Here is a 57,671-nt window from a genome sequence, read left to right on the forward strand (position 1 = left end):
CATTCTTTGATTATACAAAAATATCCGTTGCCAGTAATCAAATTCATTTGATTACCAACAACAGATATTTTAGAACCATTATAGGTCACCTGACCTAATTTTGGCGACAAAAAACGCCTAACCTCAGTTTAAAAAATGAGGTTAGACGCAGGTTAATGGTAAATTTAGCTAATTAAGCCTCGAAAGCAGCGGTCAATGGTGGCACCACTTGCTTCTTCCGGGAAACAACGCCAGGAAGACTGGCACGGTTGTTGGCCAGCTTAGTGTTGAAGGCCTTTTCGACAACTTCCTTAGGGCCACCAGCAACGATGAGCTCGGAGTCACTGTTCAAAACGTTTGTGGCTAAGGTAATGAACAAGTCATAGCCATCAGCGGCCATTTCAGCTTGCATTTCCTTTTCCAAACCAGCTTGACGATCCAAGACTTCGTTCAGGTCAACCGTGTTGATTTGGCCGATCCGGACGCTCTTGCCAGCCATGTCAAATGACTTCGCATCACCGTCAACCAATTCCTTGTCAGTCTTGGCAGCAAGGTTAGTCCCAGCCTTCAGCATTTCAATGCCGTAGCTTTGGACGTCGATGTCAGCGATTTCTGCTAAGGCCCGAACGGCTTCACGGTCCTTGTCAGTCGTGGTTGGTGATTGCAGTAACAACGTGTCAGAAATGATGGCAGAAAGCATCAAACCGGCTAACTTAGCAGGAATTTCAATCTTTTCTTCGTCAAACATTTCGGTCAGAATCGTGCTCGTGCAACCAACGGGTTCTGCCCGGTAGTAAAGTGGTAACTTGGTTTCAAAGTTCGCGATCCGGTGATGATCGATCACGTGGCTGACCGTCACTTGATTCAAGTCAGCAACACTTTGTTGCGCTTCGTTGTGGTCAACTAACATCACGTGGTCGACTTCGTTAGCAACCGTCTTAATCACACGTGGTGCTGGTTCGTCAAAATGGTTCAAGACAAAGTTGGTTTCCATGTTGGGGTCACCCAAGGCAACAGCTTCAACATCGAAGCCCTTTTGGGTTTGGAAGTAAGCGTAAGCCTTAGCGGCAACAATGGCGTCCGTATCAGGATTCTGGTGACCGAAAATTAATGCTTTACTCATAAGATAAAACTCCTTTATCAAATTAGTTTTAATTTTATTGGTTCCGAAGTTGTTTAAGCCGTGAAATGTAGTCGTCCGTGTGCAGATACCGGTCGAATTGGGCCAAAAAATGACTGATTCGGGGGATTTCTGCCTTGCCCTTACGGAACACGAAGGCTAAATCAAAGCGGATGTTCGGATCAAAATGAGCTGTCCAGGTGTTCGGCAACTCCTCTTGCCCGATCATAAAGGAATTAGGCAACGCCGTCGACGCCTGCGTCTGCATGGAAAAATGCAGCAGTTGCGTTGGCGTCGTAAAGTTAGCCACACTCTTTGGGAAGTCTGCGAGTTGATTCTTGTAGGCTTCATGCAGGGCTTGGTTCAGGTAGTACCCGTCCGGATACATGGCCCAAACTTCGTCCGTCGTGTCCTTAAACTTGATCCGGCGTTTCTTGGCCAATTGCTCATCATGGTGAATGAACAACAGGTCGTCTGAGATGATTTTTTTGGATTCGTAAGGTTTCCAATTTTTGATTGAGTCATCTGGTAAGTACATGATGGCCAAATCAATCTTATTGTTTTCCAAACGTTCCCAAATTTCCTTCCGTGTGAGCATGTGGAAGGAAATCTTCAAATCAGGGTTGTTCTGGTATGACAAGATGGCAAAGTCTTCAAAAACCGCGTCTTCCATGGAAGCCAACAAACCAATGTTGATTTCCCCCTGTGTAGCGCTGGTTGACTGCTGAATTTCATCGGTTGCCGTGTTCAAGATACCATAAATTTTATGCGTCGCGTCCAACATGGTGTAACCTGCGTCAGACAGACGTAATTTTTTACCGACCGAATAGAATAGCGGTGCACCCACGGTTCGTTCCAGCTTCTTGATCTGCTGGGTTAACGCCGGTTGGGTGATGCCGAGAATCTGAGCGGCCTGCGTGTAGTTCATGGTTTCAGCAAGCTGCAAGAAATACGTCAAGGTTTTGGAAGAAAAGATACTTTCCTGTTTCGTCTTCATCCGTTTTTTCTCCTTATGATCGACCTTTGGTCAACTGAGGCTACCAGGCCAACCTAATGGTTACTATTAATCTATATAATAGGCTGTTTGCGGAAAAAGCGCAACGATTTCTCCTCGCAAAATCTCGACACAAGCTGAATGCTAATCTAAAACTAATTCGGTTGGTTTAACCCGTAACCGAACGGGTTGGCCCTCAACGTCCGTGTCAACCACGAATGACCCGTTAGAATAGCGGCCACTCAACGGGTGCTCCGTTGGCAGGACATCGTGAGTCCGTTCACGACTGGTGATGATTTCTAAGGCGGGGTTGCCCGCTGGAATCGTCATGAAGTCTACGATGCGATGCGGATCACGTTTGAGTTCTCGCAGGACGATGACGCCCCGGCGTGCACGACTAGTCGTTGAGAGCTCCTTCATAGCGAGACGCTTGAAGGCTCCTCGGTGGGTAATCAACGCAATCGTATCGCTATCGGTTACCAGGGCAAGGTTGACAACTTCATCGTCATCTCGCAAGTCCATCGAACGAACCCCAGTGGTCCGCGCACCGTTAACGGGAACTTCGTCGATCGTGTAACGTAAGGCGTACCCGTTCTTAGAAATCAAGAGAATGCCCTGATCGACGGGTTCCGTTAAGTAGTTAACCGCAACCACGTGGGCTTCAGGCGTCTTGAGCTTCTCGTAGACGGCGGCACGGCTCTTGTAAGTTCGCCCAGGTGTCAGATCAGCGAAGGCGGTCTGCTTAATGTAACCATCGCTGGTCGCAATCAAGAAATGGCCGGCTTCTTTCAAAGTCTTAAAGGCAAACGTGGCCACAATCTCTTCATCAGGTGCGAGCCCAATGGTTTGAGAAATGTGTTCCCCAGTCTCTTTCCACTTCACATCCGTGATTTCATGGACCGGCCGGTAGATCAGATTACCCTTACTGGTGAACATCATCAGGTGATCCAGCGTTCGGAGTTTCTCCAAGAAGATCGGATAATCCTCATCCTTGAGCCCATTGTCCTCGGAATCAGAAGCCGTGTAAGAACGCACACCAGACCGTTTGATGTACCCATCATGACTGACCAGTACGACCACATCCTCGTCGGCAACCGTAACCGTGGTTTTGATTTTCAGATCTTCAATTTGATCTTGAATCTCGGTGCGACGGGGGCTCCGGTATTCCTTGGCCACTGCCTTCAGTTCCTTACGAAGGACAGCGTTCAGGGTCTTGGGTTCCGCTAAAATGTGATTGTACTCCGCAATTGCGGCCGTCAGCTTAGCAGATTCTGCCTCTAACTGGGTGACATCGGTATTGGTCAGTCGGTACAGTTGTAAGGCAACAATCGCGTCAGCCTGCTTCTCGGAGAAGTCGTAGGCACTAATCAGATTATCCCGGGCGTCCCGGCGATCCTTACTTGCCCGAATCGTCTTGATGACTTGGTCTAAAATGGACAGGGCCTTGATGAGACCAACCACAATGTGCTGCCGGTCTTGGGCCTTCTTCAGGTTGTACTGCGTCCGGCGAGTAATGACGTCCCGTTGGTGCTCCAGGTAGGCGGTCAGAATTGTCTTCAACCCCACGTGCTCTGGGCGCATGTGGTTGATGGCGACCATGTTGAAGTTATACGTAATTTGTAATTCAGTATTCTTGAACAGGTAGTTCAGCACGCCTTGCGCATCAGCATCGCGTTTCAATTCAATGGCGATCCGGAGGCCGTCCCGGTCGGTTTCGTCCCGGACCTCAGCCAGGCCTTCCACCTTTTTGTTCAAGCGAATTTCATCAATTTTCTTGACCAGTTGGGCCTTATTCACTTCGTATGGAATTTCTGTAACCGTAATCTGATTCTTATTGCCCCGGAGTGGTTCGATGGCGGTTCTAGAACGTACGACAACCCGGCCCCGCCCGGTTTCATAAGCTTTAACGATACCGTCTTTCCCTTGAATGATCCCACCAGTTGGGAAGTCTGGTCCTTGCACAAACGACATCAATTCGTCTAGCTTGGCCTGAGGGTGACTCAGCAAGTAAATGAGTGCGTCCACGACTTCACCCAGATTATGCGGTGGAATGTCCGTGGCATATCCGGCTGAAATCCCCGTGGCCCCATTGACCAATAGGTTGGGAATCCGGGCAGGTAAGACGGTTGGTTCGTACTCGGTGTCATCAAAGTTCAACACCATGTCGACCGTATCCTTGTCGATGTCCCGTAGCATTTCACCGGCCAATTTACTTAACCGGGCTTCGGTATACCGCATGGCGGCAGCGGGGTCACCGTCCATCGACCCGTTGTTCCCGTGCATTTCAACTAGGGGTTCTCGCACCTTCCAGTCCTGACTCATGCGCGTCAAGGCTTCGTAAATCGAACTGTCCCCATGGGGGTGAAAGTTACCCATGACGTTTCCGACGGACTTGGCAGACTTACGGAATCCCTTCTCGTAAGTATTGCCATCCTTGTTCATTGAGAACAGGATCCGGCGTTGAACGGGCTTTAAGCCGTCGCGAATATCGGGTAGCGCCCGTTCCTGAATGATTGACTTGGAATAGCGGCCAAACCGGTCGCCCATGACTTCTTCCAAGGTTATTTCTTGAATGTTTTGTCCTTCACTCACAAATGTTTACTCCTTTCGCCGGTCAGTCCTCTGGCTTGGAAACTTGATCGTTTTCCAACAGACTGGTATCGTCGTCTTCCAACGTAAACTGGACGTTACTTTCAATCCACTTTCGTCGGGGTTCAACCTTGTCACCCATTAACGTGGTTACCCGCCGTTCCGCTAAGGCCGCGTCATCAATTTGTACGCGAATCAGTGTCCGGTTGTCTGGGTCCATCGTGGTGGCCCAAAGCTGTTCGGCATCCATTTCCCCTAACCCTTTAAAGCGTTGGAGGTGGTAACCGTGATTGGGAATTTTCTTGGTTTTTTTGTTGAGTTCATCATTCGTCCACGCATAATCAATCGTCGACTTCTTACCGGTCGTCTTGATTTGGTACAGCGGCGGTAAAGCAATGTACACCCGGCCAGCGTCAATCATTGGGCGCATGTACTTGTAGAAGAAGGTCAGGAGGAGGATTTGAATGTGGGCGCCATCGTCATCGGCATCGGTCATGATAATAATCTTATCGTAGTTGGCGTCTTCAATGTTAAATTCAGTCCCCACACCAGCACCAATCGTATAGATCATGGTACTGATTTCTTCGTTCTTCATGATGTCTGGCAACTTGGCCCGTTCCGTGTTCAGGACTTTCCCCCGTAAAGGCAGGATGGCTTGGAACTTCCGGTTACGGCCTTGCTTGGCAGAGCCACCGGCAGAATCCCCTTCGACTAAGAATAACTCATTTTTCGAGGCGTTCTTGGATTGTGCAGGGGTCAGCTTCCCGGATAACAGGCGTTCGTGTTTCTTATGACGTTTGCCATTACGGCTTTCATCACGAGCCTTACGGGCGGCTTCTCTGGCGGAACGTGCCTGGGTCGACTTCTTGATCAGCATCTTCCCAAAGTCACCGTTCTCAAGCAAGTAGTAGCCCATCTGTTCACTGACCACGCTATCAACGATGGTCCGGGCTTCAGGCGTACCCAATTTCTCTTTGGTTTGGCCTTCAAATTGCAACAGGTTTTCTGGGACTCGTAAGGAAATGACGGCGGAAAGGCCTTCACGAACGTCGGTCCCTTCCAAGTTCTTGTCACGTTCCTTCAACAGGCCCGTCTTCCGTGCGTATTCGTTGAACGCCTTGGTCCACCCGCTACGCATGCCGACTTCGTGGGTCCCACCATCTTTGGTCCGGACGTTGTTGACGAAGGACAAGAGGTTTTCGGTATAGCCGTCGTTATATTGCGCGGCAATTTCTACTTCGATTCCGTCCTTCTTACCGTCAAAGTACATGATGTCGCCCAGTGTGTCTTTGTCTTCGTTGAGGTAACCCACGAATTCCTTGATACCATCTTCAAAATGGTATTCTTCAGTCCGTTCTTGGCCTTCACGCTCGTCGGTCAGGGTAATCTTGACGCCCTTCAATAGGAAGGCGGATTCCCGGAGCCGTTCTGACAGCGTGCCAAAGTTGTAAACGGTCGTGGTAAAAATACTGCTATCTGGTTTGAAATCAATCGTTGTCCCGTTATGAGCCCGGGTATTGCCAAGCTTCTTGAGCGTTCCCTGTGGGTGCCCACCCTTGGCAAATTTTTCCTGATACCGGACGCCGTCACGAACAATGGTGACCGTGAGTGAACTGGATAAAGCGTTCACGACTGAGGCACCAACCCCGTGCAGCCCACCGGAAGTCTTGTAACCACCCTGGCCGAATTTACCCCCGGCATGCAGGACAGTCAGAATGACCTCTGGCGTTGGAATCCCGGAGGCGTGCATACCCACTGGCATACCACGTCCGTGATCGACCACGGTCACACTATTGTCGGCATGAATGGTCACGTTAATTTCCTTACCGTAGCCAGACAGTGCCTCATCGACGGCGTTGTCCACGATTTCGTAGACCAAGTGGTGTAAGCCACGGCCGTCGGTTGACCCGATGTACATACCCGGACGTTTACGAACAGCTTCCAATCCCTCCAACACTTGGATGGAGGAATCGTCATATTCTGGTTTTGCTTTCGCCATGCGTAAATCCCCTTTACTTTTACTTTTATCTAAAAACCCGATATCTCTATTTTACCCTAATGCGAACGTATGTTCAAATTAATTGGTCAAACGCCCAAGGAGAGGTATTCAGTAACTTCATAATCATACCACAGGAAGTCGAAATCTGGCTAGACTTCTCGAGATAATTGGCGTTCTCTTGAAAACATGCTAAAATATAGTCCAGCTTATCTGCGGCGAGTCCCAGCTATGGCGGCTCCCGCTGCGAGAAAGAGCGGAGGAATAACTTGTGAAATTAATTGGTTTACTCATCGTGGCTTACCTATTGGGGGCCATTCCAAATGGGGTCTGGGTTGGCAAAGCCTTTTTCCAGACGGACATTCGCCAATCGGGTTCCGGTAACATTGGCACGACCAACACTTACCGGGTCCTGGGCCCCTACGCTGGAACGGCGGTCATGGTGTTAGACATCGCTAAGGGCTCGGTGGCCACCTTACTACCGACCCTGTTCCACGTTACCACGATGTTGGGGTCTGCGACACCCCTCCTATTTGGCTTATTTGCCATTCTGGGGCACACCGTTTCAATCTTTGACCATTTCAAGGGTGGTAAGGCCGTAGCCACCTCAGCAGGGATGCTACTGGCTTACAATCCGATTATGTTTGTGATTGCGGCCGGCCTGTGGGTGGGTCTCATCTACTGGACCAGTATGGTTAGCCTGGCCAGCATGATTGCGTTTAGTCTGATTACGCTGATCTCGTTGGCGTTTCAAGACTGGTATTTGACGGGCATTGCACTGGTCTTGACGATTTTTGTCTTTTACCGGCACCGGACGAATATCAAACGCATTCGTGAAGGCACGGAATCCTTGGTACCATTCGGTCATGGGTATCAGCAACGACAAGCTAAGAAATAGCACTTATTTTTATACACGGAGGGCTCTCAATGACGGGATAGTCGTTGGGAGCCCTTTTTGTGATTCAGGTTAAAAATAAGTAATTTGATAGGCGGCTTGGAAACTTTCGTGAGCGGCCAGATGTTGGATGGCCACCTTGGTTTCAATGTCCCCCGTTGCCGCCACGTCGTCAGCTAAGCCCCACCAGGGTTCAAAGCACACAAACGGTGCCTGCTTGGGGTACGGTGACCAGATGCCCACGTATGGCGCTGCTAAGGTCAACGCGACCCCGTGATCATTGACGCTGTTGCTCAGCATCAATGTCGTCTCGTGATTGTTCAGCGTTAAGACCTGGGCATCGTGGTCGAACAGGTCGTGCGTCAGGGGTAGCGGCTGGGTCAAATTAAGCGGGACGCTGTGCTTGGTATCACTGTAGGGTCCTACTAGAGGCACACGTTGGTAGACCTGCTTCGGTGAAACGGTGACGTGATAGTCCGTGAAATCGACCGCTGGATCGCCCAGTGGGACGTTAAAGCCGGGATGGGCGCCAAATGAGAACGTGAGTGGCGTCTCCGCGGGGTTCTCAACGGTCGCAGCAAATTTAAGCTGATGATCGATCAAGGTATATTGAACCGTTAATTTAAAGTCTGCTGGATACAGCGCCTTGGTTTGGTCATCCGCCGTTAGTGCCAAGGTAATCGTCGCAGAGTCCTGGCTGACAACGGTGAACTCGCGGTCGCGGGCAAACCCGTGCTGGGTCATTTGATACGTCTTACCAGCCAAACGGTACTGATTGTCCTGCAACCGGCCGACAATGGGAAAGAGTAGCGGTGCGTGGCGCCCCCAGTAGGTCTTGTCTGCTTGCCACATGTATTCTAAGTTACTGTCATTGTCCTTTACGCTAGTTAGTTCAGCACCCAATGGGTTGATCTGAACCGTTAAATAATCGTTTTTTAGTGTGAGCATTGTCGTTATTTCCTCCAATGTTAATCAGTGAGCTGAGTTGTCTAGGCCAATTATCCACCAAGATGACAATTTAGTCAAAAAAGATGAGAATGTGTTAGCAGGTGTTTAGCTGACGAACATTTACGGTGTTAATCGAAATCAACTCTCCTCTGGCACACACTTAAGCACTATTAGTTCGGAACCCAAAAAGAGACCGCAACAGTTGTCGCAGCCTCTCCCTTCGCAATCTTATAAAATGTAACGCGATAAGTCTTTGTTCTCAACGATGTCGCCAATCTTGTCATTGACGTAGTTTTCGGTGATGGTAACGTCGCCTGTACCCATGTCAGGACCTTCGTACAACAGGTCTTCCAGGAGTTTTTCCAGGACGGTCTGTAGGCGCCGCGCCCCAATGTTTTGGTTCTCATGGTTCAGTTCAAAGGCCAATTCAGCGATCCGTTCAATGGCTTCCATGGTGAAGGTCACCTTCACGTTGTCGGTCCCAATCAAGGCGATGTATTGCTTAATCAAGGCGTTGTTTGGTTCGGTTAAGATCCGCACAAAGTCTTCCTTACTCAAATCGCTCAACTCAACGCGAATTGGGAAACGACCCTGTAATTCAGCAATCAAATCGCTAGGCTTGGATTCAGCGAAGGCGCCGGCCGCAATGAACAGGATGTGATCGGTATCAATCGTCCCGTACTTGGTCTTGACCTGGGTCCCTTCAACGATTGGTAAGATGTCACGTTGCACCCCTTCACGGGAAACGTCGCCGCTATTTTGGCCACTGCCCTTGGCAATCTTATCAATTTCATCGAGGAAGATAATCCCCGTGTTCTCCGCCCGCTTGATGGCATCGTGATTGATGTCAGCGTTGTTGACCAATTTTTCAGATTCCTCGGCCACCAAGATTTCACGTGCTTCGGTCACGGAGACTGTCCGCTTGATCCGCTTCTTGGGCATGATTGACCCCAAGGTATCGCTCAAGTCGATGCCCATTTGGCCCATCATGTTGTTATCAGCCGCATTGGCTTGTTGGGGATCGTCCATTTCAATTTCTACCTGGTGATCTTCCAACAGGCCCTTGTTCAATTGATCTGAAATGGAGAGCCGTTCGTTACGCACGTCGTCGGTGACCTCTTCAGTCTCGCTAGGAGCCGTTGGTGTCTGGCCGTTTTGCATCTGGCTAAACATGTTCATCATGTTGGCGAAGTCGTTGTTGTTCTTGTCTTCCTTCTTCTTAGCCGGTGCCAACAGTTTTACCAACCGCTTGTTAGCGGCCTGGATGGCGTCACTGCGCACGTCTTTAAATTGATCTTGCTTTTCCATTGTCACGGAAACTTCTACAAGGTCCCGGACCATGGATTCCACGTCACGGCCGACGTAGCCGACTTCGGTGAACTTGCTGGCTTCCACCTTGGTAAAAGGTGCGTGAACGATTTTCGCTAACCGGCGGGCAATTTCTGTTTTCCCAACCCCGGTCGGTCCAATCATCAGCATGTTTTTTGGTGAAATTTCTTCCTGCATTGCGGCGTCTAACTGCATCCGGCGGTACCGGTTTCGTAGCGCGATGGCAATGGCTTTCTTGGCGTCATCTTGCCCAATCACGTATTGATCAAGTAAGCCGACGATTTCTTTAGGTGTTTTATTAATAGCGTCCACTAGAATTCCCCCGTTCAATTAAAGTTCTTCAGAAATAACGTTTTCGTTGGTAAAGATATCAATACCCCCAGCAATGTGGATGGCGCTTTCGGCAATTTCCTTTGCGCTCATATCCTGTGCGTGGTGGTGTAAGGCGGTTGCGGCGGCTAAGGCGAAGTTACCACCAGAACCGATGGCAAGGATATCGTCATCTGGTGCAATGACTTCACCGGAACCAGAAACTAACAGCATCTCGTCCTTGTCCATGACGATCAACAGCGCTTCAAGCTTTTGTAAGGCTTGATCAGAACGCCACAGCTTGGCCAATTCAACGGCGGCTCGTTGCAGGTTCCCGCTGTATTCGTTGAGTTGGGCCTCAAATTTTTCTTCCAAATTGAAGGCGTCGGCAACACTCCCGGCGAAGCCAACAACGACTTGATTGTTGTAGATCCGCCGAATCTTGTGGGCCGTGCCCTTCATGATAACTTTTTCACCCATGGTAACTTGTCCGTCGCCGGCCATAGCGTTGTGACCGTTATGACGAACCGCACAGATGGTGGTGGCTTCAAATTTTACTGGCATAATTTACTCATTCTCCTTACGATGATGGTTTGGTTTCTTTAGGCTTATCTTCAGTGGCACGCGGGAAAAATTGACGATAATCCCGTTGCAGGTGTTCGCGGGTAACGTGGGTGTAGATTTGCGTCGTCGAGAGACTGCTATGACCCAGTAGCTCCTGGACTGAGCGCAAGTCTGCGCCCCGGTTCAACAGATGGGTGGCAAAGGTGTGCCGCAACATGTGGGGATGAATCTCCGTGGTCAACGTGCTGCGCTTGATGATCTGATTTAACAGGTACGTGACCCCCGCTGGTGTTAACTGTTGGCCGCGGTGATTAACGAACACAAAGGCGTGCGTCTCTTGGTGCTGGGCCATCAGTGGTGTCCTGGCAGCCGTGAAATATTGCTGGAGGGCATCGCTGGCATAGTGGCCAAACGGCACGTAGCGTTCCTTATTGCCCTTTCCGTGAATCAACATGATCCGGTTGTCGAAGTCAATCTCCGGCACGGTCAAGTTGACGCATTCACTCACCCGAATACCCGTCCCGTATAGCACTTCCAGTAACGCCGAATCCCGGGTGGCTAACTGTTCATTGGGGTTAGCCGCCGCAGCCGCAAACAGCGCGGTCATTTCGCGTTCATAAAAGAAACGTGGCAGGTGATTCTGATGATGTTTGAGTTGGACGTAAGCGAAGGGATCATCCTTGGCCTGGCCGTTACTCATCAGAAAGTTGTACAAGGAGCGTAACGTGGAGAGTTTCCGGGCAATCGTCGTGCGGGCGTAATGCCGATCATACAAATCACTCAGATAAACCTCAACGTCTAACTGATCGATAGCCGTCCACGCTTTGACCCCGCCATTATCGGCGAGAAACTGGGTGAACTCCTCGAGATCCTCGCGGTAAGCCTTGACCGTCTCCGGTGAATATTGGCGCTCACCGGTTAAATACGATAAAAATGCCGTAATAGCTTGATCCACGTGAACACCTCCCTTGTACCTGTTCTCAATGCTAGCAAACGCGTCGAAAAAACACAACTAACTCATCAGTGTTTTGCGTTGGCCGTTGCTGGTAGCACGGGTAGGCCGCTCGTGACCGTTACCAGCCAGCAGACGTTTTCCGACTTATCTCAGTCAACGCAAACAGGTTCGCCGGTGGCCCCCATGTGGGTCGCCGACAAACCTGTTTGACTGAAGCATGCTAAATTTATTTTTGTGGCGCTTCTTCGTAATCGCCATTGGGGCAGACGATTTGGCTGCCGCCACGAATCTTCTTGGCGACCAGGTAATGGCCGTCCTTCGGGCAATCACGGCCGACTGGCTTGTCCCATGAGACAAAGTCACAGTCGGGATAACGGGAACAACCGTAGAAGATTCGGTTCTTCTTGGACTTTCGTTCGATGACCTCACCCTGATGACAAACGGGGCAAGTCACCCCAATTTCCTTCACGATTGGCTTCGTGTTGCGGCAATCTGGGAAGCGGGAACAAGCGTAGAACTTGCCATAACGGCCCATCTTGATGACCATTGGCGCCCCACAAATGTCGCAGTCAAAGCCAGCGGGTTCATCACGAATTTGAACCTTTTCGATGGCGTCTTCCGCATGGGCAACTTCGGTTGAGAACGGCTTGTAGAAGGTGTCGATGACCTTGACCCAGTCCTGGTGGCCCTCTTCAATTCCATCCAATTCGTGTTCCAAATTGGCGGTAAAATCGACGTTGACCACGTCTGGGAAGTATTCGTTGATGATGCCATCCACGATTTCACCCAGTTCAGTAGGCTCAAATCGGCGACCGACCAATTTGACATAGTACCGGCGCTGAATCGTATCCAACGTAGGCGCGTACGTCGATGGCCGACCAACCCCGTTTTCTTCCAAGGCCTTGATCAAGTTGGCTTCGGAATAACGTGCAGGCGGCTGGGTAAAGTGTTGGGCCGGATCGGTCTTGGCCAGTTTGACCTGGTCACCGATTTCAAGGTCGGGCAACAGATTATCCTTTTCCTTGTTGTCCTTGTAAATCTTCAAGAACCCTTCGAACTTCATTTTGGAGCCGTTAGAACGGAACGTTACGCCGTTTTGCTCCAACGTCACGGCCATGGTGTCCATGATGGCGTTGGTCATTTGACTGGAAACAAAGCGGTTCCAGATTAATTGGTATAACCGGAATTGGTCCTTGTTCAGCCGTTCTTTCAGGCTAGCGGGCGTCCGGAACACTGAGGTTGGCCGGATCGCTTCATGGGCGTCTTGGGCCCCTTCAGGCAACTTTCCCTTGATTGGCTTGGTGGCAGCGTATTCTGCGCCATACTTTTCATGGATGAAGGTGGACGCCTCATGCTTCGCAATGCTGGAAATCCGGGTGGAGTCGGTCCGCATATAGGTAATGAGCCCCTGCGTGCCTTCCTTGCCCAAGTTAATCCCTTCATACAGCTGCTGGGCAGCCATCATCGTTTTCCGGGTCCGGAAATTCAACTTCCGGTTAGCATCTTGTTGCATGGAACTGGTGGTAAATGGGGGTTGTGGTGAGCGTTTACGTTCTTTACGCACCACGTTGGTGATGTCAAAGTCAGCCTTCTTGTCCAATTTACCTAAGACATCCTGGACGGCGTCGTTGTTCTTCAAGTCAGCCTTCTTACCGTTCAAACCGTAGAAGCTCGCGCCAAACGTGTGGCGGGCCTTCTTGAAGTCGGCGTCGATGGTCCAGTATTCTTCGGGGATGAAGGCCTTGATGGCTTTTTCCCGTTCGATAATCAGGGACAGTGCGATTGACTGTACCCGACCGGCACTGAGGCCCTTCTTCACCTTTTTCCAGAGCAGAGGCGAGATAGAGTACCCCACCAACCGGTCTAAGATTCGGCGTGCCTGTTGTGCGTTGACCAGGTCCATGTCAATCGTCCGGGGCGTCTTAAAAGCTTCCTTAACGGCGTCCTTCGTGATTTCGTTAAAGGTAACTCGGTTCTTGTCAGTGACATCCAGGTTGAGGACGTGGGCTAAATGCCAGGCAATTGATTCCCCTTCACGGTCAGGGTCAGATGCGAGGTAGACGGCTTTGGCCTTTTTGGCCTCGGACCGCAAGCCCTTGATCACATCACCCTTACCACGAATGGAAATGTAGTGCGGATCATAGCTATTTTCAGTATCGACCCCCATCGAACTTTTCGGTAGATCGCGCACGTGTCCCAGACTCGGCATCACCTTATAGGTTCGGCCTAAATACTTTTCAATGGTCTTAGCCTTCGCTGGTGATTCAACGATGACTAATTTTTTTTGCGGCTTCCGTCGCTTTTTTGGCGTTGATTTTGCTGTTGGTTTAGTCGGCAAAGCACATTACTCCCTCGTTTGATAGGCAACCGGGCCCTAGATGACGGGATTACCAGTTCCTATCGACTTATTTTTACGACGAACTCAAAGTTCGCTAATTTTTTCACTATAATCCCACACATCTTATTTCAACTTAGGGCAGGTTGTCAACTAAAACTTCTTCTATTATATGCTCAGGTTTCAAGATTGGCTTTGCCCCGGCAAGGATTAATTCGTTGGTACCAACCGAGTTGGGGTTGTTGACGGCCCCCGGAATTGCCAAAACATTACGATTTTCTTGCAACGCAATATTGGCCGTGATTAGACTCCCTGAATGGTGGGCAGCCTCAACCACTAATGTGCTACTGGCGAGACCCGCGATAATCCGATTACGTTCTGGAAAATGATGGCGGGCCCCGTGCGTTCCCCAAGGATATTCAGAAAAGACTAACTGGCTTTGGCACAGTTCCCGCATTAAGGACCGGTTCGTCGCGGGATAACACTGATCCAGTCCCGTACCAATCACAGCAATCGTCCGTCCCCGGTAGGCCAAGGCCGCTTGATGGGCCAAGGTGTCCACCCCCTGTGCCAGGCCAGACACCAGACAGATGCGCTTTTGCACGACGTTGGGTAACAAGAGACGCATGGCGGCTAACGCGTATGGACTGGGCTTACGGGAACCCACGACGGCCAGTTGCGGTGCGTGGACTAACCGGACGTCGCCCAAGAAATACAGGGCCACGGGCGGCGCAAACGTTTCTCGCAATGGTTGTGGGTAGCCGGCATCAACAATTGTCAGGCACCCGGTATGGGTTAGATTGGTGGTCACCTGTTCGCCGATGGCGGTTGAAAATAACTGGTGTTGCAGATGATCAGCCTTCTTTGGTGGCAAGGCCATTTCCTGGCAGAGACGGGCAAGTGTTGTGGGCCCAATCTGGGTCAATTCTGGTTGGCATTCTACCCAGCGCCAGCAGGCCGTCGTTGTCTTGAGTCCAATTCCAGAAATTAATGGTAAGCGCATGAAAAAATCACGAAGTGTCAGTTGCATAGTCGCAACCTCCTTTTCCCCTTTAGGGTTAACTCCGTGATTTGTTCGCGATTATTTTTTGTACAGGCGAAAAAGTTTTGCGGTGAATGGGGGTGACCCCGCGTTCATCCAGGCCAGCCAAGTGTTCAGCGGTTCCGTAACCGGCATTTTTAGCAAACCCGTATCCTGGATATAAGACATCATAGGTCGCCATCAAATGGTCCCGGTACACTTTGGCCACGATACTGGCTGCCGCAACGCTGGCACTTTTGGCGTCACCCTTAATCAAGCGCGTCTGCGGCAGGTCAACGGGAATCTGCATCGCATCCACGATTAGATGTTGCGGTGCCCGCCCCAAACCCAGGACTGCCCGTTGCATAGCTACCCGTGTCGCCTGATAGATGTTGATCTGGTCAATTAATTGGGGACTGCCGATACCGATACTAACGGCCTCGGCTTGGGCCAAGATTAAGGGGTACAGACGCTCCCGTTCCTTAGGGGTCAACTGTTTAGAGTCGTTGACCAACGGAATGTCAAAGTCCTGGGGGAGAATCACGGCACTGGTCACAACGGGGCCGGCGAGTGGTCCCCGCCCCACTTCATCAATACCAGCGACCCGTTCACCTTGCGCCCAGAACGGCCGCTCGTAGTGTAGACGGTGCTGAAATGCCTTCTCAGCGGCCTCAGCCTTCGCTAGCCGACGTTTGACTTGCTCCAGGAGTAACTGAGCCCCTTTGCGTGAATCGGCCGCTAAAGACGCTAAACGGGGGTCGTCGACTGTTGTGACATTTGCGAGGTCGGCCTTCAAACTTGCCAGGCTCGGTTGCTTAGTCATTGACCGGTTCACCAGCTTGTGGTGCACGGTCAAGGGTGAAGCCACCCAGTTTTTTATGACGCGCATCCAGAATCAACCGTTCGCTGGCCCGTTCGTAGTCGTCACGCATACCAATCTTTTGCGTGATTTTCAGTAGCAGATCCACATCACTGAGGTCTAGGTCTGCGGCAACTAGGTGGTAGCGTTCTAAGAGCGCTTTTTCGTGGTACTGCCGGAAAAAGTTTAAGGCAAAGAGCGCCACATCATCGCTGGCGTAGAGTTTCTCCTTAATCGCCCCGGTCAGTGCTAGCTTTTGCGCCGTCTCTTGGTCCTTGAATTTGGGCCAAAGAATCCCTGGGGTATCCAACAATTCCAAATGTTTACTGGAACGCAGCCATTGTTGGCCCTTGGTCACACCGGGAGTATCCCCAACTTGCGCCGCCTTCCGCTGGACTAAGTGGTTCAGCAACGTTGACTTACCCACGTTAGGAACCCCAACTGTCATGGCACGCATTGGCCGTTCCTTCAGGCCCTTTTCCTTTTCAATCGCCAATTTGTCAGCGAGAATGCTAGCCGCAATCTTGGTAATCTGTTTGGGGGTCACGTTGGCCCGTGAATCAATGGCAATGGCTGGCTGGTGTTGTGCGCGGTAATAGTTGAGCCAAGCGGCCGTTTGTTGTGGATCGGCCAAGTCCTTCTTGGTCATGATGATTAAATGGGGCTTGTTCTTGGCAATCCGGTTAACCTCAGGATTCCGTGAAGCTGCGGGAATCCGGGCGTCAACCAACTCAAAAACAATATCGACCAGGTGAATATTTTCTTCCATCTGCCGAATGGCTTTGGCCATATGGCCGGGGAACCATTGAATGATACTCATAAGTGTGCTCCTTCGTTAAGCAATCGCGGCCAAATACAGCTGCCAGGCGTCGTCAAAGATCGTCATGGATGGCAGGTACGGGGCGTTTTCTTCTAAATATTTTGATAGTGGTTCAAACTCAGTCTCCTGCTTGGGAAATGAGCTGTCCAGAAAAGCATTGTTGGCAAAACTTGCCACCGGATCGTAGCTTTCTGGATTTCGTTGGGTCATTAAATACTGATAAAACGTTTTCGGCATGAGTGCCTCCTTAATTCTTCGGAATCCGGGCCTGGAAGACAAACTTACCGGCACCCGACAGGTCAATCTTTTTCGCCGCAAATGACAGCTTCTTACCGTTTCCAATGGCTGTCAGGTGGAGCGTAATGGTTTCGTTACCCGTGTCCATGGCAACCCATTTAGGTAAGGGATAGTTCTTGGCAATATAGTTCATGACGAACGTAATCGGTACAGGTAAAGCCCCCACTGATAACTTTTGTGCCTTTAATTGCACGTCTCCTGAGGATAACACGGTTGGCTTTAAGAGTAAAACAAAGTTGACGTTAGCCCCTAAGACTTTGGTCGATCCCGTAATCATGGCGTGATCGGACACCTGGAAGCGGTACTTCACAGCCGAATTTTCCAGCGATTTATTCACATAGTAATCGGCTAGTGCGTTCACTTGTTTCTTGTTCAGATCAACATTGATGTTGGTGGTATTTTGGGTCACCTTGGCCGTGGATTCAACCTGCGTCGAAGAAAAGGCCTTGACGCCTAGGGTGACAGCCGTAACCAGTAAAATGGCTACCAGGGCGATGAACCCCCACTTCCACCAGTTACGGGAAGCTTGTGGGGTTGAATGTCGTTGCATAGATGATTCCTCCTTACTTCATCAGCCATTGCTGGTGAGCTTGCATTTGTTTAAAGGCGTAACGAGTCATGAGCCGGTATCCCTTGGCGTTCGGGTGGAAATGGTCCGTCGGGGATAGGTAGTCGTTAAGCTCGTCGCTGGCATTGCTAGCGAGGATCAATTCCTGCAGACTCGCCGTCGAAATTTTACCATTATTCGACTTCTTGGCATCGTGCTTGAGCTTGGCTTGTTGGACGACAGATTTATACTGACCCACGGATAACGCGTGGTTGATATCCACCATGTAGAGGTCGTCAAAGGTCGTGGCTGTTTGCTTGGTGGCTGTGTTCCAATCGTTGACGGCGTTGGTAATTTGCGTCAGGTTGGCAAAGTAGACGTATACGGGATTGTAAATCGTATACAGGTAAATGGGGGCCTTGGGATTGTATTTGCGAACGGTAGTCAAGAGGTGTTTGAGTTTCTTTTGATAAGCGCTCTGGGCCGTATTCAGTTGCACGTTCAACTTGGATTGCTGATTGATAGTTACGTTCTTCGTCAGGGTTTGCAACAAATCATTGCCCCCGACGGTCATAGTGATGGCCTGCGCCTTTTTCAACTGTTGTTGCTGTTCCGTGCTGTTGACCAGTCTTTTTTCAATCTGATCACTGCGGTCGCCGGATTTTCCAAAGTTGTGCATGATCACCTTGACGTGGTCCTTTTTGTGAATCATGGTCTTCAGGCGACCGGTATAGCCGCCATCCTTCTGCTGGTCACCCACCCCTTGTGTCAGGGAGTCACCCAGGGCCACCACACGCACGGTTGAGCGCCGGTTATTGTTGGTGGCATTGTTGGTCTTCGTCGTCCGTGAGCCGGGGTGCCAGTAAGTCAGCGCCGCTAAAACGATGAGCACCAGGAGTAAGGTTACCCCAATAATCTTACTGAGATTCTTAAATTTCATTTTATTGTTCCCCCTCAAGGTAAAGAAAAAGCGGTGGCGTGCGGCCACCCCTTTCCGGATTACATTATTTAGTCGGATCCGTGTAGTACATCAAGGCGAAGGCACCGGGACCACCATGGGTCGCAATGATTGGTACCGTTTCACGAACCAGTACATCTTTGTCAGGCAAGATTTCCTTGAGGTGGCCTTGAATCTTATCGACAGATTCAAAAGCTTCCACGTGAGAAATCCCAATCGAGACGATATCGGGTGTCTGCTTGATTTGTTCGTAAACCTTATCAAAGTAGCGGTCAATGGTCTTCATGCCCCGACCTTTGGCGCGAATCTTGAGTTCGCCACCGGTAACCTGTAGGACGATCTTAATATTCAACAGGGATGTTAACATACCTGCAGCACGGCTCAAACGGCCACCCTTCAGGATGTTTTCCAACGTCACGATGCCCATGAACAACTTCGTGTGATCACGAACGGCTTCGGCCCGTTTTAAAATTGCGTCCCGATCAGCACCCTCAGCGGCCAGCTTCGCAGCTTCAACCACCTGAAAGGCTAAGGCCTGGTCGGTATACTGGCTATCGACCACGGTCACGTCCGCTTTGGACAATTGCGCAGCTTGTTCAGCCGTATGGACGGTGCCACTGATGGCTGCCAGCATACTGAAACAAATGACGCCACTACCATCTTCGCCCAATTTGTCAAAAGTTTCAACAAACCTGCCTAGTGGTGGCTGGCTCGTCTTTGGTAATGACTTCGCCGTCTTCATTTTATCAATAAATTCTTTATTTGTGATGGACTCCCGTTCAACGTAAATCGTGTCATCAATCATGACCGTTAACGGAATAATGGTGATGTCATAGTCCTGAATCTGCTGCTCGGTGAGACCGGCAGATGAATCCGTGACAATCTTAATTTTCGCCATGGTTATCCCACTCTTTCTGACCAGAAATTTTGGTTTATGCTACAATATGCGTAATGAAACATACGGTAATAGTATAGCAGAGTTAGTGACAATTTTCAGTAAGTTGTTCCGAACTCCTGACTGCTTTAGAGAAAAATAAACGTACCCAACCCCTTAAGGAGGAGTTTGTTTGATTAAAGAACGAAGCCACACCTATCAAATTGTCAATGAGGTCCTAAACTCGGTGACCCACGGCATTGGCGCTGCCCTGAGTATCGCCGGCTTAGTGATTCTACTGTTACAGGCCCACGGCAAAGGCGGTGCATTACGCGTGACCACTTTCGCCATTTATGGTGCCATCTTGGTATTGTTCTACCTGGCCTCTACGTTGTTCCACAGCTTGTACTTTACCCGCGGTCGTCACGTTTTTCAAATATTTGACCATTGTGCGATTTATTTGTTGATTGCCGGTACATATACCCCGTTTAGCCTTTTGGTCGTGGGTGGTGCTCTAGGCTGGACGATGTTCGGCATTATTTGGGCCATGGCCGTCTGTGGCATCATCTACAAGGCCCTCTGGCTGGGGAAAATGCAAAAGTTATCGACGATCATTTACGTGGTGATGGGCTGGATGTGCCTGCTGGGGATTAAACCGTTGTACGATGGGCTGGGGCCGGTTGGCTTTGCCCTGCTGTTCTTTGGTGGCGTTGCATTTACCGTCGGCGCCGTCATTTACAGCTTTAAGGGCGTGCCGTTTGGGCACGTCATCTGGCACTTGTTTGTGATGCTGGGGACGGCGCTCATGTACTTCTCCATCCTGTTTTACGCGTAAACAACTTGACCTACATTGTATGACTAACTCCCGGCTTACCGTGCGTCAAATTTAGGCTGGAACGCTGTGGGGAGGACGCTGAAAGCCTGAGAAGCGGTCTTTCAGCTCGCTTTGAACCGCACAAATCGCGTTTCAAAGTCGCCATTTTCCAAGCAACCCACTTGAAAAATCCCACGGCTGAGCCTAAATTTGGCGCACTCACGCCTACACTAGCTAACAAACTCGTCTGTTGTTAAGCAATTACTTTACCGGTGATTCTAGCTAATATACTGTATCTAGGCGAATGGGGCAATGACGGGTTGTTACACCTCATTTGCATTCAAAATATGCGGAATTTAAAAAAAGGTTAATCGCATTCTCAATTCCTGACAGTAGCCGAGGAAGAGAGCGATTAACCGTTTTTAGTGTTACTTCCTAGAGGTTGAGGACAGAAATATAGGCATGCCTTTCTACACATCAGCGGTAGACTCTAAATATCGCTGACATTGTTTGAATCTGCCGACTTGCTGATTACAAAAATCAAACTGGAACACTGTAGACAAACGTTGCCTGTCCAGCAGAGGTACTAAACCAATGTTGTTTTGAAGAACAATCAGAACCGGAGGAGGACAGAGATGGAGGCAGCTGTGTCGACGGTGTAAGCTGAGATTTCTCAGCTTACACCGTGGGACGCGTTTGGAGACTGACGATTTATGTCAGGCTTCAAACCGAGCCGGAGGACCGCTTCTCAGGCCGCAGGTGGTCCCCACAGCAGCTGGAATCTCTGGCAGCCGCAGGTGGCAAACTATAACTAACTTTGAGCTTTCAATCTCATGTTTAGGTTACTTCCGTTGATATTGCTCAAAGGCAAAGTCGTAAGGATTCTTAGCGTTCCGAATCCCCGGCTGCGTATCGATGAGCTGAAACTTGGTGTAGTCAATGGCTGGCATCCAAGTATCGCCATCAAATCCGGCGTGAATGACCGTGCGGTAGAGATAATCGACATCGTTAATCAGGCCGGCGAAAATTTGTGCACCGCCGACCACAAATATTTTTTCGTCTGGTCGTTGGGCAGCGTATGCTCGCACTGCGTCCAGTGAGTCGAGCACGGTTACCCCTGTTGGAAACGCGGTGGTCGGTTGGTGGGTCACGACCACGTTGGTACGGTTAGGCAGTGGTTTGGGAAACGACGCGAACGTCTTGGCTCCGGCCACAATGGTATTTCCCGTCGTCACGGTCTTAAAGTAGTGCATGTCGGCCGGCAGGTGCCAGGGCAAGCCGCCTTGAAACCCGATGACTTTCCCCTGACTTTCGGCCCATAAGTAAATTAACATGGTCGCCTCAATCCTTTCTAAACGGCAACGGGTGCCTTAATGGCAGGCGCTGGATCGTACCCGGTCACCTTAATGTCACTCATTTCATAATCAAAAATACTAGATTTGTCCGGATTTAGCCAAAGTTGTGGCGCTGCCTTGGGCGTCCGAGCCAATTGCGTCTTGACTTGGGTAATATGATTTTTATAAATATGGGCGTCGCCTAAGGTGTGGACAAAGTCGCCGACTTCCAGACCAACTTCTTTGGCAATCAGTGACGTTAGTAGCGCGTAACTGGCAATGTTAAAGGGCACGCCTAAGAAGATATCACCGCTACGTTGGTAAAGCTGGCAGCTGAGTTTGCCATCGTTGACGTAGAACTGGAACATCGTATGGCATGGTGGTAAGGCCATGGATGGCACATCTGCTGGATTCCAGGCCGACACGATCATGCGGCGAGAGTCCGGGTGGGTTCGTAACGTGTCGATCACGTTAGCTAGTTGGTCAATCGTTTCGCCATGATTACCCTGCCAAGCCCGCCACTGACTCCCGTATACCAGGCCCAGATCACCATAATGGTCGCCAAAGGCCTGGTCAGTGAGAATCCGGTCGCAGAATGTCTTTTTCTCAGCTTGATACTGTTCATTAAACGCGTCGTCCACCAACGAACGACGACCAAAGTCGGTCATGTCGGGACCATGGTAGTCGGTGCTTTCGACGTAGCGTTGAAAAGCCCACTCGTCCCAAATGTGGTTGTGGTGTTGCAAGAGGAACCGAATATTCGTATCCCCACGCAGAAACCACAATAATTCTGATTTAATCAAGCCAAACGGCACTTTTTTGGTCGTTAACAGGGGGAAGCCCTCTTGCAAATTAAAGCGCATTTGGTACCCAAATAGGCTAACGGTCCCGGTTCCGGTTCGGTCGGTCTTCTCGTGACCCTCGTTCAAAACCGTTTTGGCCAAATTTAAATAAGCATCTTCTAACACGTTCACGGCCTCCTATTCGGCGTACTCACTGAGGTATTCCCAGCGAGCCATCTTGTCGTCCAACTGCTTGTCCAGGTCGTCTAATTGCGCCTGAAGATCAGCTAATTTATCATAGTTCGCGCCGTTGGCATTCATGGCCGTCTGAACCTGTGACTTTTGGTCTTCGAGGCCGTCAATCAGGCTCTCGATGCCTTCCCACTCTTTTTGTTCAGCGTAGGTCAGCTTCACTTTTTTCTTCGGTTCAGTGGTTTGCTCCGCTGGCTTGGGTGTGGCCTTTGGCTTTTCGCTCTTGGTACTCTGCTTGCTCTGAGCTTGTTCGGCTGCTAAATAGCTACTGAAACGACCGGAATACCGTTCAATGTCGCCATTGCCTGTGAAAATCAACAAGCGGTCGGCAACTTTATCCAAGAAGTACCGGTCATGGGAGACGGTGATGACGGTGCCGGCAAATTGCGAAATATAATCCTCCAACACGGTCAACGTGCCAATATCCAAGTCATTGGTGGGTTCATCCAACAAGAGAACGTTGGGTTGTTCCATCAGTAATTTCAGCAGGTATAACCGCCGCTTTTCCCCACCAGAAAGCTTGCGAATCAGGGTACCGTGCATAAACCGGGGGAACAGAAATTGTTCCAGCAATTCGGTGACACTCACAGAGTTGCCCGCCTTATCGGTCACATTTTGCCCTACCTCAGACAGGTAGTTGATCATCCGTTTGTCGTCCGGAATTGGCTCAATCTGTTGCGTATAGTAAGCCATCTTAACGGTTTCCCCGACTGTGACTATGCCAGAATCCAACGGCAACCGTTGGGCAATCACGTTCAATAGACTGGATTTACCAGCACCATTTTCGCCACTGATTCCAATGCGTTCGCCACCTTGGATGAGGTCATCGAAATCACTGAGAATGACGTGACCACCTAAGGTTAAATTCGCGTCCTTGAGCTCAATGACCTTCTTACCCAATCGTTGCTGGCCTAAGGAGATGGCGACGTTGTTCTGAACTTGGCGCGTGCCCACGTTGCTAGCCAAGTCGTTGAAGCGGTTGATCCGCGCCTGTTGCTTGGTAGAACGGGCCTTGGCCCCCGCCTTCATCCAGGCAAGTTCCTTCTTGTAAAGCTGCTGTTGCTTCTGGTCGGCATCGGCTTCTTGACTCACCCGTTCGGCCTTTTCCTGGACGTAGGCCTGATAGTTACCAGGATACTGATAGAGCTTCCCAAAGTCCAATTCCCAAATTTGGTTGGCAATTTGATCCAGGAAGTACCGGTCATGGGTGACGACGAGCAAGGCGCCCTTGTAGGCCGTCAAATATTGCTGTAACCAGGCAATGGAGTCGAAGTCCAAGTGGTTGGTCGGTTCGTCCAGCAACAATAAGTCTGGGGATTGAATCAATACTTGTGCTAAAGCAACCCGCTTGATTTGCCCCTCGGACATCGTCTTAATCGATTGCGACAGATCGGTGATTTTAAGCTGAGTTAAAATTGTTTTAACGTCGCTTTCAGCCGTCCAAGCCTCTTCTTCGTTCATCTGCGCTTCGGCATCCAGATAACGTTGTTGTGCCTTTGCGTCCTCAGGATGGGCCCCATAGGTTGCCAGCGCAGCTTCGTAACGCCGAATCGTGACGAAGACCTTTTGATCGCCAGAGAAAACGGCATCCATGACCGTTAAAGTTTCGTCCAAATCCGGTTTTTGGGTTAAGTAGCCAATCGTATAGTCCTTAGGCGTACTGATTTCACCCGTCTGCTCGGTACTGATTCCGGCTAACGTGTTGAGCAGTGAGGTCTTCCCACTCCCGTTGACCCCAATCAGGCCAATCCGATCATGTTCATTAATAATGAAATTTAAATTATCAAATAGCGTTTTTTCACCGTAAGTCCGGTGTAAATTATCCGCCCGTAAAGTTTGCATAAATTTTTCACTCTCTTATTTTCAAATTACCGTTAGGCGTTGACGTGGGCCACCAATGCGGCTGTTTCGTTTGGTAAAACGCCAGTCACGACCTGGAATTCTAAATCGCCGAGGATGGCGCCCAATTGTGGTCCGGGCTGAATCCCCGCTTGCATGAGCTCTTTACCCGTGATGGCAAGTTCCTTCTTGTGCTGAATGGGGAGCGCTGCCAGCTGGCTGGTCAACAGGTTCAAACGATCCGGTGTCCCCAGGATTGTCGCAACTTCATTGGCCACCGGCACCAGTTCGGCACCACATTGGTAGAGTTGCCAAGCGGTCAGATCACCAACTAATAAGTGATCAGCGGCCGTGGTCGCTGTTTGCACGGCGGTAATCGTTTGATTGGCCGTCTTCCAGTGTTTGAGAAATACCGTAATCTCGGGCGTGTCGAGCGCAAACTGAGTCGTCAGGAGCGTCCAGGCCGCAATTTCAGACGAAACACCGTGTTGTAACCGCTGAACAAGGTCGGTTAGCGCCGTCTCATGTTCGCCAAAGTCCGGACAGTACTGCCATAAGCCCGTGTCCATGAAATCTTGCAGGCCGCGCTGTGGCGTTTGCCCCATCAGAAGTTTGAGCCATTCGACCTGTGTGCGTTCGACCGCAATCTTTGTTAGCAGTTGGGCGTGCGCCGCGATGGCATCACGTGTTTCCGGAACGATGGTGAAGTCCAGTTGACTCGCAAACCGAACCGCCCGCATCATCCGCAAGGCGTCCTCGTGGAAACGCTCTTGGGCGTCACCCACCGCACGAATGTCATGGTTTTGCATATCAGTTAAGCCGTTGAACAGGTCAATGACTTCCCCATCTTCCTTCATTGCCAGTGCGTTAATGGTGAAATCGCGCCGTTTTAAGTCCTCGGCAAGCGAGCGCACGAAGGTGACCTGATCGGGTCGGCGGTAATCGGTATAGGTAGACTCGGACCGGAACGTGGTGGTTTCATACCCCGTGCCGTGATCCAAAATCATGACGGTACCATGATCAATACCGGTATCGACGGTCCGCTTGAACAGGCCTTTAATCTCATTAGGATAGGCGCTGGTGGCGATGTCAACGTCGTGGATGGTTTTACCCAGGATGGTGTCGCGGACGCTCCCACCCACGAAATAAGCCTCATAACCGGCCTGTTCAATGGTCTGTAAGACTGGCCGGGCCAATTCAAATTCATTTGGTAAGTGTTCTAATTTCATTCTCTTCACCCTTTTTTGCCAGTTTATTTCTGTTTTTCACTCACTATGTCAGTCTAACAGATTCGCCGCAGAAATTGAATTCAAACTCCTGGAGATTATGCGAAACTAAAAGTCATTGGCAACATTGCCGGCTTACCGTGAGCCTACGTTGCGTAGGTCAATGACTGATCATTAAATGATCTGATTTGCAACGATATGGTGTCTAAAATAGCCTTACACGAAAGATACTAGAGTTGTCTATACCCGGCTGGCGCATCGTTTCTCAGGACAACGGTGGCATTTTTGACCTAATTTAATCGTCATCCGCGTTAATCTAAGCTGTTTGTACGTCCGGATTTTTCTTCAGAAGTTGTCCTTAAAACATGACAAAGCCCATCAATTGTTTAGAAATGAACGTCCTGAACAAATGAGCTGTAGGTTCTTTCAGGGTGGCTGTGCTATGATGGGTCTATGAGAATCACACCGTTGACGGCCGCTACCTCTATTGATGGCCCCAACGGCGTACGTAAGGAGTGGATGGTATGGCTCAAAAGGACGAATCGATTCGCCTGTTTGATTTAATTATGATTGGTGTCGGTTGCGCCATGTTTGCATTTGGCTTGGTTTTCTTTAACATTGCGAATCACTTAGCGGATGGTGGCATATCGGGGATTACGCTAATTTTGCGGGCGCTATTCAAGATTGACCCCGCCTACTCAACAATTTTGATTAACGTTCCCCTGATTATTATTGGTTGGCGGTTTCTTGGCCGTCAGTCGTTGGTCTACACCATCTATGGCACGGTTATGCTGTCCCTTTTTCTGTGGGTCTGGCAACGGGTGCCGATTGTGATTGACCTGCACGGCGACCTGTTGCTTTCGGCTCTAGGCGCTGGGTTAATCGGTGGCTTGGGTTCCGGCTTGCTTTACCGTTACGGTGGAACAACCGGTGGTACCGATATCGTCGCCCGAATCTTCGAGCGGTTCCGCGGCGTGCCAATGGGAAAAACGCTATTATACTTAGATGTGGTCGTGCTCTTAATCTCATTGGTCTACATTGATCTGCAGCACATGGCGTACACGTTGATTTATTCTTACGTGTTCTCCCGCATCGTTAATTTCACGCTAGAAGGTGCCTACGCGGCTCGGGGCGTCATTGTCGTGTCCGCCAAGCACCAAGAAATTACCAATGACATCATGGATCAACTGGAACGTGGCGTTAGCTTGGTGAATGGCGAAGGTGGCTATTCCCATCAGGAACGGAAAATGATTTACGTGGTCGTCGCCCCTAGCGAGTTACATCGCTTACGACAAATTATTTCACGCAATGATCCACGGGCGTTTGTCTCCGTGATTAATGTAAATGAGGCTTTAGGCGAAGGTTTTTCGTTTGCGGTACCGAAGAAAGGTATTTTGGGACGCTTTAAACGTTAGGTTCTGGTTTTGGCAATCGCGGTTTTTGCGATTGCTTTTATTTTTGTGAGATAAGTTAAAGTAATTATTGTGTTCTTACTCAAACAAAAAGAACGCCTCCGCAGAGACCTTCTCTTTACGCGACACCTTAGTCTTCGTACCCTTCTAACATCAACGCCATTTCCGCGTCATCTGGCACCACTTGCAGATAGGCATGTAAGAGCTTCACGACTTGGTCACTGGCCCCTTCTTCACGGTAAAAGTAGATCGCGGGCTTCAAGAAGTCTGCCTGATCCATGAAGAATGGCTGGGCGGCATCGTAATTCTTACGGGCGGCCGCAAAGTCCTCTTGATGCTCAGCCGTGACCGCTAAGTTCCAATACAATTGGGGATCGGCGTCATCGCTCTTGACATAGGGCTGGACCAAGTCGACATTTTCTTGCCAACGTCCCTGCTTCACGTACAGATTACTCAGCTGAATGACGGCACTTAAATCGTCGCTGTCGAGCTGATGGCCCTGCTTCAAATACTTCTCCGCCAAGGCCTCATCGTCCAGCTTAGTGGCGACGTGAGCGGCCTGTAACCACAATTTCTCGTTATACTGATCGACACCCAGGCCTTCCTGCAGCGCCGTCAACGCTTCCTCCAGCCGATTTTCCTCTTCCAGCGCCTGTCCCAGGTACGGGTACAGGGATGTGTAATGGGAATCGCTGTCTTTCAAATCGTTGAAGAGGTCGATCGCCGTTGTCCGTTCCTTTAACTGCAGGTAGGTAAAGGCCGTCTCAAATTTCACGTCTGGGGTCATCTCACCTGGATGAATCTGCTTCAGGTAACCAATCGCCTGTTCAAAGCGACCGGCATTAGCGTAAGCCACACCCAACCGTTCGACAATGTTGACCCGGGAGAGTTCCGTTGTACCGGCCGTAATCAGGTCTAAATACAGCGGAATGGCCTTCCTGTACTCCCGCATGGTGAAGTAGAGCTCCGCCAAGGCAAACGTGATGACGGGCTCCTCAGGGGCCAATTTCTTGGCCGTTAAAAGTTTTTGCTCACTGACTTCGAAGAGTTCTTGTGTCTGGTACAAGTCAGCAGCCACCATCAGCGATTCAATGTAGGCTGGTGAGCCGGGCTGAACCTGGTTCAAATAGTCCAAAGCCTCGTCGTTCTTGTCCTCATCGATTGCGATGTCGGCCAAATTAGTCCGTAATTCATCTTCGTCCGGATATTTTTTCAACAATTTTTCGTAAATCCGTCGCGACTGGTTTAAAAAGCCCAACGAATAAAGTTCTTCACCTAGGCTAAACAACGTATCATCGTCGTCATGCCGGAGGGACAGGGCGTATTGCTTTTTAAAGTCCTCTAGTTGTCCCTTCTCTAATTGGTCCAGAGCCGTTTCTGCATAACTCATAATCCGCCTCCATTAATTTTTTATCATTCGTTATTGGTTAAAGAATGACCACCTGCGGCTGTTAGAGATTCCAGCTACTGTGGGGACCCGCCGCCTGTGGGCTGAAAACGGTCAGCCAGCTAAGCGTGTATTTTAACTATCGTGACACCGTTCTTAATCAGCACCAACCATCTTACCACTCCTGCGGGGAAAAGTACGTCATCACGGTTCCTAAGCACCATTTTCATAGGCCATCACTGGTTTTTAAAATACTTAAGCGTAGCAAAAAGCCAGCCCGGCATACACCGTACTGGCCCTTCACGCGCTAAATAATAGAATTATTTAACAGCATCCTTTAAAGCTTTACCTGGCTTAAATGCAGGTACTTTGCTTGCAGGAATTTGGATTTCTTGTCCAGTTTGTGGGTTACGGCCCTTACGAGCTGCACGTTCACGCACTTCAAAGTTACCAAAGCCGATCAATTGAACCTTTTCGCCTTTAGCTAAAGTTGCTTGGACAGAATCGAATACTGCATCAACTGCAGCAGTTGCGTCCTTTTTAGTTAAGCCAGTTGCAGTTGCAACATCGCTAACCAATTGTGCTTTGTTTGCCATTTTGAATTCACCTCCCGCATAGAAGATTAGATGAATGCCATCTAGTGATCATTTTTGAGTGGTCCAAAAATGATGAAACAAATACGGTCAGCCGCATCATTTCTTTATCAAAGATAGCACAGGAAGCCTTATATGACAAGGGATAACGCCATTTTTTAGCAATAAAACTTCAAGAATCGTGATTTTTACTAAGAAAACGTTAAAATCAGGCTAAAAACCTGGTCTTATGCCCCTTCTTCTACTTCCGTGCCCGCTCGATCAAATGGATCGGTGTGCCCTCAAAATCGAAGTGTTCACGGATTTGATTTTCCAAGAATCGTTCATAAGAGAAGTGCATCATCTTCGGGTCGTTGACGAAGACCACAAAAGTTGGTGGCGCCACCGCAACCTGCGTGCCATAGTAGACCCGCAGTCGCTTACCATTGTCAGATGGCGTTGGGTTCAGTGCGATTGCATCCATGATCACGTCGTTCAGCGTTGCGGATTGCACCCGCTTGTTATGGTTCTCTGAGACGCGCTTGATCATAGCTGGCAACTGATCCAACCGTTGCCCCGTCTTGGCCGAAACAAAGACGATTGGTGCGTAGCTCAAGTATTGGAATTCTAGACGAATTAGGTTTTGGAAGTCGGTTAACGTGTGGTTATCCTTCTTCAACGTATCCCACTTGTTGACCAGGATAATGATTCCCCGACCTGCTTCATGGGCATAACCAGCGACCCGCTTATCTTGTTCCCGAATGCCTTCTTCGGCGTTTAAAACGACCAAGACAACGTCGGAATCATCAATCGCCCGCATGGCCCGCATAACACTGTAACGTTCCGTGTTTTCGTAAACTTTCCCCCGTTTACGAATCCCGGCCGTATCGACCATCGTAAACTTGGTATCATCCGCGGTAAACTTGGTATCGACAGCGTCACGGGTCGTCCCAGCAATATCGGACACAATAACCCGATCCTCACCAAGCATTGCGTTAACCAATGAGGACTTACCGACGTTGGGCCGGCCAATCAGACTGAACCGGATGGAATCATCCTTAGGTGCACCATCGTCATCAGGAAATTCCTTCACAACGGCGTCCAGCAAATCCCCTAAACCTAACCCATGGACCCCAGAAACCGCGTAAGGGTCGCCAAAGCCTAAGGAATAGAAATCGTAAATACTCTCCCGGGTTTCCGGGTTATCGGCTTTGTTGACGGCAAGAATGACCGGCTTGTCAGCGCGATACAGGATCTTAGCGACCTTTTCATCCGCATCAGTGACGCCTTCAGGAGCGCTCACAATGAAGACAATGACGTCGGCTTCTTCAATCGCAATTTCAGCCTGTTGTGTAATCTGAGTTAAAAATGGTTCATCACCGAGGTCAATTCCCCCAGTATCAATCATCCGAAATTCAGTTCCCAGCCATTCAGCATGGGTGTAAATTCGATCTCGGGTAACTCCAGGTGTATCCTCAACGATGGAGATCCGTTCGCCGGCGATCCGGTTGAACAGGGTTGACTTCCCGACGTTTGGGCGGCCAACAATGGCAACTATTGGAAATGCCACGATAAATCCCTCCTTTATTTCTATGATGTCAGTTGACATGAAAAGGGTTCAGAACGAAACCAACAAAGTTCCGTTCCAAACCCTCTTCAACCAAACATGTTAGTTGTTTTCGTTATCTTCCATATCTTTCTTCAAGCTGTCCCCAATGAGGTCACCTAAAGAGAAACCGGTGCTTTCTTCTGGGGCATTAGCCGTTGAAGTTTCAGCACTGTTCCGGTTGTTACGACGACGGTTTCCACCGTTGTTGTTGCTCCGGCTACGGTTATTGTTGCTACTGTTGTTACTGTGGTTTTCAGAAGAATCGTCAGCAGATTGTGGCTTTTCTTCCAAGGCCTTGATGGACAATGCCAAACGGTGATCGTCTGGACGAACGTCTAAGACCTTAACCTTGATTTCTTGACCAACTTTCAAGACGTCAGCAGGCGTCGCGATGTGTTGATGAGAAATTTGGGAAATATGAACTAAACCTTCAACGCCTGGGAAGACTTCAACGAAGGCCCCAAAACTAGTCAAACGCTTAACAGTTCCGTCTAAGACGCTACCTTGAGGTGCCTTTTCTTCAATCCCGTCCCAAGGTTCTGGTAAGGTTTGCTTGATAGAAAGGGAAATCCGGTCGCGGTCTGGGTCTACAGATAAGACCTTAACCTTAACTTCTTGGCCAACCTTCAAGACATCGCTAGGCTTTTCAACCCGTTCAAAGGCGATTTCTGAAACGTGAACCAATCCATCAACGCCACCAAGGTCAACGAAAGCACCAAAGTTTGTCAGACGTGCAACTTTACCTTCGACAATGTCGCCGGCAGTTAACTTAGCCATGATTTCTTCTTTTTGTGCTGCCCGTTGCTTTTCAACAATGGCCCGGTGAGATAAGATCAACCGGTTTTCACTAGGTTCGATTTCAACAATCTTGAATTCCAAGGTTTGACCCTTGAATTGCGCAAGATCTTCAACGAAGTGATCTGATGCCATAGATGCAGGTACGAAACCACGAACACCAGCATCAACAACCAATCCACCCTTGACCACTTGGGTAACAGGGGCAGTTAAGGTATGACCAGCTTCGAATTCCTTTTCGATATCGTCCCAAACTTTACGGGCTTCTAAGCGACGTTGAGACAGTAAGTAGCTACCGCCTTCCTTGTCGGTACCGATGCGGGAAATTACAACGAGGTCCATAACGTCCCCGACTTTAATTTCAGATTTGATATCTTCTGCAGTCGTGGTTAATTCCTTCTTAGGAACAACCCCTTCAACCCCAGTATCAGCAATCCCAACGATTGCTTGTTGGTCATCATCGATTGCTAAGACTTCACCCTTAACAACGTCACCAACTTTAACAGTGTCGATGCTATTTAAAGCATCTAATAAATCATTGTTTTCATTGTTTTGACTCGTGCCATTTTCACTCATGCGAAATTTTCCTCCTTGCGACAACTCTATATACTATTTTAGCTGATTCTTCTAGTAAAAGCTAGTAAAATGCCTATTTCTCTAGGATTCTTTTTGCTGAATGATTTCTGCAATCTTATCAGCAACCTCTTCGATGCTCATAGACGTAGTATCCAAGCGGATTGCGTCGGCTGCCTGGGTCAGCGGCGACACCTTACGCGTGGAATCTTTTCGGTCCCGTTCTTCGATTTCATGCTTCAAAGTCGCTAATGGCGTATCGATTCCTTTTGCTGCATTGTCTTTCAACCGGCGTTGTGCCCGTTCGTCCACACTGGCAACCAAGAAAATCTTGACCTCAGCTTTGGGTAATACGGTCGATCCGATATCACGACCATCCATCACAATGCCACCAGCATCGGCAATTTGCCGCTGACGTTCCGTTAATTCGGTCCGAACAGCTGGCAGTGCTGAGACGGCTGACACTGAATTGGTCACATCTGGTTGGCGAATCGCCAAGGTGACCTCGGTATCGTCCACGAACACCTTTTGGACCGGTGTCCCTGGTTCAAAACGAATGGTGATTTGATCCAACAGCCCTTTAACGGCCGCTTCGTCGGTTAAACCCACGCCTGCTTGTAAAACTTTCCAAGTAATGGCGCGGTACATGGCACCCGTATCACAGTATATGTAGTGAAAACGTTGGGCAACAATCTTAGCAACCGTACTCTTGCCGGCAGATGCTGGGCCGTCAATGGCAACTTGCAATCCTTGTTTCTCCATGAAAACCAAACTCCCTATTCAATATTTTTAAAGCTTAGCGAACCCGCAACTTCTGTCCCGGATAAAGGGACGAACCAGAAGACAGGCCGTTTAATTCCAATAATTTTTGCACAGAGATACCGGCATTGGTCGCTACCCGGTAGACCCCTTGACCAGACTCAACCGTTGCATACTTGGAACCCGCAGCAGAACTGCTTGAACTGCTAGCACTACTGGAACTCGTGGTGCTGGCAGTCGTTGAGTCGGTAGTAGCAGAAGAACTGCTAGTCGTTTTAGCTGAACTAGCAGTTGTGGTTGAAGTCGTAGATTTCTTAGGCGAGCTAGCGGCCACGGTTGAAGAAGCCTTCTTGGCTGAAGACTTTTTCCGACTGCTGGTACTCTTCTTAGCCTTACTGGATGAGCTGGACGAACTTGCCGCCACCTTTTCCGTATTCTGTGGCCGGTTAACAGCGCTTTGTCGCGCCAGTCCATAGACCAATGACGCCGCAGCAATCACCACAATAATGGCAACTAAAATAATCGTTACCATGGTATTGCTGTGATTTTGCCGCCGCATTTTCGTTCGTGACAGGTTACCCTGGTCGTCCCGATCATCAGCAAATGATTGGTCCCATGGATGGGATTCTTGTTTCTTCGGCGTTTGATCGTCACGCTTCTGACTCATCATCTAACCTCCCTGAAAAACTTTCACCGGTAATTGTACCACGTCAGCGTTTTTTTCGATAGCTATAATTGGCTAAAATGTCGACATCACGGCATTCCTTAGAATTCTCTTAAGCATATTTAGGGATAATTAACGCCTTGTGTTGCAAAATAGCAAATTGGTCCCCGTCACTCACTATCACTAAAATAACCGTGCCAGCCTTTCCTGCCATGGCACCTTCTGGATGGGTGCAGGCGTCACCGCCTGTTGCAAAAGGTGAATGGCCGCCAAATCTAATGGCTGATTACTTGGCGCACAGCAGGCTTCATCATGTGCTGGCGCCGCTTCATCAAATGCCTGCAGCCACTTTTCTCTGAGACAGGTTGGCGACTGTACGTAGTCAACCATCTGACTCAAAGCGTGATTTCGTTCCCGTTCACGACCCGCAAAGAGCCGCTCGACTGCCGCCTGGCTGATGCCATGGTCCCGATAAAAAGCCAACAGGTGAATCTGGGGCTCGTCCGCGGCAAAACTCTGCGGATGCGCATAGTATCGTTGAATGGTCTCGGCTTCCGGTCGATTTGACTGACCTAGGGCCAAGGGCAGTTGCTCGTCACCCGGCGCATAAAGCAAAATGGCAACGCTGGGGGCACCATCCCGACCGGCCCGGCCAATCTCTTGCGCGTAACTTTCCAAGTCTGCTGGTAAATGATAATGGATTACGAACCGAACATTGTCCTTGTCGATCCCCATGCCAAAGGCACTGGTCGCACAGATAATGTCCAGCTTGTCGGTCATGAACTGTTGCTGGATCTTGAAACGATCCTCGGCGTCCAAGCCTGCATGATAGGCCGCCGCGGTAACGCCAGCTGTTTGTTGCAACCACAAGGCCGTGTCACTGGCCTGTTGCTTACTCGAAAAGTACACCACACCTGGCCGTGGCAGCCGTTTGACCAAATCCTGTAGCCGCGACTGCTTCGTGGCTTCGTCGGCCACATTCTCGACATCCAAAAAGATATTGGGTCGATTGACCGATTCAGTCACGACTGCTGGGGTGCTCCGCAACTGCTTGGCAATCTCGTGGCGGGTCTGTTTGCCAGCCGTGGCAGTTAACATGAGGGTTAATGGTCGCTGAAGCTTGTCGCGAATAGCGCCCAGCAGGAGGTATTCCGGCCGAAAGTCTGGGCCCCACTGGACGATACAGTGGGCCTCATCAATCACCAGCAGACTCAAATTGATGCGTTGTAATTGGTTCAGCATCTGTGGTTGTGACAGCATTTCTGGCGACAAAAAGAGAAACTGCAGCTGATCCAAATGATTTAAGATGCTCAGTCGTTCCCCAAACGGCGTCAAGGAGTTAATGGCCGCTGCGCGTTTAAAGCCGTTCATTCGCAGGCGGTCGACCTGATCGTTCATGAGTGAAAGTAGCGGCGACACGATGAGCACGCACCCCGGATGACGGTAACCATAGAGTTGGTAAATCAAGGTTTTCCCGGCACCCGTCGGTAAAATTGCTAGGGTATCTTTTCCCGCTTCCAAGCTGGTTAAAGCGGCTTCCTGACCCGAACGAAACTGACTAAACCCAAAGACCCGTTGCAAACTTGCGGTTAAAGATTCCATTATGCCGGTACCTCCTGCTTCATTCGCCAAATTGCGTAGAGTCGAAAATAAAAAAAATCATATTCGGCTTGCATCGCCTGGGGTAAAGCCACGTATTGCCACGAATCTAAGTCGCCGTGTACAGCCGTTCTAAAGGCCTCCCGCATTGCTGGTGGCAAGACCAACTCATACGGAAAATCCGTCACCGGTAGCATGATGGCCGCCTCTAATAGATGCTCGCGAACGGTACTGAGCTTAATCTTACGGCGATCGGCGACCCGTTGTAAATCACCACCAGCCGTCACCGCTGCCAGTGTTGCTTGTGAACTCGTGGATACGGGTAACCGCCACAGTGGCGCCAATAGATTGTGCAATGGATGTGTGGTCTGCCACGCGTCACGGGCAATCTGGGCCACTCCGTCAAATTCCCTGAGTCGAATTTGCCAGATGGCCTGGTCGGTCGCTAAGGCCAACTGCTCTAGCGTTAAGCCTGGTTGGTCGAATCCCGTGAATTGATCGGTCATGATGCTCGCTGTTTCGTTAGGCAATTGTCGCAAGCTGGCGGTCAGGGCGGTTGCCAAATCGCTGGCAAGCGCTGGTCCCTTAGCGCCGTGAAACCATTGCCGCACGGCTCGCCGGGTTTCTTGGTCGGTCGCCAGCGGGTAGTAGCGAGCGGTACTGTGCGCGAATTGGGAGGTTACCTGAACCGCGAGTAACAGGCGTTGCCGGGCGGCATTGAGATCCCAATTCACCCACTGATCCACGGTAACGGGCCGGTAATAGGCGTGCTGTGCCAGGCCCACTTCACCCTTGGCCGTTAAGCGCAGCGTTTTTTGTTCCGCGTCAACCGTCACCCAATCGCGCTGCTGAAGGTCTTGAATCGCCGTATCCAAGCCGCCACGGGCCAAGTGTTTTGAGAGATTCAACAGGGGCAGCAAGTGGTACCGTTGCCCCCAGTAAAGGGTGGACACCGTTTTTTTGCCGCGCAAAAGATTTTCAATGACCCGGATTCTTCGATCCTGTTTGCTACTTAGAAGTTGGCCTAAGTCAACGGCTTCCACGGTGATCTCCTCCTCTCTACTTTGAAACCATTCATAAATTTTTAACGTCCGTTCTAAAAAGTCTGCTACGCAAAAAATCTGCTTCGTAAAAAAGTCTGCTACGCAAAAAAGTCTGCTACCAGTTTACCATAGAAAAAGGACCAGCACGCGGCCAGTCCTTGCTTAAAACAAATTTGCTATGATTCCCGTTATGACAGCGTGTGCTTCGCCAGCCACGGTGCCATTCGTCGGCTGAGGAGAATAAATAAAATTCCCAAAATAATCCCCTTCAGCAGATTAAACGGAATAACTCCCAGTAAAATTAACTTGTTCACGGGAAGTCCTAACGACATGCCCCAAACCTTGAGGTAGAGCGGCGTGATCACCCACCAATTGGCCAGTGACAGCACCACCGTTAAGGTTAAGGTCCCGGTCGTGACGGCCGCTATCTGCCGCTTCAACCCCGGCTGTGCATCGCCCTGCTTGTGTTTCAGGACATAGCTGATTGGCAAAATGTAGGCCAGGTCAGCGATAAACGCCGTTAACACCCCAATGAAGTTGACAATATCCAGCCCGGTCGACACAAAGTAGAGCAATTCCTTAACGGCCGCAATCATCACTGCGCCCGCTGGACCAAATAAACTCATCCCAAGCAAGACCACCAAATCGCTCAAGTCGAGCTTCATGTACGGCACGATTGGAATAATCGGCACCGACACGAACATTAAGACGTAGGCAACACCGGCGAATAGTGCCATCTCAACCATCGACCGAACATTCAACTTACTGTGACTATTTTCCATGATACCTGTTCCTCCTTGCGGCCATCTCGTGACGAAACCCAAAACAAAAAGGTCCCGCCACAGAAGGGCAAGACCTTGGGATTTACGTAAAAGAGTTTGCGCAAAAAGCAATGTCTCATCTTCTGCATACCAGACTATACTGTCGGTCTCGGAGTTACACCGAATTCACCGCTTGCGCGGGTCGCGGACTATTACCGCCGGTCGGGAATTCCACCCTGCCCTGAAGATGAACCTAAATTTTATTACAGCTTTAATATACTAAGATTTTCTAAAGCTGTCAACCACTTGATTAGATTAAGCCGGTTAATCGCCGCAGTTCTTTCACTTCTTCTGGTTTCAAATGCCGTGATTCACCGGCATTTAAGCCCTTCAACGTCAAGAAACCGTATTGCTCACGTTTTAATTTTTCAACGGGGAGGCCCACCGCATCCAGCATCTTCTTGACCTGGTGATTCTTGCCTTCATGAATGGCTAAGGAAACGATAGCCGTCTTCTTTTTGTCATCCACGCTCACAATTTTTCCTTTGGCCGGCGCGTAGGTTTCACCGTCGACCGTCATGCCCTGACGCAGGGCCTTCATGGCCTCGTTACTAGGAATGCCGTTGACCTTGGCAATATACGTTTTTTCAACTTCATACTTAGGATGGGTCAAGCGATTGGCAAGCTCACCATCATTGGTTAACAAGAGTAAGCCAGCCGTGTCGTAATCCAGCCGACCCACGGGGTAAATCCGTTGGGGAATCCCTTCAACCAGATCGACTACTGTCTTGCGGCCCTTCTCGTCGTTTGCGGTTGAAATAATCCGCCGTGGTTTGTACAACATAATATACACGGGGGCTTCAGTCGTAACGGGCACACCGTCAACGACGATCTTATCGTGAACGCCGACCTTGGTTCCTAATTCTGTGACCACGGTGCCATTGACGCGTACCCGGCCACTCATGATTAGCTTTTCCGACTGACGCCGGGAAGCGACACCATCGTGCGCCAAAACTTTTTGTAAACGTTCCATAGTTAGCTTTCATCTCCTGATTGGTTGAGCTGTTGGTTAAAGGCCTGTAAAAACAAGTCACCACCATCTTCATCTGCAGTGGTCGCGCTAGGGGTGGCTGCCTCTGGTAACGGTGGCAAATCGGTCAGCTGTTCCAGGCCGAAGTAGTCCAAGAAGTAGTCACTGGTCCGATAGAGTTTCGGCCGTCCCGGTTCGTCCAACCGGCCGGCATCTTCAATCAGCCGTCTCAGCACTAGCTTTTGGACCGTTGAAGCGCTCTGGACGCCCCGAATTTCATCAACCTCAATTCGCGTAATTGGTTGGCGATACGCGATAATGGCCAACACCTCTAAGGACGCTGGTGACAGGCTCGTGCTCAAGGGGTTTTCAAAATACTGCTTAACAACGTCCGCTGCGGCTTCCTTGGTCACCAAGCGATAGGTGGTATCATTCACCATCAATTCCAGGGCGGAATCGTCATCTGCCACATACTTTTGCGCTAATTTTTCTAAACTGGCAAGGATTGCCGGGCGCATGAGTCCCGTTGCTGCGGCCAGGTCGGCCACGGTAATGCCTTCGTCACCGCTGACGAACAATAAGCTTTCAATCTGTGCTAGGGGTGACATCGGTGCCATACCTTCCTTCCATTCTCAAAAAATTAACTTGTAACGGTGCCAGACGCCCCACCTGTTGTAAACGAACCTGCCGTTGGCGCGCTAATTCCAGCACGGCCAAAAAGGTGGTCACAATTTCTTCCATCACCGGTTGCTTGGCTAATAGATAGTCGAAATCTACTGGCCCTTTTGCCCGCTGTAAGCGCCCCAAAACAGACGCCATCTGTGCTTTGATCGTAAAGTGTTCCTGCCGGATGCTCTGAGTGACCGGTTTAGCCACCATTGCGCGATGAATTAAGCGGCTGAGTGCTTTTTGCAAGTCACTGGTCTGAATCCCCGGTTCAACGGTCATGGCCACCGAATCCGGCACCGCCATGGCTGGTCGGGTAAAGTGCTGCTGCCGGTCAACTGCTCGTTGCTTCAACTCTTGAGCTGCTTGCTTATAACGTTGATACTCCAGCAACTGATTGACCAAATCTTCCCGCGGATCACCGGTATCGTCTTCATCCAGCGGTTCCACTGTCTGTGGCTTGGGCAATAACAATTTCGCCTTAATTGCCATCAAATTAGCCGCCATGACAAAATACTCCCCAGCAATATCCAACCGCAACGTCTGCATCTGATGCAGGTAGGTCAGGTATTGACTGGTGATGGTGGTAATCCGAATATCATAAATATCCATTTCATTGGTTTTAATTAAATGTAACAGTAAATCTAATGGGCCCTCAAAATCACTGACCTGAATCAGTGGCTGGCCGTTCGTCGTGGCTTTGTCCATGGTGATACTCCCATTTTGCAATAATCTTAGCAGTCGTCAAGGTCCCCATTAACCGTTTATCAGAGACCGCCGTTGCGAGTTGGTCTAACATTTGCCAGGTATTCTCCGTCATTTGCTTATCCGGCATCAGAGTGATCAACCGCACAACCAGGAAGTTCCCCTGATCCTCGGTTCCCAGTGCACCGGCAAAGTCGTCGTTCTCGTCCTTCCACAAATACAGGGTGCGGTCATCGCCACCCTGATACCAGGCCAGCTCGCGTTGGAGCCGATCCCAGTCCTTGAAGTTAGGTGATAGACTGAGCAGGCCCATCGCAATCTTTTGATAATCACTACGATATTTAAGTAACATGGTCCGCCTCCGTTCAATCGTCCTCCTACTCTACCACACTACGCCCGCGGATGATACTGGTCGTAAACGTTGAGTAGGCGTTTCTTTGAAATATGCGTATAAATTTGCGTCGTCGTGATATCTGCGTGTCCCAACAACTCCTGCACAACCCGCAGATCTGCGCCGTTTTCTAAAATGTGTGTGGCAAATGAATGCCGCAGCGTGTGGGGCGTCACGTCCTTTTGGATATCTACCAACGCCACATAGTGCTTAATCTTTTGCCAAATTGCCTGCCGTGATAGGCCGCCACCATGTGCATTTAGAAACAGGTAAGGACTCGTCCGCTGCTTCAGCAATACCGGACGACTTTCCTGCAAGTACCGGTTGATCCAGTCGGCAGCGACGTCGCCAATCGGAATAATCCGTTCCTTGTCACCCTTACCCAAGGTCTGGATCAGCCCCATCTCAAGGTGGAGATCCGCCAATTTTAAATGAACGAGCTCGCTAACCCGCAATCCCGTGGCGTACATGGTCTCCAGAATGGCGCGATCCCGCATGCCGTACTTGTTACTGACATCGGGAGCCGCAAGTAACCGGTCAACCTCGGCAACCGTGAGCACTGCTGGTAGATGTTGCGCGTGCTTGGGTGCCGCAACGTTGGCCATCGGATTCTCAGTCAGCTGATGGGTTTGCACCAGGTAACGGTAAAACTTCCGTAAGGCTGACACCGCATGAATCACGGAATTCCGCGACTTACCGGCTGACGTCTGTTCACTGAGGTACGCCATGATTTGCAGCCGGTCGACCTGTTTAAAGTCGGTCACCTGCTTCGTGGTTAAATACCCACTGAAATTATGCAGCTCCTGCGTATAACTGCTGACGGAATTTGCCGCCAAACCCTGCTCAACGGTTAGGTAATGGGCAAAGTCAGCCGTCTGCATCTCTAGCGTCGTCAAGTGCCCACCTCCCGATAGATTCAGTAATTTTGAAGCAAAGCGGTCTGCATCTCCAACCCTATATGGCTGAAACGGGCAACAAACAGTCTGGGACAAAACCCAAAACTCACGTTTCAACACTATATTGTTGAAACGTGCGACAAAAGGCAGCTGGCTCCGCTTAAAACTGATAGCCAAATAATCCAAACCCGGGATTATCCGGCTATCAGCCTTAATGCTCACCAGCTAACCGCCTTTCGTCCCACTCTCTTTGTCCCACTCGCAACTATTCAGCAGGCTGGTCGTCGTCACTCGTGGTGGCTGGACTTTGATTCAACCAGAGTGCACCATCGTGTTGCGTAATCTGCCGGTCTTTTAATAAGTGACCGATTGCCCGTTTAAATTGACCCTTGCTAATCCCAAAGTAAGCCTTGATATCTGCCGGATCAGACTTGTCGCTGAAGTCCAGCTTGCCGCCTTCGGAGTGTTGGAGCGCTGCTAAGAGCATGGCGGAATCGTCATCAATGGCCTCGTAAGTCCGGGGACGCAGTGAAAGATTCAAGGTACCGTCTTCGCGAACGCCAATCACTCGGGCGTGTAATTCCTCACCCAGGCGGGGTTCCGTCTCCCGTTCGGACGGGTGAATAAAGCCCAGTTCAAAATGGTCCGTGATCACCCGGGTCCCAACCAATTTCAATTGGTAAGAGCGGGCCACCACGTTGGCATTTTGCATGTGCTTTTTAGCGGGTTGGGCGATGGCCTGGTAAATATCGCCATCGGCCAGGACTCCCCACAACCGTTGTTTGGCATCTTCACGCAAGGCAATCATCAATTGATCGCCCTGTTGTGGCCAGAGTTCCATGATGTCAGGAAGGTCATCCAGGGAGACCACGATATCTTTATTGGGTAACCCAATATTGACGAAAACGCCTAAGGTCCGCTGACTCCGGACAACCGTTCCCAAGCCGTAATGATCAACCTGTGCCGCGGGGGCGTCCCGGGTAATCTGCATGTCGTGGCCTTCATTTTCGTAGGCAAATCCTTTAAAAACCGAGCCTAATTTCAAGGGTTTCTTAATTTCTGCCTTGTCCAAGCGGAAAGTCGTCCCAGAAGCTTGGACGTAGTAATCTTTTTCATTTTCATCGGTAACTTTTCCCGCGATGATGCGGCCTAATAGTTCTTCCATAATCTCCTCAATTCTACTGGTTACCCAGTCTACCGTTCAAAAGTGTCTAACCTTTATTTTACACGGAAACCGGCCAACTAGCGAGCTTTAATCTCACAAAATCAGGTTCGCACGGTAGTAAATCAGTCAAAGGCCGTTGCAGGATGGGGCTGGCCTTTGAGAATTGGCATTTCGGAAACTGACACACTGAATCTGAGCGGTACACCTGGAAACGCGTCCAGACAGGAAATGGTATACTTGTCACACATTTAAATGCTTACGAGGAGTCCCCAACCATGATGAAGAAAGAACGTTTTGAAGCCTTTACCGACGCTGTTATTGCCATTATTCTCACGATCCTCGTCTTAGAGATTCATCTGCCCGACGATAATCATTCTTGGCAAGCGTTAACGGCCATGGCGCCCCAATTCTTTGCCTACCTACTCACCTTTATTTTTATCGCCACCATGTGGGTCAATCACCACTTTCTGTTCAGCCGGGTGACCGTCATCAACAACCAAATCATTTGGATCAACATCGGCCAGCTGTCGTCGATGCTCTACGTCGTCAACGTGATCTGTTTCAACTTAGTCACAGCCATTTTACGCCGCCAAGTGATCAAGGTGAATCACATTACCAACATGGCCAACCTGGTCACGACAGAATACGTGTCGTTTGCCGTCAACCTAGCCACGCTACTGATCACTTACTTCTACCCCCCATTTCCATTCTTCGGCCTGGCCGTTAACATCATCGTCTGGTTCTTACCACACACGAAAGCTCACGTACAATAGTTCACCTACGCTCGGGACTGATTGTCTCGGGCTTTTTTCGTGCTCATCCAGGTACCTGTAACGTCAGGATTTCTCGAATAATGGTCACCATTTCTGCCGGCGTCTCGCGTTGTCCCGACGAGCCCCACTCTCACAAAAAGAACCAATAAAAAACGGACCCCCGACAGAGGGTCCGTTTTAATAACAGGTTTATCTCAAATTAAAGCGCGTTGGAAGCACCGTGGTAAACGATCCCGCGACGTGAGTCAACGGTGATCAATTCGCCATCGGAGATCTTGTCACTGGCACCAGTAGCGCCAACGATAACAGGAATCCCCATAGAAATCCCAACAACTGCAGCATGAGAAGTCAACCCACCGTTTTCAACGATCACGGCGCTAGACTTTTCGATAGCTGGCAAGTAGTCTTTGTCGGTGTTCTTGGCAATCAAGATACCACCTTCAACAACTTTAGCGTTGGCTTCTGCAGCGGTGTTAGCAATGATTGCCTTACCGATAACAGTGTCGTCACCGACGCCTTGGCCTTGCACTAACTTTGAACCGATCAATTGGATCTTCATCAAGTTAGTCGTCCCACGTTCGCCAACTGGTACACCAGCGGTGATGAGGATTAAGTCGCCTTCCTTAGCTAAGCCCGTTTCAACGGCCTTGGCTGCAGCCAGGTCAAACATTTCATCAGTGTTTGAAGGCTTTTCGGTAACGATTGGGTAAACACCCCAGTTGACCATCAAACCACGACGGGTCCGGTCGTCAAAGGTAATTGCTAAGATATCAGCATCTGGCCGGTACTTAGAAATCATCTTAGCGGTGTAGCCACTTTCAGTTGCAGCAACGATGGTCTTAACACCAAGTTGGTTAGCAACGCGAGCAACGGAAGCACCGATAGATTCAGTAACGTCACCGTTATCGAAGTCCAAGTTGTCACGACCAAAGTCCTTCAAAGCATTTTCAGCCTTGATGTCGATCCGGTTCATAGTTGCAACGGCTTCAACAGGGTATTCACCGTTAGCACTTTCACCAGAAAGCATGGTTGCGTCAGTACCGTCAAAGACAGCGTTAGCAACGTCAGAAGCTTCGGCACGTGTAGGACGTGGGTTTTCTTGCATGGAGTCTAACATTTGGGTAGCCGTGATAACTGGCTTGCCTAAGAAGTTACACTTCTTGATCAAAGCTTTTTGAACCAAAGGTACGTTTTCCGTTGGAATTTCGACACCCATGTCACCACGAGCAACCATTAAACCATCGGAAACCTTGATGATGTCATCAAAGTTGTTGATACCTTCTTGGGATTCGATCTTAGGGAAGATTTGAACATGTTCCATGTGCTTTTCTTCGAGGAGTTCACGGATGTCCATGACATCTTGTGGCTTCCGAACGAATGAAGCAGCGATGAAGTTGATTTCGTGATCCAAACCGAAACGAATGTCATCGGAGTCACGTTCAGTGATCCCAGGTAAGTTGATGGAAACACCAGGTGCGTTAACACCCTTACGAGAGCCCAGAACACCATCGTTTTGAACAGTCACAACTAATTCCTTAGTTGCATCGTCCTTCTTATCAACAACAGTATCTAATAAACCATCATCGAATAAGACGTGGCCGCCTTCGTGGACATCATCGTATAAGCCAGGGTAAGTAACGGCAATCTTTTCCTTGGTTCCTTCGAGTGAGTCGTCCATAGAAATCCGGAAGACGTCGCCAGTCTTGAAGTTGAGCTTACCGCCCTGTTCAACAGTGGTCCGGATTTCGGCACCCTTCGTATCCAACATGATACCAACCGTCTTACCAGTAATCTTTTCAGCCTTGTGAACGTTCTCCAAGCGACCGAGGTGTTCCTCGTGGTCACCATGTGAGAAGTTGAACCGGAAGATGTTGGCGCCGGATTCGATCAACTTAACAATCGTATCAACGTCAGTACTTGCAGGACCAAGGGTACTTACGATCTTGGTTTTCTTCATTAGAAAAATCTCTCCTTTAGAATTGGCACAGAATTATTCGGTTTACTTTAGTCAAAATAAGCATCACAAAAGTTCTGGCACAAATTTGATTCCAAAATTATTCTATCACTTTTGAAAATTAATGTCGCCTTTGTTTACCGATTTTTTGGCGATTGTTTAGATTTTCTCAAAGTAAGCGCTTTCCCTAGCCCTCGGGCACCGAGGAAGATTAAAACCTGCTGATTATATAATCAACAGGTTATGATGTGAATAAATGTCTATTTATGCTAAGCCGGTCAACGGCTGGCCCTAATTGCCATTGTGAACACCACAACAATTATGACTCGGATTAGTTGCTCCCCAAACCAATAGAACGTAAGGATTCCTTAAGTTTTAGGTTATACCCAAAGATTCGCACCCCAGAATCACTTGGAGCAATGCGACTAACAATACTTGTCGCTACTAAATTAATTAGCAATTGGCATCCGTAGTTACCAATGATGCTGACGTCCGTGAAGAGGTTCTCCATCTCGGTCTGAGACCAGACAGCAAAGGCTATCAAGATTCAAACACGTTACCCCAGACAACCAAACCAGTAGTCGTCACTGTATTTAACGCTCAGTCGTTGACTTGGTCCACGTAGGCGTGAGTGAGCCAAATTTAGGCTCAGCCGTGGGATTTCCCAAGTGGATTTCCTTGGGAAATGGCGACTTTGAAACGCGGGTTGGGCGGTTCAAAGCGAGCAGGTAGACCGCTTCTCAGGCTACCCGCGTCCTGCCCACAGCGTTCCGGCCTAAATTTGGCGAACGGTAAGCCGGCAGCCAACCGCCCTGTTGCCAAGACTTATTCGGTAAATTCTGGGACTGGGATGGTGAAACCGAGGCTGGCGATGTCTTTGTCAAACGTCTTGACCGTGTCCAGCGACACCTGTAAGACGGGCGTGCCGAAATTACCTAACTTGGCCAAAATCTTGGGTGGCACCGTGATGATGTCGCAGCCCGTCTGTTCGGCCTGAATCACATTAAAGACTTCCCGCGTGCTGGCCCACAACAGTTCGACGTTTTCCTTGGCGTGGCAAAGCCCTGCCGCTTGGCGCATCAGTGGCAAAGGATCAACGCCAGTGTCCGCAACCCGCCCGGCAAAGACGGAAACAATGCCGCCGACTGCTGGATTCAAGGCATCAACCGCCAGCTTCACCTGCGTCAAGGTTGTGATCGCTGTCACATTTACTTGAACGCCGGCGTTAGACAATTCGGTAATAACGGCCGCGTTATCCTCACCGTTGGCCCGGATTACGGGCACCTTAACCGCCACGTGTTCGCCCAGACCGGCTAAGACCTTGGCTTCGGCCAGCATCCGGTCAGGCGTGTTACCAAAGACCTCAAAACTAATCGATTGGTCGGGGAAAGTAGCCACTGCCTTGCGGGCAAAGGCCAAGTAGTCGGTAATCCCGGCCGCCTTCATCAAACTTGGGTTCGTGGTGAACCCCGTGACTAGTCCTTGAGCGGCAACCGCCTGCATATCCGCTAATTTAGCACCATCAGCGTAGATTTTTACGTTTAAAGTCATTAAAAAATACCTCCAGTTTTCTATTCATTAAGCATTGGTATAATCATACTAAAGCCGCCACAAATAGTCTAGAAGTATTTTTAAAAGAATTGGTCTATCCATTTTGCAAAATGACATTGCCGGTACCCATCAGCTGTTCCAGGGTCACCTGTAAGTTGGCATCCCCCCGTAACCATTGCGTTTTGGGCAGGACTCGTTTGGTATCCGTCTGCGGTTGATACACGATAACCGGGACATCCCCCGCGTTCGCCGTCAATAACTGAGCTAGCTGCGTCGCAATCTGCCGGTCATCGTGTTGTGCGTCCACCCGAATGAACCAGCGTGCACCGGCTGGCAGGGTTGTTGCTCGCGGCTTCGTTGCGCGTACTGGGATATCCCGGGCAAGAGTCACTTGATCCCCCACGATTTGCAGACCGCGTTGCTGCTCGACCTTGCCGCGCACCACAATCACCTGATCCGTTTTCAGCCAGGTGCTGACCTGCCGAAATTGGTTCGGAAAGATGGTGACACTAACGTCGGCCGTTTCGTCGCTACCGGTAACGAAGGCCATGGGTTCTCCCCGTTTGGTCCGAATCGTCCGAATTTTGGTCACGTATAGGATGACACTGACCCGTGAATTTTCCGTGAGTTCACTCACCGTCGTCGCGTGTAACTGCTGCGCCAGGTCGTGGTATTGGGCCACCGGATGGCCCGACAAATAGGCTCCCAGGACGGCCTCCTCGTTGGTAAGCTTGGTCATCAGATCCAGGTCTGGCAACGGCTTAATCTTTGGTGCCAACGCCGCAAAGAGCTCCACGTTGTCCCCAGAAAGCTCAACTGTGCTGATGAATTCGGGCAACGCCGCGATGAGTTCCGCACGATTATGGCCGAAGTGGTCAAACGCCCCCGCGTAGACCAACGCATTCAGCAGGTCAGGCTTGCGATACTTGCCATCAATTCGCTGCAGAAATTGCCGTAGATCCTTGAAGGGGCCGTTCTCGTGTCGATCTGCCAAGACTTCCCGTAAGAAGTCTCGCCGCACCCCTTTGATACTGCTTAAACCGAAGATAACCGCAGTGCCTTGCAAATTAAAGTAGGCTGTCGAGTCATTAATGTCTGGGGGCAAGACCGCGACCCCGTGTCGCTTGGCCTCGGTTAAATAGGCCTTGGTCTTGACGGGCACGTTGATGACGGAATTCATGAGCGCCGCGTAAAAGGGTGCCGGGTAATGGGCCTTTAAGTAGGCCAACTGAAAGGCCAGCTTGCTATAGGCCACCGCATGTGAGCGGTTGAACCCGTAGTTAGCGAATCGGTCCATGTAGGCGAAGACCTGTTGAGCGACCTCTGGGGCGTACCCCAATTGCTGCGCACCACTCACGAACTTCTTTTGCATGGCGTCCATGGTCTGCTTTTTCTTCTTACTCATGGCCCGCCGTAGCAAATCGGCCTCACCCAGCGTGAAGCCCCCCATGACTGAGGCCACCTGCATAACTTGTTCCTGATAAACCAAGACGCCATAGGTCGGTCCCAGAATGGGTTTGAGCGCGGGTGCCGCAAAGGTGACTGGCTCCTGACCGTCCTTCCGTTTAATAAAGGTCTCAATGTTTTCCATGGGACCCGGCCGGTACAGTGCGTTGACCGCCGCAACCAGTTCAAAACTGTCCGGCTTCAATTGGCGGAGGACCCGTTTGATCCCCGCCGATTCAAACTGAAAGACCCCGTTGGTTTCCCCCTGCGCAAACAGTGCCAGTGTCGCCGGGTCGTTTAAATCCAGTTGGTTCACGTCAAGCGTCTGGCCCGTTTGCTTCTTCACCAGCGCCAACGTGTTCGCCAAAATACTGAGGTTTCGCAATCCCAGAAAATCCATCTTTAACAACCCGACCGCTTCAACGGTATCCTTAGGGTACTGGGTCATCAAGAGATCTTCGCTTCCGGGTTGTAGCGGAACCAATTCTGTCAGTGGTCCCTGACTCAGCACGATGCCGGCCGCATGGGTCGAGTAATGCCGCGGTAAACCTTCCAACTTTTGTGCCGTTTCAAATAAGAGCTGGTTCTTATCGCTGTCGGCGACTAAGTTACGAAGCCGTTGGGACTGGTCGTAGGCTTCCTTCAACGTGATGTGTAACTGGGGCGGAATCGCCGCACTCCACTCACTCAGCGTGTACGGGGGCATCCCCAAGACCCGACCAACGTCCCGCAACGCCGCCTTGGTGGCCAGCGTCCCAAACGTAATGATTTGAGCGACCCGGGAATGGCCGTATTTGTCATGCACGTACTGCAAGACCTGTTCTCGCCGGTTATCCGGGATATCCAAGTCAATATCTGGCATCTGCGCACGCTCTTCGTTCAAGAACCGTTCAAACAAGAGGTCGTACGCCAAAGGATCCACCTCGGTGATGGCCAAGACGTAAGCGACTAACGACCCCGCCGCAGAACCCCGCCCTGGTCCCGTTTGAATGTGGGCCTGGTGGGCGTAGTTCATGACGTCCCAGACAATCAAAAAGTAATCGTCAAACCCCATCCGGTGAATGACCCCTAATTCGCGTTCTAAGCGTTCTTCGTACGGGTGACTATCGGTAATGGCATCGGTCGTCAATCGCCGCTGGAGGCCCTGCTGGCAGAGCTCACGCAGGTAATCTTGGGAGGGCTGCTGATTGGGGGTCGGAAATTGGGGCAATTGCGGTTGCTGGAACTTTAAGGTCACCCGCGTTGCGGCGGCTAAAGTGGCTGTCGCTTCGACTGCTGTGTTTAAGCCTGCCGCTTCAAAGCGTGCCGTTTCCTCGGCTAAGGGGCGTAGCCAGTGGCTGCCCAACGTCTGTTGCTCAGCTACCGGATCCGATAGCGTTGCCCCGGCGTCGATTGCCCGTAGAACCGTCACCGCAAAATGGTCGTCACGGTCCAGGTATTCGATGGGCGATAGCGCAACCAGTGGTGCCTGGGTCTGCTCCGCTAATTGCGTCACCGCGTCGCGTACGGCAGTCGGCGTCTCGGGGGCGATACCCAAGGACAGGTCTGCTCCCAGGCCTTGTGCTTGGCGGACAACCCGTTCGGCAGCCGTGACCTCCCCCGTCCCCAGAAGTTGATGAATCTCGCTGTCTAACGGTGCAATCATCACTAAATGACTGAGATTGGCCGCCTGATCCGTCAATGCAATGGGTCCAGCCGCGACTTGATAGGCCGTTGACAGCTGCATCAGCTGTTGGTAACCCGTAAAGTCTTTGGCAATGAAGACCCAGTCGTGGGCCTGGGGCGCATCACTGAGTCCTTGTACGCTGAGGGTCAGTCCCAAGAGTGGTTTGATGCCCGCCTTTTGACACGCATTATAAAAGGCAACCTCCCCGTACATCACGTTCTTGTCCGTGAGCGCCAGCGCGGTATAGCCGCGGTCCTTTGCCGTTTGGACCAGGTCGTCGATTCGGTTGGTACTCTGTAATAAGCTATAGGTGCTTAAGACCTGTAATGGCACAAACATCCCCGGTGCCCCCTTCTGTTTAATCTCGTTGGTGTTATTATACCAGAAAAAATGGGGTAAATCGCGTTCGACGAACAAACGTTCGCAATCCGGCTAACTGCCACCTAAAAAGCCCTGGCAGTCACCCGCCAAGGCCACGTTAATCCTTATTTACCAATCGTTTCAGTCTGAATTTCGTGGGCAAACGTCAACTGATCAGCTACCACGTCGATCGTAATCAAGCTGTTCGTCGGAATCTCCCCCGCAATCAGCTTGCGTGCCAGTGGCGTTTCCACGTGCGTCGTAATGAAGCGTTGCAGTGGCCGGGCCCCATAGGCTGGCAGGTAACCCTTCTGGGCGATCCAAGCCTGAGCCGCCGGCGTAATCGTCAGGTCCAGTTGTTGTTCGTGCAGTCGCGTCGCCAAGTGCGCAATCAATTTCACAACAATCTGTTGCACGTCAGCTAAGGACAGTGGCGTGAACATGATGGTCTCGTCGATTCGGTTCAAGAACTCTGGGCGGAAATGGGTTTGGAGTAATTGCGCCACCTGCTTTTGTGCCGTTTCACTGATGTGACCCTGTTCATCGGTTCCCTGTAGCAACAGGTCCGACCCCAAGTTAGAGGTCATGATCAAAATGGTGTTCTTGAAGTCAACGGTCCGGCCCTGACTGTCGGTCAAACGTCCGTCATCCAAGACCTGTAGGAGCAAATTGAATACGTCCGGATGGGCCTTTTCCACTTCATCAAAGAGCACGATGGTGTACGGGTTACGCCGAACGGCTTCGGTCAATTGGCCGCCTTCTTCGTAGCCCACGTACCCGGGTGCGGCCCCGACCAGTCGGGATACCGATTCCTTTTCCATGTACTCGGACATGTCGATCCGCACCATGTGGTCTTCGCTGTCAAAAAGGTTTTCCGCTAACGCCTTGGCCAACTCAGTCTTCCCGACCCCGGTCGGTCCCAGGAAGAGGAAGGAGCCTAATGGCTTGGTGGGGTCTTGTAACCCGGCGCGGGACCGCAAAACCGCATCGGCTACGGCAGACACGGCTTGGTCCTGACCCACGACCCGGTCGTGTAAGTGGTCCGCCAGCTGCAGTAGTTTTTCCCGTTCGCCCTGAACCAGCTTGGTGACGGGGATCCCGGTCATCCGACTCACGACCGCCGCAATTTCATTTTCGGTGACGGATTCGGAAACCAACCAGTTCTGCGCTTGATCCTGTTTCTCCTGCGCGGCCAATTCCTTTTCCAAACGCGGAATCGTCCCGTGCTGGAGTTCGGCGGCCTTGTTCAGGTCATAGCTGGATTCAGCATTGGCTAAGGCTCGTTTGGCTTGGTCCAGCGCCGTCTTCTTCTCTCCAACCGCCTTGATAGCCGTCTTTTCCTGGTTCCACTGGGCACTCAGCTGATCGACCTTTTCCTTGGTGTCGGCCAATTCCTTGGTCAACTCGGTCAGTCGTTGTTGGGAGGCCTCGTCGGTTTCTTGCTTCAGCGCGGTCTGTTCGACCTGCATCCGCATCATTTGCCGCCGGGCTTGGTCCAGTTCTGTGGGTGCCGAATTCATTTCCACCCGAATGGACGCGGAGGCTTCGTCGACGAGATCAATCGCCTTGTCGGGTAAGAAGCGGTCCGTCAGGTAGCGGTCGGATAACTTCGCCGCCGCAATCAGCGCGTTGTCGTGAATCTTAACGCCGTGGTGAATTTCAAACCGTTCGCGAATTCCCCGTAGAATGGTGACGGTGTCCTCGACGCTGGGTTCGTTCACTACCACCCGTTGGAACCGCCGCGCTAACGCCTTATCCTGTTCCAAATATTGGCGATATTCATCTAACGTGGTGGCCCCAATCAAGTGGAGCTCACCCCGGGCCAGCATCGGCTTCAACAGGTTACCGGCATCCATACTGCCCTCGGCCTTGCCGGCACCCACGATGTTGTGGATCTCATCAATGAACATGATGATTTGGCCCTCACTCTTGGTGACCTCTTTCAGGACCGCCTTCAAGCGTTCCTCAAATTCGCCCCGGTACTTGGCCCCGGCAATCAAGGCCCCCATGTCCAGGGAGAAAATCGTTTTATCCTTCAAATTATCAGGGACATCCCCGCGAACAATTCGCTGGGCCAATCCCTCGACAATCGCCGTCTTACCAACCCCAGCCTCACCAATCAACACGGGATTGTTCTTAGTCTTGCGCGACAGGATTCGAATGACGGATAGGATTTCCTCATCCCGACCGATAATGGGGTCAATCTTGCCACTGCGCATGGCCTTGACCAGGTCGGTCCCGTATTTTTCAAGTGCCTTGTACTGGTCTTCTTGATTCTTCGACGTGACCCGTTCACCACTACGCATCTTGTCCACGGCGTTTTTCACCATTTGTTCCGTGATGCCTTGGCTCTTGAGATAATCGGTCAGGTTTTCGCCACCCAGCTGCATCAGCGCGATGACCACGGTATCGACCGCCATGAAGTCGTCATGGTAGCCGTCCTTAATGCTGTCGGCCCGTTGTAAGAGATCGGTTAAATTCCGGGAAAACTCCTGGCCATACTGGACGCCGCTCCCGGAAACGGTACTAATACCGTCCAATTCCCGGTCGAGTTCACTGTCCATGGCGGCAATATCCACCCCGGCCGCGGACAAGACTTCCCGGCCAAACTCACCCGGCTGAATTAAAAATTTAAACAGATGGGCCACGGTGACCTGTTGGTGCTTGCGGGTCATGGCAATCTTTTGAGCCTCGGTTAAGGCGTCAGTTAACGCTTGCGTCATTTTTTCTGGATTCATCACAATTCCTCCTCGTATGCTATTCTCACTAACTCTGGTTCTGGGGATGGGGGTCATCCCCCATGGACAGGCTCGCTGCCCGTCACCCCAGTTACTTTTTCACAAAAATTTTATTGGTTAACAAATCATTTCCTACCTGCGCCATCCCCAGCTCATCGTTTCTGACGACAGACAATTTGTCAGCGAACTGGGGGGTCGAAAAAAGAGGCAACCCTAAGGTCAACCTCCATTTTTCACTCATATTCTAACTGATTTTAAGTCAAAATCAAAATAATTTGACCTATTTTGACCAATTAATTTACGCTTTCTTTTCAGCCAACTGAGCGATTTCAATAATCACGTCCGTGGCCTTTTCCATGGTCTGTTCGGAAACGTATTCGAAGCGGCCGTGCATGTTTTCACCACCGGCAAACAGGTTTGGCGTTGGCAAGCCCATGAAGGAAATCTTGGACCCGTCAGTCCCCCCACGAACAGGGAAGATCAGTGGCTTAATATCCAAGTTTTCTAAGGCTTCCTTGGCCAAGTCGACCACCGTCATGTCCTTCTCGATGACTTCACGCATGTTGTAGTACTGGTCCTTGATGGTAACTGCCACCCGTTCTGAACCATAGTCCTTGTTCAATTGGTCAGCGACTCCTTGGAACAACTTCTTCCGGTCTTCAAAAATTTGACGGTCGTGGTCCCGGATGATGTAGCTCAAGTGCGCGGAATCAACTGTCCCCGTCATGCTGTACAGGTGGAAGAAGCCTTCACGCCCTTCAGTATGTTCTGGCCGGTCGTGTTCTGGCAAGGCTGCGTGGAAGTCCATGGCAACTTGTGACGCGTTGACCATAACGTCCTTGGCTTCGGCAGGGTGCACGTTGGTCCCGGTGATTTCCACCTGAGCGTCAGCGGCGTTAAAGGTTTCGTATTCCAGTTGACCTAATGGCCCACCATCAACGGTGTAGGCAATGTCGGCGCCAAAGTCTTTCACGTCGAAATGATCGGCCCCCGTCCCAATTTCTTCGTCGGGCCCCAGGCCAATTTCGATTTCGCCGTGCTTGATTTCTGGATGAGCCAACAGGTATTCGGCTGACGCCATGATTTCGGCGACCCCGGACTTGTCATCGGCCCCCAACAAGGTACTGCCATCAGTGGTGATCAAGGTGTCACCCTGGTAGTTTTTCAAATTAGGGAAGACGGCTGGATCCAACGTGAACTTGCCTGCGTCGTCCAACTTGATGACGGACTTGCCATCGTAGTTTTCAACGAACTTAGGGGCAATGTTTTCACTGTTGAAATCGGCCGTGTCAAAGTGGGAAATGAACCCGAGCTTTTCGACCTGCTTATCCGTGTTGGCTGGCAGGGTCGCAAAGACATAACTGGATTGCGCGTTGATCCGCACGTTGCTTAAGCCAATCGCCTTCAGGTCATCAACCAGCCCTTCAGCGAATTTCGTCAACCGTTCGTTGGATGGAATCGTTGTCGAATTTGGTGTGGACCGGGTGTTGATCTTCACGTACTTCAGAAACCGGGGAATCAAATTTTCATACTTTGCCAAAATAAATCACTCCTCAATTAAGTTAACTTACAAATTTAGTGTACGCGTTTTCTTGCCTAAAGAAAAGTAAATGGGTCGGTATTTAATGCAGACGCCTGGACCGTGATTGGCCACGCGTTTTCCTGTGCCCACTCCTGGAAAAGTTGGGTCAGGTGCGGCTTACAAATACTTTCGATGTGGTGACCGGGATCGATCACGTTGAGACCGGCCGCAATCATGTCGTGCCCGGGATGGTAGGAAATGTCCCCGGTCACGTAAGCATCGGCACCCTTAGCCAATGCGGCTTGGTAGAACTGCCCACCGGAGCCACCCAGTACGGCCACCCGTTTCACCGGCGCATCCGGGGTCTTGCTGACGACCCGTAACCCACCCACGTGAAAGACTTCCTTACAGTATTGGGCAAATTCAACGACCGTCGTTGGCTCGGCCAAATCACCGATTCGTCCCATCATAATGTCCGGTGTGGCGGTCGTCCCGTTGCTGGGAACCAACCCCACGGTATTTTGCAAGCCTAGCGCCGCTGCCAGCCAGTCGTTCATGCCACCGGGAGCGCTGTCCAAGTTGGTATGCGCGCCATAGACCGTGATATCGTGCTTCAACAGGGTCGCGTACATCTGATTTTGGGGCACCGTTAAGTCTAAATTTTTGGCCGGATGAAACATCATGGGATGGTGGGCAAAAATAAAGTCGGCGTCCTGGCGAATGGCCTCATCGACGACTTCGGGCCGCACGTCTAGCGTCACCAACACCTTGTGTACGGGCGCATCTAAATTGCCCAGTTGTAGGCCGACCGGATCGCCCGGTTCCGCCCACGTCTTGGGAGCAAACTGTTCAAATCTGTCAACTAACTCACGCACCAACACGTTGCAAGACCTCCTTGATTTCGCTAATCTTTGCCTGCAGCTCAGCCACCTTGGCGACCGGCACCTCGTTGGCCGTGGCCACTTGTTGTAACACAGCTTCGGTCCGGGCCAGTTCCCGTTGCCATTTGGCAATGAAAATCGCACTGTGCGCCGCCAGCAGGTAAGGCCCAAAGTGTAAGTCCTCCTGACCGTACTGCGTCGGGTTCGCTTGCCGGTCAGCCACCAGGATTTCGTAATCGTGGCCATCCTCGCTGACAATCTCTTCGGTCACCAATTGAAACCCGTGGGTCATCAGAAATTGGCGCACGTTAGCCTCACCGACGTTGGGTTGGAGAATCAAGCGTTGCACCCCCGTCAACCGGTCAAAGTCCTGCGTCAAGATTTGGGTGATCAAGCTGCCACCCATACCGGCAATGGCGACCGTATCAATCTTATCAGTCGGCTCAATCGCCTGCAGGCCGTTGGCTAAGCGCGCAATAATCCGTTCATCCAAATTTTCTTTTTTGATTTCGTGTGCGGCATTTTTAAAGGGTCCCGGCACCACTTCGCCGGCAACCCCGCTGGTAATGATGCCCCGCTTGGCCAAGTTGACGGGTAAGTAAGCGTGGTCGGTCCCGATGTCGGCGAGGCGCGCACCCTGAGGGACGTAGCTGGCAACCGTCGCCAGTCGTTGTGATAGGTGGTCTGCATCCATGGATAAATCTTCCTTTCTGTCACGTGTAGTCATGGGACAACTCAGGTCACAAGCCAGTCCCCGGCCACACGGCAATTCACCCTTAAGTATAAGCTACCGGGCTCTAATTGGATAGCGGGAATTCTTGGGTTGTGCTCGCTTTAGTGCCTAGTCAGAAGAGAAATTGTTCGAAAGTCCTAAAGGCTGAAAGCCCGGATAGACCCAGCCAACAAAGATTCAACCCACAAAACTAGTTATAAATTGTCACCTGCGGCTGCCAGAGATTCCGCCTGCTGTGGGGACCGCCTGCGGCCTGAGAAACGGTCCTCCGGCTCGGTTTGAAGCCTGTCCAAAACCGACAGTCTCCAAACGCGTCCCACGATGTAACCTGAGAAAACCGCTCAGCCAACGTCGTCTACACAGCTGCCTCCATCTCCGTCCTCCTCCGGTTAGGGTAGTTTTTCAGCATGACGTTGATACAAACATCACTAGACTGTAATCGTTTGTCCAACAATTGACCACAGTCTATGTAGGCGTATGTGAGCCAAATTTAGGCTCAGCCGTGGAATTTGATCCTCTAAATTGGCATTACCGCAACATGTGTCAAATGGCAACCGACTCCGCTTACCAATGATAATCAAACAATCCAGGTTCAGGATTATTCAGTTATCACCGTTAATGCTCGCCAGCTGCCACACTTTTGCCCACAGTGTTCCGACTTAAATTTGGCGAACGGTAAGCCGACAGATCACGACAATATTCCATCCGATTGGCACACAAAAAGCCGGTTAACCGCCTCCCAAGTTCAGGGACAGTTAACCGACTTCTCTTTAGACGCGTTCACCCAAACGATTCAGGTTAGTGGCGCTTATTTCTTTTGATTACGCCGTGTTGGCTGCGCATCGTCTTCATCATTGACCGGTGCTTCACTCATTTTCGAGTATGGGTACGGGTAAGTGATCTTCATGACGGCAGGCATCACGATTGGCAAGAGGACGACCAGCAGGATAATCCCAATGATGACGGCCAGTGCGATTTGAATCAGCGTCATGACCCCGGATGGAATCAAGGCGGCAAACGTCCCGCTCAGGATAATCCCAGCGGAGATGACGACCGTCCCAATCACCGTAGCGGCCCGTAACATCTTGTCGCTTGTTGCGCCCGGTTCATGCAGGTACTCTCTGTACTTCCGCATCAGGAAGATCGAGTAATCGACCCCTAAGGAAATCAGCATGACAAACGTGAAGAACGGTGTGTTCCACGTTAACATGTCGGTACCAAGGACCGGCCCTACTAACCAGTGCACAACGGTTAAGGCACCGGAGTAGGCAACCAGTAGAATCCCTTCGATGACGATTGGTTGAACCAATGAACGGGTCACCACCATCAAGGCAATAAAGATTCCCGCTAACATGATAATCACGGTCCGGGTAAAGTCACTCGAAGCCATTTCGTTAATATCGTTCGTCTGTGACGTGTTGCCACCAAAGGCAACCTTGGCACCGCTCAAGCTCGTTCCCTTGAGCGACCCACTGACGATTTTTTCCAGTTTAGGCAAACGGGCCATGGCCGCAGCGGAACTCGGGTCGTCTTTCAAGACAACGGTTAACTTGGTCAGCTTGCGGTTAGGCGACATGTAGGTGTCCATCGACTGCTTGAACGAACTCCCCTGAATCGACTTCTTGGGGATGTAGAACGTTTCGGCAGCGGCAGATTTTTGCAGGCCCTTGAGGTAACTGTTGGCCGTGCCGACCCCGGAAGAAACTTGCGTCAAACCGGTTGTGGCAGAGCCTAAGCCCTTCCGTAAAGCCGTCAATTGTTTACTCATCGCAGCCAGTTTTTCAGCCATGGTTTGGTTCCCGGCAGCGACTTGACTCGCACCCGAGACCAGACTAGGCATCTTACCGTTGATGGTAAACATCGCACTGGACAGTTGGCTGGTAGCGCTCGCCAATTGCGTGCTCTGCGAACTAGCCGATTGCAGGGCCGTTGCAGCGCCTGGTAAGACCACGTTCGACTTCTGCGCCAACGTTGCCACGGCACTTTGCAGCGTTGCCGTTGAACCTTGTAGGGACTGGAGTTGACTAGCAACACTCTGATCAGCCGTGCCAATCGATGAGGCGTCACTCCCGATTTGGGTCAGCGAACTACTCAAGGTTGACTTCAACTGGGTTTGGGCAGCAGCCTGTTGTTGTAAGACGCCCGCTAAAACTTTCTTTTGGGCGGCAGACAGCGGTACACCTTGGGCGGTAAATGCCGCAGCGACGGAGCTGGCACTGACACTTGGCAAATTACCCACGGCACTCTTGATACTCTGGAGTTGCGTGGCAATGTCTTGCGTCTTCGTGCCAATGGTGCTCAGGGAACTTGTCACGCCACTGGTGCTAGTTGAACTAGCAGAAACCTGACTGTTCAGCTGTTGAATCGCGGCGTTTAATTGTGGT

The 57,671-nt window shown here is 50.7% G+C and carries 47 protein-coding genes and 1 riboswitch (1 of these 48 running past the window's edge); of the genes, 4 read left to right on the forward strand and 43 right to left on the reverse strand.

What is annotated here, in order from left to right:
- Window positions 1-172: 172 nt before the first annotated feature.
- The 4 genes from EKM99_RS09240 to parE all read right to left on the reverse strand — a co-directional run bounded on the left by EKM99_RS09240 (window position 173) and on the right by parE (window position 6,681).
- A complete protein-coding gene (locus EKM99_RS09240) occupies window positions 173-1,102 on the reverse strand; it encodes a manganese-dependent inorganic pyrophosphatase (protein WP_125583095.1) in 930 nt (309 codons plus the stop codon).
- A gap of 34 nt (window positions 1,103-1,136) precedes the next feature.
- A complete protein-coding gene (locus EKM99_RS09245) occupies window positions 1,137-2,096 on the reverse strand; it encodes a LysR family transcriptional regulator (protein WP_125583097.1) in 960 nt (319 codons plus the stop codon).
- 141 nt (window positions 2,097-2,237) lie between these two features.
- Window positions 2,238-4,685 carry a DNA topoisomerase IV subunit A gene (gene parC / locus EKM99_RS09250; protein ID WP_125583099.1) on the reverse strand — a complete coding sequence of 816 codons (2,448 nt, stop codon included), beginning with the start codon at window positions 4,683-4,685 and terminating at the stop codon, window positions 2,238-2,240.
- Between the two features lie 22 nt (window positions 4,686-4,707).
- A complete protein-coding gene (gene parE, locus EKM99_RS09255; protein ID WP_125583101.1) occupies window positions 4,708-6,681 on the reverse strand; it encodes a DNA topoisomerase IV subunit B in 1,974 nt (657 codons plus the stop codon).
- A gap of 268 nt (window positions 6,682-6,949) precedes the next feature.
- Here parE and plsY point away from each other — a divergent pair, with 268 nt between their 5' ends.
- Window positions 6,950-7,576: a glycerol-3-phosphate 1-O-acyltransferase PlsY gene (gene plsY / locus EKM99_RS09260; RefSeq protein ID WP_125583103.1), complete on the forward strand. Its 627-nt coding sequence runs from the start codon at window positions 6,950-6,952 to the stop codon at window positions 7,574-7,576.
- Window positions 7,577-7,645: 69 nt separating this feature from the next.
- On the opposite strand, the gene EKM99_RS09265 is transcribed toward plsY, so the two are convergent.
- From EKM99_RS09265 to EKM99_RS09320, 12 genes are all read right to left on the reverse strand, one after another.
- A complete protein-coding gene (locus EKM99_RS09265) occupies window positions 7,646-8,521 on the reverse strand; it encodes an aldose 1-epimerase family protein (protein ID WP_125583105.1) in 876 nt (291 codons plus the stop codon).
- Between the two features lie 228 nt (window positions 8,522-8,749).
- Window positions 8,750-10,162, reverse strand: a complete 1,413-nt coding sequence (hslU, locus tag EKM99_RS09270; protein ID WP_125583107.1) for an ATP-dependent protease ATPase subunit HslU — start codon at window positions 10,160-10,162, stop codon at window positions 8,750-8,752.
- 18 nt (window positions 10,163-10,180) lie between these two features.
- Window positions 10,181-10,723: an HslVU peptidase proteolytic subunit gene (hslV, locus tag EKM99_RS09275; RefSeq protein ID WP_125583109.1), complete on the reverse strand. Its 543-nt coding sequence runs from the start codon at window positions 10,721-10,723 to the stop codon at window positions 10,181-10,183.
- 16 nt (window positions 10,724-10,739) lie between these two features.
- Window positions 10,740-11,678, reverse strand: a complete 939-nt coding sequence (gene xerC / locus EKM99_RS09280) for a tyrosine recombinase XerC (RefSeq protein WP_125583111.1) — start codon at window positions 11,676-11,678, stop codon at window positions 10,740-10,742.
- A gap of 226 nt (window positions 11,679-11,904) precedes the next feature.
- Window positions 11,905-14,016: a type I DNA topoisomerase gene (gene topA, locus EKM99_RS09285; protein WP_125583113.1), complete on the reverse strand. Its 2,112-nt coding sequence runs from the start codon at window positions 14,014-14,016 to the stop codon at window positions 11,905-11,907.
- Window positions 14,017-14,149: 133 nt separating this feature from the next.
- Complete coding sequence (gene dprA, locus EKM99_RS09290; protein ID WP_125583115.1) at window positions 14,150-15,043, reverse strand: DNA-processing protein DprA; 894 nt, start codon at window positions 15,041-15,043, stop codon at window positions 14,150-14,152.
- Between the two features lie 28 nt (window positions 15,044-15,071).
- On the reverse strand, window positions 15,072-15,857 hold the full coding sequence (locus EKM99_RS09295) for a ribonuclease HII (RefSeq protein ID WP_125583117.1): 786 nt from the start codon (window positions 15,855-15,857) through the stop codon (window positions 15,072-15,074).
- Entirely contained in the window at window positions 15,850-16,713 is an 864-nt protein-coding gene (ylqF, locus tag EKM99_RS09300) for a ribosome biogenesis GTPase YlqF (protein ID WP_125583119.1), read from the reverse strand. The genes EKM99_RS09295 and ylqF overlap by 8 nt, the downstream gene beginning before the upstream one ends.
- Window positions 16,714-16,728: 15 nt before the next feature.
- Window positions 16,729-16,950, reverse strand: coding sequence for a YozE family protein (locus EKM99_RS09305; RefSeq protein WP_125583121.1), 222 nt, complete (start codon window positions 16,948-16,950; stop codon window positions 16,729-16,731).
- Between the two features lie 10 nt (window positions 16,951-16,960).
- Window positions 16,961-17,560: a YpmS family protein gene (locus EKM99_RS09310; RefSeq protein ID WP_125583123.1), complete on the reverse strand. Its 600-nt coding sequence runs from the start codon at window positions 17,558-17,560 to the stop codon at window positions 16,961-16,963.
- 13 nt (window positions 17,561-17,573) lie between these two features.
- Complete coding sequence (locus tag EKM99_RS09315; RefSeq protein ID WP_125583125.1) at window positions 17,574-18,497, reverse strand: GDSL-type esterase/lipase family protein; 924 nt, start codon at window positions 18,495-18,497, stop codon at window positions 17,574-17,576.
- A 64-nt stretch (window positions 18,498-18,561) separates the two neighbouring features.
- A complete protein-coding gene (locus EKM99_RS09320) occupies window positions 18,562-19,413 on the reverse strand; it encodes a DegV family protein (protein ID WP_125583127.1) in 852 nt (283 codons plus the stop codon).
- A 169-nt stretch (window positions 19,414-19,582) separates the two neighbouring features.
- Between EKM99_RS09320 and trhA the strand changes: the two genes are divergently transcribed.
- Entirely contained in the window at window positions 19,583-20,224 is a 642-nt protein-coding gene (gene trhA, locus EKM99_RS09325) for a PAQR family membrane homeostasis protein TrhA (RefSeq protein ID WP_125583129.1), read from the forward strand.
- An 821-nt stretch (window positions 20,225-21,045) separates the two neighbouring features.
- Here trhA and EKM99_RS09330 read toward each other — a convergent pair.
- Genes EKM99_RS09330 through EKM99_RS09345 form a run of 4 tightly spaced genes read right to left on the reverse strand, consistent with a single transcriptional unit; the run spans window position 21,046 to window position 25,639 of the window.
- Window positions 21,046-21,537, reverse strand: coding sequence for a dihydrofolate reductase (locus EKM99_RS09330; RefSeq protein ID WP_125583131.1), 492 nt, complete (start codon window positions 21,535-21,537; stop codon window positions 21,046-21,048).
- 17 nt (window positions 21,538-21,554) lie between these two features.
- Window positions 21,555-22,505: a thymidylate synthase gene (locus tag EKM99_RS09335; RefSeq protein ID WP_125583133.1), complete on the reverse strand. Its 951-nt coding sequence runs from the start codon at window positions 22,503-22,505 to the stop codon at window positions 21,555-21,557.
- A 12-nt stretch (window positions 22,506-22,517) separates the two neighbouring features.
- A complete protein-coding gene (locus EKM99_RS09340) occupies window positions 22,518-24,413 on the reverse strand; it encodes an ABC-F family ATP-binding cassette domain-containing protein (RefSeq protein WP_125583135.1) in 1,896 nt (631 codons plus the stop codon).
- A gap of 32 nt (window positions 24,414-24,445) precedes the next feature.
- Entirely contained in the window at window positions 24,446-25,639 is a 1,194-nt protein-coding gene (locus EKM99_RS09345; protein ID WP_125583137.1) for a CCA tRNA nucleotidyltransferase, read from the reverse strand.
- Between the two features lie 521 nt (window positions 25,640-26,160).
- Here EKM99_RS09345 and EKM99_RS09350 point away from each other — a divergent pair.
- Window positions 26,161-27,051: a YitT family protein gene (locus tag EKM99_RS09350; RefSeq protein WP_125583139.1), complete on the forward strand. Its 891-nt coding sequence runs from the start codon at window positions 26,161-26,163 to the stop codon at window positions 27,049-27,051.
- A gap of 127 nt (window positions 27,052-27,178) precedes the next feature.
- Here EKM99_RS09350 and EKM99_RS09355 read toward each other — a convergent pair whose 3' ends face one another.
- From EKM99_RS09355 to EKM99_RS09425, 15 genes are all read right to left on the reverse strand, one after another.
- Window positions 27,179-28,438: a tetratricopeptide repeat protein gene (locus EKM99_RS09355; protein ID WP_125583141.1), complete on the reverse strand. Its 1,260-nt coding sequence runs from the start codon at window positions 28,436-28,438 to the stop codon at window positions 27,179-27,181.
- A gap of 317 nt (window positions 28,439-28,755) precedes the next feature.
- Entirely contained in the window at window positions 28,756-29,031 is a 276-nt protein-coding gene (locus tag EKM99_RS09360; RefSeq protein WP_011667553.1) for an HU family DNA-binding protein, read from the reverse strand.
- A gap of 238 nt (window positions 29,032-29,269) precedes the next feature.
- Window positions 29,270-30,577, reverse strand: a complete 1,308-nt coding sequence (der, locus tag EKM99_RS09365) for a ribosome biogenesis GTPase Der (RefSeq protein ID WP_125583143.1) — start codon at window positions 30,575-30,577, stop codon at window positions 29,270-29,272.
- Between the two features lie 99 nt (window positions 30,578-30,676).
- Complete coding sequence (rpsA, locus tag EKM99_RS09370) at window positions 30,677-31,987, reverse strand: 30S ribosomal protein S1 (protein ID WP_125583144.1); 1,311 nt, start codon at window positions 31,985-31,987, stop codon at window positions 30,677-30,679.
- An 81-nt stretch (window positions 31,988-32,068) separates the two neighbouring features.
- On the reverse strand, window positions 32,069-32,746 hold the full coding sequence (cmk, locus tag EKM99_RS09375) for a (d)CMP kinase (RefSeq protein WP_125583146.1): 678 nt from the start codon (window positions 32,744-32,746) through the stop codon (window positions 32,069-32,071).
- 34 nt (window positions 32,747-32,780) lie between these two features.
- Window positions 32,781-33,410 (reverse strand): LysM peptidoglycan-binding domain-containing protein, encoded by a 630-nt coding sequence (locus EKM99_RS09380; RefSeq protein WP_125583148.1) that lies wholly within the window; start codon window positions 33,408-33,410, stop codon window positions 32,781-32,783.
- A 180-nt stretch (window positions 33,411-33,590) separates the two neighbouring features.
- Window positions 33,591-35,009: a RecQ family ATP-dependent DNA helicase gene (locus EKM99_RS09385; protein WP_225419828.1), complete on the reverse strand. Its 1,419-nt coding sequence runs from the start codon at window positions 35,007-35,009 to the stop codon at window positions 33,591-33,593.
- Complete coding sequence (locus EKM99_RS09390; protein ID WP_125583150.1) at window positions 35,009-36,049, reverse strand: helix-turn-helix domain-containing protein; 1,041 nt, start codon at window positions 36,047-36,049, stop codon at window positions 35,009-35,011. The genes EKM99_RS09385 and EKM99_RS09390 overlap by 1 nt, the downstream gene beginning before the upstream one ends.
- A 188-nt stretch (window positions 36,050-36,237) precedes the next feature.
- Window positions 36,238-36,831, reverse strand: a complete 594-nt coding sequence (locus EKM99_RS09395) for an ECF transporter S component (protein ID WP_125583153.1) — start codon at window positions 36,829-36,831, stop codon at window positions 36,238-36,240.
- A 113-nt stretch (window positions 36,832-36,944) separates the two neighbouring features.
- Window positions 36,945-37,063, reverse strand: a riboswitch (FMN riboswitch).
- Window positions 37,064-37,120: 57 nt separating this feature from the next.
- Window positions 37,121-37,843: a pseudouridine synthase gene (locus tag EKM99_RS09400; protein ID WP_125583155.1), complete on the reverse strand. Its 723-nt coding sequence runs from the start codon at window positions 37,841-37,843 to the stop codon at window positions 37,121-37,123.
- Between the two features lie 2 nt (window positions 37,844-37,845).
- Window positions 37,846-38,448, reverse strand: coding sequence for an SMC-Scp complex subunit ScpB (scpB, locus tag EKM99_RS09405; protein WP_125583194.1), 603 nt, complete (start codon window positions 38,446-38,448; stop codon window positions 37,846-37,848).
- Window positions 38,426-39,214, reverse strand: coding sequence for a segregation and condensation protein A (locus tag EKM99_RS09410; protein WP_125583157.1), 789 nt, complete (start codon window positions 39,212-39,214; stop codon window positions 38,426-38,428). The genes scpB and EKM99_RS09410 overlap by 23 nt, the downstream gene beginning before the upstream one ends.
- On the reverse strand, window positions 39,168-39,563 hold the full coding sequence (locus EKM99_RS09415) for an N-acetyltransferase (RefSeq protein WP_125583159.1): 396 nt from the start codon (window positions 39,561-39,563) through the stop codon (window positions 39,168-39,170). The genes EKM99_RS09410 and EKM99_RS09415 overlap by 47 nt, the downstream gene beginning before the upstream one ends.
- 38 nt (window positions 39,564-39,601) lie before the next feature.
- On the reverse strand, window positions 39,602-40,483 hold the full coding sequence (gene xerD / locus EKM99_RS09420) for a site-specific tyrosine recombinase XerD (protein ID WP_125583195.1): 882 nt from the start codon (window positions 40,481-40,483) through the stop codon (window positions 39,602-39,604).
- A 280-nt stretch (window positions 40,484-40,763) separates the two neighbouring features.
- Window positions 40,764-41,663 (reverse strand): CvfB family protein, encoded by a 900-nt coding sequence (locus tag EKM99_RS09425; RefSeq protein WP_125583161.1) that lies wholly within the window; start codon window positions 41,661-41,663, stop codon window positions 40,764-40,766.
- Window positions 41,664-41,938: 275 nt separating this feature from the next.
- Here EKM99_RS09425 and EKM99_RS09430 point away from each other — a divergent pair, with 275 nt between their 5' ends.
- Window positions 41,939-42,436: a TMEM175 family protein gene (locus EKM99_RS09430; RefSeq protein ID WP_225419829.1), complete on the forward strand. Its 498-nt coding sequence runs from the start codon at window positions 41,939-41,941 to the stop codon at window positions 42,434-42,436.
- 199 nt (window positions 42,437-42,635) lie between these two features.
- Here the strand turns inward: EKM99_RS09430 and pyk are convergent, their stop codons facing one another.
- From pyk to EKM99_RS09470, 8 genes are all read right to left on the reverse strand, one after another.
- On the reverse strand, window positions 42,636-44,393 hold the full coding sequence (gene pyk, locus EKM99_RS09435) for a pyruvate kinase (RefSeq protein WP_125583163.1): 1,758 nt from the start codon (window positions 44,391-44,393) through the stop codon (window positions 42,636-42,638).
- An 822-nt stretch (window positions 44,394-45,215) separates the two neighbouring features.
- Window positions 45,216-45,941, reverse strand: coding sequence for a transaldolase (locus EKM99_RS09440; protein ID WP_125583165.1), 726 nt, complete (start codon window positions 45,939-45,941; stop codon window positions 45,216-45,218).
- 94 nt (window positions 45,942-46,035) lie between these two features.
- A complete protein-coding gene (gene dnaE, locus EKM99_RS09445; RefSeq protein ID WP_125583167.1) occupies window positions 46,036-49,392 on the reverse strand; it encodes a DNA polymerase III subunit alpha in 3,357 nt (1,118 codons plus the stop codon).
- A 146-nt stretch (window positions 49,393-49,538) separates the two neighbouring features.
- Window positions 49,539-52,151, reverse strand: coding sequence for an ATP-dependent chaperone ClpB (gene clpB / locus EKM99_RS09450; protein WP_125583169.1), 2,613 nt, complete (start codon window positions 52,149-52,151; stop codon window positions 49,539-49,541).
- 298 nt (window positions 52,152-52,449) lie between these two features.
- Window positions 52,450-53,691: a peptidase T gene (pepT, locus tag EKM99_RS09455; RefSeq protein WP_125583171.1), complete on the reverse strand. Its 1,242-nt coding sequence runs from the start codon at window positions 53,689-53,691 to the stop codon at window positions 52,450-52,452.
- Between the two features lie 56 nt (window positions 53,692-53,747).
- Window positions 53,748-54,554, reverse strand: a complete 807-nt coding sequence (locus EKM99_RS09460; RefSeq protein ID WP_125583172.1) for a Nif3-like dinuclear metal center hexameric protein — start codon at window positions 54,552-54,554, stop codon at window positions 53,748-53,750.
- Window positions 54,541-55,248: a tRNA (adenine(22)-N(1))-methyltransferase gene (locus EKM99_RS09465; RefSeq protein WP_125583173.1), complete on the reverse strand. Its 708-nt coding sequence runs from the start codon at window positions 55,246-55,248 to the stop codon at window positions 54,541-54,543. Before EKM99_RS09465 ends, EKM99_RS09460 begins: the two co-directional genes overlap by 14 nt.
- An 847-nt stretch (window positions 55,249-56,095) precedes the next feature.
- Window positions 56,096-57,671, reverse strand: partial view of an MMPL family transporter gene (locus EKM99_RS09470; RefSeq protein WP_125583174.1) — the final stretch only. The gene runs 1,706 nt beyond the window's last position; 1,576 of the gene's 3,282 nt are visible here — the last part of the coding sequence; the start codon falls outside the window, past its right edge; the stop codon is at window positions 56,096-56,098.

Origin of the sequence: Levilactobacillus cerevisiae, assembly GCF_003946245.1 — a bacterium.
GTDB classification, from domain to species: Bacteria; Bacillota; Bacilli; order Lactobacillales; family Lactobacillaceae; genus Levilactobacillus; species Levilactobacillus cerevisiae.

Excerpts from the sequence above, each read along its gene's own strand:
- clpB (WP_125583169.1), bottom strand. The coding sequence starts at position 52,151 with ATGAATCCAGAAAAAATGACGCAAGCGTTAACTGACGCCTTAACCGAG.
- parE (WP_125583101.1), bottom strand. The coding sequence starts at position 6,681 with ATGGCGAAAGCAAAACCAGAATATGACGATTCCTCCATCCAAGTGTTG.
- EKM99_RS09385 (WP_225419828.1), bottom strand. The coding sequence starts at position 35,009 with ATGGAATCTTTAACCGCAAGTTTGCAACGGGTCTTTGGGTTTAGTCAG.
- EKM99_RS09400 (WP_125583155.1), bottom strand. The coding sequence starts at position 37,843 with ATGGAACGTTTACAAAAAGTTTTGGCGCACGATGGTGTCGCTTCCCGG.
- EKM99_RS09320 (WP_125583127.1), bottom strand. The coding sequence starts at position 19,413 with ATGGCGAAAATTAAGATTGTCACGGATTCATCTGCCGGTCTCACCGAG.
- EKM99_RS09330 (WP_125583131.1), bottom strand. The coding sequence starts at position 21,537 with ATGTTAATTTACTTATGGGCCGAAAGTCAGGGGAAAGTCATCGGGTTT.
- ylqF (WP_125583119.1), bottom strand. The coding sequence starts at position 16,713 with ATGAGTATCATTCAATGGTTCCCCGGCCATATGGCCAAAGCCATTCGG.
- EKM99_RS09360 (WP_011667553.1), bottom strand. The coding sequence starts at position 29,031 with ATGGCAAACAAAGCACAATTGGTTAGCGATGTTGCAACTGCAACTGGC.
- EKM99_RS09240 (WP_125583095.1), bottom strand. The coding sequence starts at position 1,102 with ATGAGTAAAGCATTAATTTTCGGTCACCAGAATCCTGATACGGACGCC.
- EKM99_RS09265 (WP_125583105.1), bottom strand. The coding sequence starts at position 8,521 with ATGCTCACACTAAAAAACGATTATTTAACGGTTCAGATCAACCCATTG.
- EKM99_RS09395 (WP_125583153.1), bottom strand. The coding sequence starts at position 36,831 with ATGGAAAATAGTCACAGTAAGTTGAATGTTCGGTCGATGGTTGAGATG.
- EKM99_RS09440 (WP_125583165.1), bottom strand. The coding sequence starts at position 45,941 with ATGACTTTAAACGTAAAAATCTACGCTGATGGTGCTAAATTAGCGGAT.
- EKM99_RS09410 (WP_125583157.1), bottom strand. The coding sequence starts at position 39,214 with ATGGACAAAGCCACGACGAACGGCCAGCCACTGATTCAGGTCAGTGAT.
- EKM99_RS09310 (WP_125583123.1), bottom strand. The coding sequence starts at position 17,560 with ATGCAACGACATTCAACCCCACAAGCTTCCCGTAACTGGTGGAAGTGG.
- EKM99_RS09295 (WP_125583117.1), bottom strand. The coding sequence starts at position 15,857 with ATGACTAAGCAACCGAGCCTGGCAAGTTTGAAGGCCGACCTCGCAAAT.
- EKM99_RS09430 (WP_225419829.1), top strand. The coding sequence starts at position 41,939 with ATGATGAAGAAAGAACGTTTTGAAGCCTTTACCGACGCTGTTATTGCC.
- EKM99_RS09245 (WP_125583097.1), bottom strand. The coding sequence starts at position 2,096 with ATGAAGACGAAACAGGAAAGTATCTTTTCTTCCAAAACCTTGACGTAT.
- dprA (WP_125583115.1), bottom strand. The coding sequence starts at position 15,043 with ATGCAACTGACACTTCGTGATTTTTTCATGCGCTTACCATTAATTTCT.
- EKM99_RS09425 (WP_125583161.1), bottom strand. The coding sequence starts at position 41,663 with ATGGAAGAACTATTAGGCCGCATCATCGCGGGAAAAGTTACCGATGAA.
- EKM99_RS09340 (WP_125583135.1), bottom strand. The coding sequence starts at position 24,413 with ATGCAAACTTTACGGGCGGATAATTTACACCGGACTTACGGTGAAAAA.
- scpB (WP_125583194.1), bottom strand. The coding sequence starts at position 38,448 with ATGTCACCCCTAGCACAGATTGAAAGCTTATTGTTCGTCAGCGGTGAC.
- EKM99_RS09415 (WP_125583159.1), bottom strand. The coding sequence starts at position 39,563 with ATGTTACTTAAATATCGTAGTGATTATCAAAAGATTGCGATGGGCCTG.
- EKM99_RS09355 (WP_125583141.1), bottom strand. The coding sequence starts at position 28,438 with ATGAGTTATGCAGAAACGGCTCTGGACCAATTAGAGAAGGGACAACTA.
- EKM99_RS09305 (WP_125583121.1), bottom strand. The coding sequence starts at position 16,950 with ATGCCGAAAACGTTTTATCAGTATTTAATGACCCAACGAAATCCAGAA.
- rpsA (WP_125583144.1), bottom strand. The coding sequence starts at position 31,987 with ATGAGTGAAAATGGCACGAGTCAAAACAATGAAAACAATGATTTATTA.
- dnaE (WP_125583167.1), bottom strand. The coding sequence starts at position 49,392 with ATGTTTGTGCCATTACAGGTCTTAAGCACCTATAGCTTATTACAGAGT.
- xerD (WP_125583195.1), bottom strand. The coding sequence starts at position 40,483 with ATGCAGACGGCTGACTTTGCCCATTACCTAACCGTTGAGCAGGGTTTG.
- cmk (WP_125583146.1), bottom strand. The coding sequence starts at position 32,746 with ATGGAGAAACAAGGATTGCAAGTTGCCATTGACGGCCCAGCATCTGCC.
- EKM99_RS09350 (WP_125583139.1), top strand. The coding sequence starts at position 26,161 with ATGGCTCAAAAGGACGAATCGATTCGCCTGTTTGATTTAATTATGATT.
- EKM99_RS09465 (WP_125583173.1), bottom strand. The coding sequence starts at position 55,248 with ATGGATGCAGACCACCTATCACAACGACTGGCGACGGTTGCCAGCTAC.
- EKM99_RS09315 (WP_125583125.1), bottom strand. The coding sequence starts at position 18,497 with ATGAAATTTAAGAATCTCAGTAAGATTATTGGGGTAACCTTACTCCTG.
- EKM99_RS09345 (WP_125583137.1), bottom strand. The coding sequence starts at position 25,639 with ATGAAATTAGAACACTTACCAAATGAATTTGAATTGGCCCGGCCAGTC.
- hslV (WP_125583109.1), bottom strand. The coding sequence starts at position 10,723 with ATGCCAGTAAAATTTGAAGCCACCACCATCTGTGCGGTTCGTCATAAC.
- pyk (WP_125583163.1), bottom strand. The coding sequence starts at position 44,393 with ATGAAGAAAACCAAGATCGTAAGTACCCTTGGTCCTGCAAGTACTGAC.
- EKM99_RS09380 (WP_125583148.1), bottom strand. The coding sequence starts at position 33,410 with ATGAGTCAGAAGCGTGACGATCAAACGCCGAAGAAACAAGAATCCCAT.